Origin of the sequence: Hungatella sp. SL.1.14 (genome assembly GCF_024460495.1) — a bacterium.
Classification (GTDB): domain Bacteria; phylum Bacillota; class Clostridia; order Lachnospirales; family Lachnospiraceae; genus Hungatella; species Hungatella hathewayi.
This window is the reverse complement of the sequence record NZ_JANFYJ010000016.1, coordinates 115,344-167,274: the sequence shown is the minus strand read 5'-3', so window position 1 is coordinate 167,274 and position 51,931 is coordinate 115,344. Positions and strand designations below refer to the sequence as shown.

49 protein-coding genes (1 of these 49 running past the window's edge) are annotated in these 51,931 nt (G+C 49.7%); 13 read left to right on the top strand and 36 right to left on the bottom strand.

The genetic code is table 11. The features are described 5' to 3' along the window. Window positions 1-887: 887 nt before the first annotated feature. From NE473_RS17850 to phoU, 5 genes are all read left to right on the top strand, one after another. Window positions 888-1,820 (top strand): phosphate ABC transporter substrate-binding protein, encoded by a 933-nt coding sequence (locus tag NE473_RS17850; protein ID WP_022030594.1) that lies wholly within the window; start codon window positions 888-890, stop codon window positions 1,818-1,820. A gap of 95 nt (window positions 1,821-1,915) precedes the next feature. Next, the gene (pstC, locus tag NE473_RS17845) at window positions 1,916-2,851 is read left to right on the top strand and encodes a phosphate ABC transporter permease subunit PstC (protein ID WP_055652460.1); all 936 of its coding nucleotides are present in this window, start codon (window positions 1,916-1,918) and stop codon (window positions 2,849-2,851) included. Next, window positions 2,844-3,746 carry a phosphate ABC transporter permease PstA gene (gene pstA, locus NE473_RS17840; RefSeq protein ID WP_022030596.1) on the top strand — a complete coding sequence of 301 codons (903 nt, stop codon included), beginning with the start codon at window positions 2,844-2,846 and terminating at the stop codon, window positions 3,744-3,746. Before pstC ends, pstA begins: the two co-directional genes overlap by 8 nt. Before the next feature lie 18 nt (window positions 3,747-3,764). Continuing rightward, entirely contained in the window at window positions 3,765-4,529 is a 765-nt protein-coding gene (gene pstB / locus NE473_RS17835) for a phosphate ABC transporter ATP-binding protein PstB (protein WP_006775498.1), read from the top strand. Window positions 4,530-4,577: 48 nt separating this feature from the next. Beyond that, window positions 4,578-5,240 carry a phosphate signaling complex protein PhoU gene (gene phoU / locus NE473_RS17830; protein ID WP_022030597.1) on the top strand — a complete coding sequence of 221 codons (663 nt, stop codon included), beginning with the start codon at window positions 4,578-4,580 and terminating at the stop codon, window positions 5,238-5,240. Between the two features lie 163 nt (window positions 5,241-5,403). On the opposite strand, the gene NE473_RS17825 is transcribed toward phoU, so the two are convergent. The 7 genes from NE473_RS17825 to NE473_RS17795 all read right to left on the bottom strand — a co-directional run bounded on the left by NE473_RS17825 (window position 5,404) and on the right by NE473_RS17795 (window position 14,396). Next, window positions 5,404-7,635, bottom strand: a complete 2,232-nt coding sequence (locus NE473_RS17825) for a YARHG domain-containing protein (protein WP_055652277.1) — start codon at window positions 7,633-7,635, stop codon at window positions 5,404-5,406. A gap of 224 nt (window positions 7,636-7,859) precedes the next feature. Next, the gene (gene nagA / locus NE473_RS17820) at window positions 7,860-8,999 is read right to left on the bottom strand and encodes an N-acetylglucosamine-6-phosphate deacetylase (RefSeq protein ID WP_055652292.1); all 1,140 of its coding nucleotides are present in this window, start codon (window positions 8,997-8,999) and stop codon (window positions 7,860-7,862) included. A 187-nt stretch (window positions 9,000-9,186) separates the two neighbouring features. Next, on the bottom strand, window positions 9,187-11,673 hold the full coding sequence (locus NE473_RS17815; RefSeq protein ID WP_055652278.1) for a histidine kinase dimerization/phospho-acceptor domain-containing protein: 2,487 nt from the start codon (window positions 11,671-11,673) through the stop codon (window positions 9,187-9,189). Continuing rightward, window positions 11,645-12,358, bottom strand: a complete 714-nt coding sequence (locus tag NE473_RS17810) for a response regulator transcription factor (RefSeq protein WP_006771096.1) — start codon at window positions 12,356-12,358, stop codon at window positions 11,645-11,647. Before NE473_RS17810 ends, NE473_RS17815 begins: the two co-directional genes overlap by 29 nt. Before the next feature lie 222 nt (window positions 12,359-12,580). Continuing rightward, window positions 12,581-13,009: a hypothetical protein gene (locus NE473_RS17805; protein ID WP_055652279.1), complete on the bottom strand. Its 429-nt coding sequence runs from the start codon at window positions 13,007-13,009 to the stop codon at window positions 12,581-12,583. Between the two features lie 66 nt (window positions 13,010-13,075). Continuing rightward, window positions 13,076-13,849 carry a sugar phosphate isomerase/epimerase family protein gene (locus NE473_RS17800; RefSeq protein WP_055652280.1) on the bottom strand — a complete coding sequence of 258 codons (774 nt, stop codon included), beginning with the start codon at window positions 13,847-13,849 and terminating at the stop codon, window positions 13,076-13,078. A 43-nt stretch (window positions 13,850-13,892) separates the two neighbouring features. Then, window positions 13,893-14,396 carry a PIM8 family immunity protein gene (locus tag NE473_RS17795; protein WP_055652281.1) on the bottom strand — a complete coding sequence of 168 codons (504 nt, stop codon included), beginning with the start codon at window positions 14,394-14,396 and terminating at the stop codon, window positions 13,893-13,895. Window positions 14,397-14,686: 290 nt separating this feature from the next. On the opposite strand from NE473_RS17795, the gene NE473_RS17790 reads away from it, so the two are divergent. Further along, window positions 14,687-15,649 (top strand): Rpn family recombination-promoting nuclease/putative transposase, encoded by a 963-nt coding sequence (locus NE473_RS17790; RefSeq protein WP_055652282.1) that lies wholly within the window; start codon window positions 14,687-14,689, stop codon window positions 15,647-15,649. Window positions 15,650-15,732: 83 nt separating this feature from the next. Here NE473_RS17790 and NE473_RS17785 read toward each other — a convergent pair whose 3' ends face one another. Both NE473_RS17785 and NE473_RS17780 read right to left on the bottom strand, forming a co-directional pair. Continuing rightward, window positions 15,733-16,680, bottom strand: a complete 948-nt coding sequence (locus tag NE473_RS17785) for a 3'-5' exoribonuclease YhaM family protein (protein WP_022030605.1) — start codon at window positions 16,678-16,680, stop codon at window positions 15,733-15,735. Window positions 16,681-16,725: 45 nt separating this feature from the next. Next, complete coding sequence (locus tag NE473_RS17780; protein ID WP_022030606.1) at window positions 16,726-18,042, bottom strand: S1C family serine protease; 1,317 nt, start codon at window positions 18,040-18,042, stop codon at window positions 16,726-16,728. A 377-nt stretch (window positions 18,043-18,419) separates the two neighbouring features. Here NE473_RS17780 and rbr point away from each other — a divergent pair, with 377 nt between their 5' ends. The 5 genes from rbr to NE473_RS17755 all read left to right on the top strand — a co-directional run bounded on the left by rbr (window position 18,420) and on the right by NE473_RS17755 (window position 24,780). Next, a complete protein-coding gene (rbr, locus tag NE473_RS17775) occupies window positions 18,420-19,013 on the top strand; it encodes a rubrerythrin (RefSeq protein ID WP_039890473.1) in 594 nt (197 codons plus the stop codon). A gap of 183 nt (window positions 19,014-19,196) precedes the next feature. Continuing rightward, window positions 19,197-21,596 (top strand): endonuclease MutS2, encoded by a 2,400-nt coding sequence (locus tag NE473_RS17770; protein WP_055652283.1) that lies wholly within the window; start codon window positions 19,197-19,199, stop codon window positions 21,594-21,596. A gap of 12 nt (window positions 21,597-21,608) precedes the next feature. After that, window positions 21,609-22,319 (top strand): response regulator, encoded by a 711-nt coding sequence (locus NE473_RS17765; RefSeq protein ID WP_006771107.1) that lies wholly within the window; start codon window positions 21,609-21,611, stop codon window positions 22,317-22,319. A 375-nt stretch (window positions 22,320-22,694) separates the two neighbouring features. After that, window positions 22,695-23,114: a hypothetical protein gene (locus NE473_RS17760; protein ID WP_055652284.1), complete on the top strand. Its 420-nt coding sequence runs from the start codon at window positions 22,695-22,697 to the stop codon at window positions 23,112-23,114. A gap of 259 nt (window positions 23,115-23,373) precedes the next feature. After that, window positions 23,374-24,780, top strand: a complete 1,407-nt coding sequence (locus NE473_RS17755; protein WP_006771110.1) for a HAMP domain-containing sensor histidine kinase — start codon at window positions 23,374-23,376, stop codon at window positions 24,778-24,780. A gap of 93 nt (window positions 24,781-24,873) precedes the next feature. On the opposite strand, the gene trmL is transcribed toward NE473_RS17755, so the two are convergent. The 11 genes from trmL to NE473_RS17700 are packed head-to-tail and all read right to left on the bottom strand — an operon-like array spanning window position 24,874 to window position 34,114. Beyond that, window positions 24,874-25,368, bottom strand: a complete 495-nt coding sequence (trmL, locus tag NE473_RS17750) for a tRNA (uridine(34)/cytosine(34)/5-carboxymethylaminomethyluridine(34)-2'-O)-methyltransferase TrmL (protein WP_006771111.1) — start codon at window positions 25,366-25,368, stop codon at window positions 24,874-24,876. A gap of 8 nt (window positions 25,369-25,376) precedes the next feature. Further along, complete coding sequence (locus tag NE473_RS17745; protein ID WP_039890478.1) at window positions 25,377-26,546, bottom strand: aminotransferase class I/II-fold pyridoxal phosphate-dependent enzyme; 1,170 nt, start codon at window positions 26,544-26,546, stop codon at window positions 25,377-25,379. Next, window positions 26,543-27,025 (bottom strand): Lrp/AsnC family transcriptional regulator, encoded by a 483-nt coding sequence (locus NE473_RS17740; protein ID WP_006771113.1) that lies wholly within the window; start codon window positions 27,023-27,025, stop codon window positions 26,543-26,545. The genes NE473_RS17745 and NE473_RS17740 overlap by 4 nt, the downstream gene beginning before the upstream one ends. Before the next feature lie 41 nt (window positions 27,026-27,066). Continuing rightward, the gene (locus NE473_RS17735; RefSeq protein ID WP_055652286.1) at window positions 27,067-27,630 is read right to left on the bottom strand and encodes an AIR synthase-related protein; all 564 of its coding nucleotides are present in this window, start codon (window positions 27,628-27,630) and stop codon (window positions 27,067-27,069) included. Window positions 27,631-27,642: 12 nt separating this feature from the next. Continuing rightward, a complete protein-coding gene (locus NE473_RS17730) occupies window positions 27,643-29,193 on the bottom strand; it encodes a VanW family protein (protein WP_055652293.1) in 1,551 nt (516 codons plus the stop codon). Between the two features lie 44 nt (window positions 29,194-29,237). Continuing rightward, window positions 29,238-29,348 (bottom strand): hypothetical protein, encoded by a 111-nt coding sequence (locus tag NE473_RS17725; RefSeq protein WP_039890511.1) that lies wholly within the window; start codon window positions 29,346-29,348, stop codon window positions 29,238-29,240. Window positions 29,349-29,362: 14 nt separating this feature from the next. Continuing rightward, window positions 29,363-30,070, bottom strand: coding sequence for a 3'-5' exonuclease (locus NE473_RS17720; protein WP_055652287.1), 708 nt, complete (start codon window positions 30,068-30,070; stop codon window positions 29,363-29,365). A 9-nt stretch (window positions 30,071-30,079) separates the two neighbouring features. Beyond that, entirely contained in the window at window positions 30,080-30,733 is a 654-nt protein-coding gene (nth, locus tag NE473_RS17715) for an endonuclease III (protein WP_055652288.1), read from the bottom strand. 18 nt (window positions 30,734-30,751) lie between these two features. After that, on the bottom strand, window positions 30,752-32,491 hold the full coding sequence (locus NE473_RS17710) for a B12-binding domain-containing radical SAM protein (RefSeq protein WP_055652289.1): 1,740 nt from the start codon (window positions 32,489-32,491) through the stop codon (window positions 30,752-30,754). A gap of 7 nt (window positions 32,492-32,498) precedes the next feature. Next, a complete protein-coding gene (locus tag NE473_RS17705; protein WP_039890513.1) occupies window positions 32,499-32,993 on the bottom strand; it encodes a deoxycytidylate deaminase in 495 nt (164 codons plus the stop codon). 17 nt (window positions 32,994-33,010) lie between these two features. Further along, window positions 33,011-34,114, bottom strand: coding sequence for an L-threonylcarbamoyladenylate synthase (locus tag NE473_RS17700; protein ID WP_055652290.1), 1,104 nt, complete (start codon window positions 34,112-34,114; stop codon window positions 33,011-33,013). Between the two features lie 167 nt (window positions 34,115-34,281). On the opposite strand from NE473_RS17700, the gene asnA reads away from it, so the two are divergent. Continuing rightward, window positions 34,282-35,289 (top strand): aspartate--ammonia ligase, encoded by a 1,008-nt coding sequence (asnA, locus tag NE473_RS17695; protein ID WP_006771124.1) that lies wholly within the window; start codon window positions 34,282-34,284, stop codon window positions 35,287-35,289. 112 nt (window positions 35,290-35,401) lie between these two features. On the opposite strand, the gene NE473_RS17690 is transcribed toward asnA, so the two are convergent. The 6 genes from NE473_RS17690 to NE473_RS17665 form a co-directional block, all read right to left on the bottom strand. Continuing rightward, on the bottom strand, window positions 35,402-36,097 hold the full coding sequence (locus NE473_RS17690; RefSeq protein WP_022030419.1) for an N-acetylmuramoyl-L-alanine amidase: 696 nt from the start codon (window positions 36,095-36,097) through the stop codon (window positions 35,402-35,404). Between the two features lie 64 nt (window positions 36,098-36,161). After that, window positions 36,162-37,607, bottom strand: coding sequence for a metallophosphoesterase (locus NE473_RS17685; RefSeq protein ID WP_055651558.1), 1,446 nt, complete (start codon window positions 37,605-37,607; stop codon window positions 36,162-36,164). 32 nt (window positions 37,608-37,639) lie between these two features. After that, on the bottom strand, window positions 37,640-39,301 hold the full coding sequence (locus NE473_RS17680; RefSeq protein ID WP_155521611.1) for a glycosyl hydrolase family 18 protein: 1,662 nt from the start codon (window positions 39,299-39,301) through the stop codon (window positions 37,640-37,642). A 228-nt stretch (window positions 39,302-39,529) separates the two neighbouring features. Beyond that, window positions 39,530-39,808, bottom strand: coding sequence for a hypothetical protein (locus tag NE473_RS17675; RefSeq protein ID WP_022030416.1), 279 nt, complete (start codon window positions 39,806-39,808; stop codon window positions 39,530-39,532). Between the two features lie 15 nt (window positions 39,809-39,823). Next, window positions 39,824-40,456, bottom strand: a complete 633-nt coding sequence (locus NE473_RS17670) for a hypothetical protein (protein WP_055651560.1) — start codon at window positions 40,454-40,456, stop codon at window positions 39,824-39,826. After that, on the bottom strand, window positions 40,453-41,931 hold the full coding sequence (locus tag NE473_RS17665) for a serine/threonine protein kinase (protein WP_055651561.1): 1,479 nt from the start codon (window positions 41,929-41,931) through the stop codon (window positions 40,453-40,455). The genes NE473_RS17670 and NE473_RS17665 overlap by 4 nt, the downstream gene beginning before the upstream one ends. Before the next feature lie 204 nt (window positions 41,932-42,135). Between NE473_RS17665 and NE473_RS17660 the strand changes: the two genes are divergently transcribed. Continuing rightward, complete coding sequence (locus NE473_RS17660) at window positions 42,136-42,855, top strand: adaptor protein MecA (protein ID WP_006771132.1); 720 nt, start codon at window positions 42,136-42,138, stop codon at window positions 42,853-42,855. 120 nt (window positions 42,856-42,975) lie between these two features. Here the strand turns inward: NE473_RS17660 and NE473_RS17655 are convergent, their stop codons facing one another. The 10 genes from NE473_RS17655 to NE473_RS17610 all read right to left on the bottom strand — a co-directional run. Further along, the gene (locus NE473_RS17655; RefSeq protein WP_055651562.1) at window positions 42,976-43,866 is read right to left on the bottom strand and encodes an alpha/beta hydrolase fold domain-containing protein; all 891 of its coding nucleotides are present in this window, start codon (window positions 43,864-43,866) and stop codon (window positions 42,976-42,978) included. Between the two features lie 31 nt (window positions 43,867-43,897). After that, complete coding sequence (locus NE473_RS17650) at window positions 43,898-45,292, bottom strand: MATE family efflux transporter (protein WP_055651563.1); 1,395 nt, start codon at window positions 45,290-45,292, stop codon at window positions 43,898-43,900. A 9-nt stretch (window positions 45,293-45,301) separates the two neighbouring features. After that, window positions 45,302-45,751, bottom strand: a complete 450-nt coding sequence (locus NE473_RS17645; protein WP_242866222.1) for a MarR family winged helix-turn-helix transcriptional regulator — start codon at window positions 45,749-45,751, stop codon at window positions 45,302-45,304. A 209-nt stretch (window positions 45,752-45,960) separates the two neighbouring features. Then, the gene (locus tag NE473_RS17640) at window positions 45,961-47,187 is read right to left on the bottom strand and encodes an MFS transporter (RefSeq protein WP_055651565.1); all 1,227 of its coding nucleotides are present in this window, start codon (window positions 47,185-47,187) and stop codon (window positions 45,961-45,963) included. A gap of 391 nt (window positions 47,188-47,578) precedes the next feature. Further along, window positions 47,579-48,970: a dihydropyrimidinase gene (hydA, locus tag NE473_RS17635; protein ID WP_055651566.1), complete on the bottom strand. Its 1,392-nt coding sequence runs from the start codon at window positions 48,968-48,970 to the stop codon at window positions 47,579-47,581. Then, on the bottom strand, window positions 48,967-49,368 hold the full coding sequence (gene agaF / locus NE473_RS17630) for a PTS galactosamine/N-acetylgalactosamine transporter subunit IIA (RefSeq protein WP_006771142.1): 402 nt from the start codon (window positions 49,366-49,368) through the stop codon (window positions 48,967-48,969). The genes hydA and agaF overlap by 4 nt, the downstream gene beginning before the upstream one ends. Then, a complete protein-coding gene (locus NE473_RS17625; RefSeq protein WP_022030408.1) occupies window positions 49,365-50,189 on the bottom strand; it encodes a BtpA/SgcQ family protein in 825 nt (274 codons plus the stop codon). Before NE473_RS17625 ends, agaF begins: the two co-directional genes overlap by 4 nt. Window positions 50,190-50,194: 5 nt before the next feature. After that, complete coding sequence (locus NE473_RS17620; RefSeq protein ID WP_022030407.1) at window positions 50,195-51,154, bottom strand: eIF2B alpha/beta/delta subunit family protein; 960 nt, start codon at window positions 51,152-51,154, stop codon at window positions 50,195-50,197. 13 nt (window positions 51,155-51,167) lie between these two features. Beyond that, a complete protein-coding gene (locus tag NE473_RS17615; protein ID WP_055651567.1) occupies window positions 51,168-51,890 on the bottom strand; it encodes an amidohydrolase family protein in 723 nt (240 codons plus the stop codon). A gap of 14 nt (window positions 51,891-51,904) precedes the next feature. Continuing rightward, a protein-coding gene (locus NE473_RS17610) for a PTS system mannose/fructose/sorbose family transporter subunit IID (protein ID WP_256265350.1) crosses the window boundary here: on the bottom strand, window positions 51,905-51,931 show its final stretch. The gene runs 807 nt beyond the window's last position; only the last 27 of its 834 coding nucleotides appear in the window; its start codon lies beyond the right edge, outside the window; its stop codon occupies window positions 51,905-51,907.

Sequence of the window (51,931 nt, the reverse complement as noted above, 5' to 3'; positions counted from 1 at the left end):
AAAAACAAGCGAATCGAAAAATATAAAGAAAAATGGTGTGCATAGAAAAACGGCCACAAAATGTGGCCGTTCATCAGCCCCTCGTTTTAAATATTTCACCTGTCTACTTGACAGGGGGCATATCAAACTTGACCAGTAGCAGGGTGGATTTTCTATTCAACTATTAGGCCAACCCATCTTGTGGGCGGTTGTTCCTCTTTAAATATACTATAACATTTCTCCGCATTACTTGCAAGATTTTTTTACTATGAATCTCATCATGCAGCTTAAAACACTTTCATTTATACTCTTTACCAAAACATATAAGCCGTATTGTATTTACAAATCTGATTTATATATGTAGTCTATATTGGGGTTTAGCCCAGTTTACAAAAGACTACACATAAACAAGAATGGGCTGCTGATAACCAATCATAACATCATACCCAAAAGGCATCCCGTAATTCATGCTCTCCGGGCGGACACTGCGCGGCAAAGTATATAAAAGAATCATAAACACGATAAATGCCGCAGACAGAACCGAACGGGTTTCTGCATGCGGCATTTTCATCTATGTAAACTGTTCGTAATAATTTGGCGAAGCCGGTCACATCAAGCGCGCTTATCTTTATGACCATGGCTTCTTCTATGTTCAATCCCTGTCGGGCTTTCTGATACCTATCATACACGGCAAATGTGTCCAAAATTTGTTGTTTGCCTAAAGCCTTTCTAAAAAGTATGAAAAACTCTTTAACATTTTCATAAGCTCCTCTAATCCGACAACTTTACACATCTTTTACAAAACCTATACTCAATCCTGATATCTTCTGATTCAATTCCTTAGTATACTCCAAATGTCAGATAAAAAGAAATGTAAGAAATCATATCAGAAAAAGAGGAGAACAATTATGAAAAAGAACATGGTAAAAACACTTGCACTTGCCGGAATGGCAGTTTTAACAATGGGAACCCTGGCCGGATGCGGCAGCAATACAACCGAATCAACCGCGGCGCCAACCACCGCACAGTCAGAGGCTGAGACCACCACAGCAGGTACTGCCTCCGCTGAGACAACCACAGCGGCTCCTGCAGCTTCCGCTGATTTAAAGGGATCCATCAGCATGGTAGGTTCCACCTCCATGGAAAAATTTGCAACCGCGCTCAGTGAGATCTTCATGGAAAAATATCCGAACATCACGGTTCAGGCTGAATTCGTCGGTTCCGGTGCCGGTGTGGAAGCCGTAAATAACGGCTCCGCAGATATCGGCAACTCTTCCCGTGAATTAAAGGATGAAGAGAAAGCCAACGGCATCGCCGAAAACATTGTAGCCATCGACGGTATCGCAGTCGTTGTCGATCCGGCTAACACCGTGGAAGACTTAACGAAAGATCAGCTGACCTCCATTTATAACGGCACAATTACCAACTGGAAAGAGGCAGGCGGCACTGATCAGCCGATCGTAGTCATCGGCCGCGAGTCCGGATCCGGCACAAGAAGCGCATTTGAGGAAATCCTCGATGTGGCCGACGCCTGCAAATACAGCAATGAATTAGACAGCACCGGCGCAGTTATGGCAAAGGTTGCTTCCACTCCCGGTTCTATCGGCTACGTTTCCTTAGACGTTCTGGACGATACGGTTAAGACCTTAAAGCTGGATGGAACAGAAGCAACTCCTGAAAATATCAAAGCCGGATCTTATTTCTTAAGCCGTCCGTTCGTTATGGCAACCAAAGGAGAAATTTCCGAGCAGAACGACCTGGTAAAAGCATTATTCGACTACATCTACTCCGATGAAGGCACCGAATTAGTAAAATCCGTTGGTTTAATCCCGGCAAACTAAAAGCCCGACGGCTGAAACAGACATCATAAAAAGGGACGTAGCAGGGTAACAGACACTACGTTCCTTTTATCCGCATAAATGAAAGGAGCCATCTTATGCATCCGAAATCTTACTCCATCTTTGCCGGACGCGGCAGCAAATCTGCGGTGGAACATGCGGCGCAGATCATCTTTACCGTCTGTGGTTTTTTCGCCGTTCTGGCGGTTGCCTCCATCACAGCTTACATGATCATCAGCGGTACCCCCTCGCTTTTTAAGGTAGGAATCATCGACATCCTGTTTGGCACCGTCTGGAAACCGGAAGCCGCAGTTCCCGCTTTTGGTATTCTCTATGTGATCCTGACTTCCATTGCAGGAACCGCTCTCGCCATTTTAATCGGCGTTCCCATCGGCGTCATGACGGCCGTTTTCCTCGCTGAAGTGGCACCGCCCAGGCTGGCAGGGATCGTACGTCCGGCAGTGGAACTGCTGGCGGGGATTCCTTCCGTTATCTATGGTCTTTTGGGAATCCTGATCTTAAATCCTCTCATGTATAAGCTGGAACTTAAGATTTTCGAGGGCTCCACAACCCATCAGTTCACAGGCGGTGCCAATTTAATCTCCGCAGTCCTGGTTCTGGCCCTGATGATTCTCCCCACAGTCATCAATATCAGCGAATCCGCGCTCCGTTCCGTTCCAAAGGAACTGCGAAGCGCCTCTCTGGCTCTGGGAGCCACAAAGATTCAGACGATTTTCCAGGTTGTACTTCCGGCAGCAAAATCAGGTATTATAACAGCCATCGTTCTGGGCACCGGCCGCGCCATCGGCGAAGCCATGGCGATCAGCCTTGTATCGGGAAGCTCCGTCAATTTCCCGCTTCCCTTCAACTCCGTCCGCTTCCTTACGACGGCGATCGTATCGGAAATGTCCTACTCGGCAGGTCTTCACAAACAGGTGCTCTTTACCATTGGTCTTGTCCTGTTCGCATTTATTATGATCATTAATATTTCTCTGACCAGGCTCTTAAAGAAAGGAGATGTACAGCATGACTAACGAGATCGCAGTTCCCTTCCATAAAGACTCTGTTATAAATAACAGCATCTGCCGCAGACAGACGCGGGTATCCGATTCCGTTCTTACCTTTTTCATCTATCTCTGCGCCTCCATATCCATCCTGATTCTGATCGGAATTATGGGGTACGTTTTTTTCCGCGGAATCTCGCAGATCAACTGGGAATTCTTAAGCACTGTTCCCAGCACAATCAGGGGTACCTTCGGAATCCTGGGAAACATCGTCAACACCTTATATATCGTCGTGATTACGCTGCTCATCGCCACTCCACTGGGTGTGGGAGCCGCCATCTACTTAAATGAATACGCAAAAGGCGGCAGGGCCGTCCGCCTCATTGAGTTTACCACAGAGACACTCTCCGGTATCCCCTCCATCATCTTCGGCCTGTTTGGCTACGTATTCTTTGGCACAACGCTGGGACTTGGCTATTCCATACTAACCGGCGCACTGACACTCTCCATCATGGTTCTGCCGCTTATCACCAGAACCACCCAGGAAGCGCTTAAAACAGTCCCCGACAGCTACCGCTCCGGCGCACTGGGAATCGGAGCTACCAAATGGTATATGATCCGCACCATTCTGCTCCCCAGCGCCATGCCCGGTATCGTAACCGGCGTTATTCTGGCCATCGGCCGCATCGTAGGCGAATCCGCGGCTCTCTTATTTACCGCGGGAAGCGGTTACTTACTGGCAAAGGACTTTTTCGGAAAAATCTTTGAATCCGGCGGGACGCTGACCATCCAGCTCTACCTCTCCATGCAGAAAGCCAAGTACGATCAGGCCTTCGGCATCGCGGTGGTCCTGCTCCTCATCGTCCTCGCCATCAACGGCCTTGCCAAATATTTATCCCACAAATTCAACAAGTCACTCTACTAACAAGGAGGTTAGAGAATCGTGAATACCAGCACAGTAAAAATAGCAACCAACGGCCTGGACTTATATTACGGCACCAATCACGCCTTAAAAAACATCTCCATGGAGCTGTATACCAATAAAATTACCGCCTTTATCGGACCTTCCGGCTGCGGCAAGTCCACCTTCTTAAAGACTTTAAACCGTATGAACGACCTTGTCCCCAATGTAAAAATCGAAGGCGAGGTCCTGCTGGACAATGAAAACATCTACGACCAGAGAGTCGATACCACCCTTCTGCGTAAAAAAGTAGGTATGGTATTCCAGCAGCCCAACCCATTTCCCATGAGCATCTACGACAACGTGGCCTACGGCCCCAGAATCCATGGTATCCACAGCAAATCAGAACTTGACGCCATCGTGGAAAAGAGTTTAAAGGGCGCGGCCCTCTGGGATGAGGTATCGGACCGGCTGAAAAAATCCGCTCTCGGCTTATCCGGAGGCCAGCAGCAGCGTCTCTGCATTGCAAGAGCCCTGGCGGTGGAGCCGGAAGTCCTTCTGATGGATGAACCTACCTCCGCCCTCGATCCCATATCCACGTTGAAAATCGAGGATCTGATGGATGAACTGAAGAGTAAGTACACGGTAGCAATCGTGACCCATAACATGCAGCAGGCCACCCGCATTGCCGACTATACCGCATTTTTCCTGGTTGGCGAGGTCGTTGAATACGCGGCTACCACGGAACTGTTCTCCTCTCCAAAGGATTCCAGGACAGAGGATTATATCACCGGACGGTTTGGATGATCTGTTTTTAATTTATGTAAACTTAATTTCAGAAAGGATTTACTTAAAATGACGACAAGAATCAATTATGACCACGAGCTGACGCTGTTAAACGACGACATCAAGCAGATGGGCTTTATGGTGGAATCTTCCATCGAACAGTGCTTTATCGCATTTGAGGACCAGGATTTTGAAAAGGCGGAGGGAATCATACGCGGCGATCGAACCATCAATGACTTAGAGCGCTCCATTGAGGCCCGCTGCCTCTCCCTGATCCTCCGCCAGCAGCCGGTGGCCGGTGATCTGCGGGTCGTGTCCAGTGCCTTAAAGGTAGTCACGGACTTAGAGCGTATCGGCGACCATGCCTCCGATATCGCGGAACTCGTGCTTCGAATCCGGGGAGAACACGTCTACCATGTCGTGCGTCACATACCGGGAATGGCCATGGCCGCCCGCGAAATGGTGAGAAACGCCATAGACGCCTTTATCACTCAGGATATCGACGCCGCAAAGACCATCGAAAAACAGGATGACATCGTAGATGAACTGTTTACCAAGGTAAAAAATGATGTGATCGATCTCTTAAAACAGTCCGCCGACCACGCCGACCAGTGCATCGATCTTCTGATGATCGCAAAATACTTGGAGCGCATCGGAGACCACGCCGTGAATGTCTGCGAATGGACGGAATTTGCAAAGACCGGTGCTTTAAAAAATGTCCGTATCCTATAGAATCAGAGACAGGAAAGGTGCCGCAGGGAGTCTAAATGATATGCCCCTGCGGCACCTTTCCTGTCTCTGATTCTATAAATAAATCGTGCAGTTCCACAGTTATTTCATCGTTTCCTCATGTCTCGCAATTGGAAAACCACACTCCGGATGACTGGCCTCGCCGTCAGTCGCTGGTATAGTATCCCATAAGAAACTTCGCACATGGTTCATCCTGATAATTGTATACATAAAGATAATTACCGGCCGTCCGGGTATAAAAATCTTCTTCAATATCCGAGACATTCCCGGATGTACTGCCGGATTCCAGTGTCTTCACAAAAGTGCCATCCCGGTATATGTAGTCGCGGGAAACATCTGTCCCATCGGGATCATAGACAGATAAAAAGGCCACATGATCGTTTACAATAATCGGGAACATCATCTGCTCTTTCCCGGCAGGAAGTCCGCTCTTATCGAACTCGAAGAGACATTTTCCCCTCATATTATAGTAATAGTTCCGGTTTCCCTTCTCTATCACGGCAATGTTCTCCTGAAATTCCGTACCATAAATGGAGACGGCTTCCGATGTCACTTCCAGTCCCATCGCGATCTCCGGGTAGTGCTCCATAAACTCTTTCACATCGTAGTAGAGCTCTTCACTTCCCTCTTCTCCCCATATTTTCCTGTCGGACTGCACGCCCTTTTCTGTGATTGCTCCATTTTTATCCGCATAATCGTAGGTGTAATGCCATTCCCCCGATCTCCCCGACTCCACCCATACCGCATGTTCCAGCCCATAGCCGTCCTTTGTCTGATAGATATCGCTGTACACCGGTTCACAGACCCATCGCTCCTCTGCGACGGAATAAAGCCCGTAATTGCCTGTCAGAGTGTCCTGCATGGAAAGCAGGCCGCTGCCGTCCCAGACCAGAAACGGGGAAATCGCCTGACTCTCCACATGCCTGATGAATTTCATCAGATTCATGGAACGGTCGAACACCGCGATCCCATTTTCACCGTAAAGATAGTCTCCATCCGCAAGTATGACTTCACCCTTTGAAAGCGGAATCTCCGCCTGAAACACCTCATCTTCCCCTTCAAAGCCCTGGGGAAGAAGCTTCTTTTCGTCCCTTACACCCACGTACCCCAGCGCATTAATCAGCGCCTGGCCGTCATCTGAGGTGAGCCATTCAAAGAGGCGGTACGCGTTTGAATCCTTTGGTTCATCCTTCCTGACCGCCGCATAAAAATCGCTGACATAAGGATAGCTTCCGTCCCGTATGGTATCGCTGGAGGGCATAACGCCGTCGACCGCCATAAATTTAAGTTCCGGTTTCTGATACATGTTTTTTGCATAATAATAGACCGAATAACCGAGAGCCTCCCCCGTATTATCATAGGCGGAAACCTTTTCAATCAGTTCACCCATCTCCGAAACCACGAAGTCCTGCGGTGCCTCCGCCATGGCAGTTCCCTTCATCACCAGCTTCTCCATCAGATTCTGGCTGCCGGAGTCCACAGGCCTCTGAAACGCCCGTATGGCCTGGCTGCTGCCTCCCACCGTCTTCCAGTTCGTGATGTTACCGGAATAGATATCGATCACCTGTCTTCCGGTTAAGGAATTTACAGGGTTCCCCTGATTGGCCATAAATACCAGCGCGTCCCGGCCAATCGGTTTGATAATCAGATTATCTCCCTCTTCCTTCAGACGTTTTTTAACGCTCTCTCCGGGTTCATAGGCGATAACCAGATCCGTTCCCTGATCCCGGATCAGTTTTAAATACGCCTGAGTCGTCTTATCATGCCGGATTAACCGTTCCGCCTCCCGCTCCGTCGCATCCGCGGCAAGACGGTAAATGGCCTGTGACAGGGGAATCGTCGCCGTGGAACCGTCAATCCTTGGAAAATCCTCTTTGCCGATCTTAGGGCATGTCACCAGTTCTGAAGGGACATTCTCTTCCGCCGCTTTCACGGCTGCTAAATTGCCGGTTTCCGATTCATTCAGCACACTGTCATCGAAGGCATCTCCATCGACAGAAGGCTGATACCAGGATTTCCCTGAAAAATATGAATTCAGATCATCACTCTTAAACTTACGGCCGTGCCTTGCGTAGATCTCATTCCTGGCAATGCGAAGCTCTTCCCTGGTTAAGTCCGACAGCTCCTCCTGCGTATAGATATGGTTCTGCGCCTCCGGAAGAATATAGTCATCCTCCCTGCTTCCAGCCGGATAGGACCGGGTCTCTTCGGCAGTCTGGCTCTCCGTCTCCCGCTCCCCGCTTTCCTCTTCATGGGTATCAGCAGTGACTTCCTCTGAAGCCGTTTCCTCCGGCTTCTGCTTATTGCTGCAGCCCGCAGCGGCCATTCCGATGAGAAAAGCCAGAGCCACGGGCAGCCAATACAGGTTCCTCTTCATATCACACCTCGCTCGCTGTAAAACCGCGCTTCTCTTCTTTTCTCCATTATACTATAAAGTCTTTTTGGCGTCATGATTTTGCAGAATATTCTGGAATTCGTAAGAAATCCTGTTTTGATGCTGCTTTTTTACATTAAAAGTAAAAAGAGAGACCGGGGCGTCTCGACCGGTTCTTTCTCGGCCTGCCACAGTCTCTCTTTCCTGTTATCAACGGCACAGCTCCATTACAGCATCGCAGTTCCCCTGCAGTACGTCTGTGCCACATCGTAATTATCTTCCAGCACCACGAGGTCGGCGTCATAACCGGCCACCAGTTTTCCCTTCCTGTCATCTACGCCCAGACATCTGGCCGGATTAATCGTACAGGAATTAAGAGCCTGATCAAATGGAAGAAGCGCATCCTCAACCAGAATACGAAGTCCGCGGTTCATATACAGCGTGCTTCCTGCGATCGTCTCGGTACCCTTTAGATAGGCGAGTCCATTCTCCCTGATCTCAATATCGTGGCCGCCCAGCTGATAGCTTCCGCCCGGAGGGCAGTGCTTTGCGCGCAGGGAATCCGTCACCATGATGACGAAATCACGGCCCTTTGCCGTAAAGTAATTGTTCAGCGCAGCCAGATGGGAATGGCAGCCGTCGCAGATGATCTCTCCATAGATATCTCTTACCCGGAATGCGGTGCCCACCAGGCCCGGCTTCCTGTGATGGTAAGGCGTCATGCCGTTATATACATGCGTCATGGAGGTCGCACCGTTGGCTATGCCCATCAGCGCCTGCTCATAGGTTGCAGACGAATGGCCCATGCTGACTACCACTCCGGTCTCCTTACAGTATTTTGTCAGCGCAAAGTCTGCATCGTGCTCCGGAGCCAGCGTAATATATTTAATCAGTCCCTTAGCGGCGTTCTGGTACCGTTTGAACTGCTCAACAAGGGCCTGTGCGATAGCTTCCGGCGGCTGGGCTCCCTTGTAATCCATATCGAGATACGGTCCCTCAAAATGAATTCCGAGGATCTCGGCTCCCTCATAACCATCATCCACCACCGATGCCACATTGGCCACAGCCTTCTCCAGTACATCCGGCATCTGAGTCACCGTAGTCGGAAGAATGGAGGTGACTCCTTCCTCCGGTATGTGTTTCATCCAGTTGCGTAAGCCCTCCGGCTCCCCGTCATTGGTATCATATCCATAAGCTCCATGGGTATGCACATCGATAAACCCAGGAACAATCCTTTTGGTTCCATAATCCTGATCTACGGATCTTTCGCCATATTCGCGGACCGCAGTGATCTTTCCATCTGCGACCTCGAGCTGAGCTGGTATAAACTGGCCTGCGATCCAGACCTTTTTACTTTGTATTATCATGACCATACACCCTCTCTTTCTTATCGCCGGCAGTCTTCTGTCCGGCCATCCTTAGTATAACCAGTTCCCATCTCTATTTCAAGATCATTTTGAAAATAATTTTCAAAATGACCCAGAAAATAAAAAACGCGGTCCACCAGGCGGAAATGTTCTTCCCGGCTGCCGGACCGCATCTCATAAATTCTTCTTACAGTTCTTCTTTGACTTCTTCCGCAGCCGTACTCTGCTCTACCGGCCACCGGATAATAACACGGAATAAATCCGCCTCAACTTCAACATTCATCTTCCCGTTCTGCAGTTCCACAAAGCTCTTGGCAATCGCCATCCCCAGGCCGGAGCCTTCCGTATTGCGCGACTGGTCGCCGCGGACAAAACGTTCCGTTATCTCTTCCGGATTAAAATTCAGCTCGCTGGCCGACACATTCTTCATGGTAATGACCACTCCGCCATCGTCCCGTTTCATATCGATATATGCCCTGGTATTCGGCATGCCGTATTTCATGATATTGGTCAGCAGATTGTCGAAAATCCGGTATGTCTTCTGGCTGTCCAGCGGCAGGACGATCTTCTCGTCCGGCAGATTCCACCGGAAATCGATGGTAGACTCTTCGATCTTATCGCTCAGTTCCAGGCTTACCTCCTTTAAGAGACTCACAATATCCACATTGACCAGATTGAGCGTCACATTGTTGCTGTTGGCTTTGCTGATTTCAAACAGATCCTCAATCAATGATTTCAGTCTCATGGACTTCTGTTCCAGCACGTCAATATAAGCTTTTCTCTGCTCCGGCACCGCGTTGTCATCTTTCAGCAGATTTACATAAGTAATAATCGCTGTCAGCGGTGTCTTTAAGTCATGGGACATGTTGGTAATTAAGTCCGTCTTCATCTTCTGGCTCTTCACTTCTTCATCCACCGCCACCTTGAATCCGCTCTGAATCTTCTGTACCTCAGTTTTAAACGGTTCAAACACACCGAGATCTTCGGAAATCGTCACATCCAAATTACCCTCGGCAATCTGATTGGTGGCATGCAGCAGGATTCTGTATTTCCGGGTCAGGTCACGGTAGTATTTACGCAGTACCAGGAACAGCACAAACGAATAGATAATCAGTGCGCCGATTCCAAAAAACCACAGGCTGCATAATACAGCCAGAATAATAAAGTTCACACCGACAATCTTAAATATCGTCCTGTCCGAATGATCCTGCAGATTGATGCTTCCAAGGAACGCATACAGCCTTCGGAAGAGTCCTGCACACCAGCCGTAAAACAGTCCGCATAACGTCCGTTCTCTGATATAACGCTTCAATCCGATGTGGAACACATCCCGCATACAAAGGACGGCCCAGTAGATCACTGCAAACGGAATACACCACCAGAATACGTTCCACAGCTTCACCATCATATCCGCTGCCTTCGGCAGGAAATTGGCACGGATCAGCCCGGAATACAGGCTCCCATGATTGGTCACAGCCACCAGGCTGGTCAGACTGTAGCCAAAGCCGATCGCTCCGGCCCCAACACCCAGGACAACTCCAAGAGGAGCCCGGAACACCCTGCTGTCATCCGCCCGTGTCACGTCGCAGCAGGATAACAGAAACGCAGCTAATGCCACAAAAACTCCCAGGCCGGCAAATACGTTTGCTACGATTCCCGAATTATAATAGGACTTCCAGGATGAGCTTCTCGCCAGAGAATACTCGGCCAGCTGCTGCTCCGTCATAGCGTAGGCAAATGTGATGTTCTTCGGATTCTCCAGTTTTAGCTGTGGTTCATGGCTGTACTGCTCCCAGTAATACTCTTCCATAGGATCGACTTCTCCGAACTTCTGAATCACGTTCAGAAGATATGTTGTGTCCTCTCCCCCCAGCTGCATCACATCCATCCGTCCCTGGTCGTCGTAATGCATCACAACGCGGAACACATAATCGTCGTCGGATAAGATGTTTCTGTTCTTTGCATAATTCATCAGAATGCTTCCGTTATCATCCAGCACCTGATAATCTATGGAATTCCTGATACTTCCAAAATACCGGTTCCAGCTCTCGTATTCCATCATGCAGTTCTGACGGAGATTGCGCAGGTATTCCTGCCGCTCCTCGGCCATATAACGTTTCTCCTCGTCCGTGAGAGCGTCATAATTGATATCTTCCGGGAAAGATATGGTATCTTCCCCTGCAAAAACTGCGGCTTCGTCCGCCGCATGGACATCGGCATCTGCACCGGGGATGCTTTCCCCTGATACCGCAGGGTTCTGCCCCGCTGCCGACGCGGTCACCTGCGATGTCCGGCTGTCCGTCTCCGCTGCCGCCTCACCTTCCGGCCGATCCGTATCTTCCGGCTGATCCGTCCCTTCCGATGCCGCAGATGCCTGCGCCCCGAATCCGTCCATAGATCCGTTTTTCAGTTCATAGGCGCCTTCCGGAAAAAATTGCTCGAAAGGTGAAATCACCACACCGTTTTCATACTGGGACTGTTCCAAATCCAGCACGTAATTGCCAAAGACGAGATGGCGCAAAAACGCCTGATCCTCATATACGGGTTCCTCATGGCGTCCCGCCTCTTTTTCAAAAAACGGGTACAATCCCGTCATGATAACAGCCGCCGCCACTACGATAAGAACGGACAGCAGCGCGCTGATTCTATGCCTGTTTTTCAATTTTGTATCCAACTCCCCACACCACCTTTAAATATTTGGGTTCCTTCGGGTTAATTTCTATCTTTTCCCTGATTTTTCTCACGTGTACCATGATGGTGTCCGTGTTGATCGCCCGCTCATTCCACACACGTTCGTATATCTCTTCCGCAGAGAATACCCTACCCGGATTTTTCATCAGGAGAGCAAGTATTTTAAATTCAATCGGCGTAAGCTTCGCCGGCTTTCCGTCCACGGTCACCTCTACCGTATCCTCATTAAGCTCCAGCCCGCCAATGACATAAATATTGCTCTTTTCCTTCAGTTCCTTTGCCTCCAGCATATCCAGGTACTTTCTGTACCGTCTCAGCTGGGAATTGACTCTTGCAAGCAGCTCCATCGGAGTAAAGGGTTTCGATATATAATCATCGGCGCCGATGTTCAGTCCCATGATCTTATCGACCTCCTCCGTCTTTGCGGAAAGGATAATAACCGGAAAGTCGTATTTTTCTCTCAGCTTGACAGTCATGGTAATGCCATCCATTCTCGGCATCATCACATCCACGATAGCCAGATGTATCTCTTCCTGATCCAGAATCTTAAGGCCCTCGATTCCATCGGCCGCCTGGAATACTTCATAGCCCTGGCTCTTTAAATATATCTCGACTCCTTCTCTAATCTCCTTATCATCTTCTACCAGCAGAATGTGATTTGTTTCCATGGTATCTCTCCTCGCTTTTTGATATTTTATGGTTGATACAGATTCAAACTACAGTATATCATGAACGCCGGGTTCCTAAAAGCCCTGCCTCTCTGTATTATGCCACAAACACGCATAATTCTTCCCTTCCTGCCTGCAATACTAGGATATATGGGCAATCTTAAAATGAACGACGTGTAAAACGAAAGAAATTCTAAATCTTTTATTTAAAAACGTTTGCAGTCACCGGACAGCAGGTTTGGAGCCACACAAAACCGCCTGCCACACACTCACTGTGTCAGACGGTTTTTCAACTGCGTAAAACCATATTTGATTTTTTGTTATTTGACCAGACCGGCCATCGTCGGAAGCGCCATGCTGACAGCCGGAATATACGTGACCAGCACAAGCCCCACCAGGATAGAAACATAAGTGGTACGTCTCCGAACTTGCAAATAAATATGGCAGATTAAAGATTTCATAATTCTTGCTGAATGTTTCCAGAATCGCTTTGCTGTCCATACAGAAATCAATTGCACCTGTACTCAACAGCAGGTTCCGCAATAAACATTCCAACGGCAATGCAAACAATTCCTCCACCTCCAGGTTGTGATAGTTGGCAAACAGCGTCGTTTCAAGATACCACTCTCCGTCCATGGCTCTCGGCTTCAATTGATGATACTCCAGGCTCTAACATTTCCTGAGAATGTCCTTCATAATCTCCCCTTCTGCCGCCGCTCACTTCCGAAGCCATGATACGGTCTTCATCAGCGCCTCTATCGTCTTTGTTTCCAGAACCACTCTGGCCCCTGCCTTTTCTGCCATCAAAAGCCGTTCCTCCAGATCGATCTCTCCATCACCGAACGCCAGATGGCAGCTCTTACCCTTTGCATCGTGGCCATGCATGTGAATCAGCCGGTCTTCATACGCCAGATAAAAGGGAATATCCACATTCCCCGCGGCATGGCTGTGTCCAATATCCAGTGTCAGCCCGAAACAGGGCTGCTGTAATAAAAGTTCCAGTGCCTTCCTCTCATGTACCATAAATCCTTCCGTATTTTCAACCGCCATATGTATCGCCGCGTCACCGACTGCGTCCCGGCACATCTCTCCAAATTCCGCAATATGTCTCCGGTACTCCTCTTCATACCGCTTAAACAGATATTCCTTTCTCCCCGGCAGCGTGAGATAGATTCCCTTTGCAAGGTGCATATTGATCACAGGAGCTCCAATGGCCTTTGCCAGTTCGATTGTCTCTACGGCGGTCTCCAGATACGCCTGCCGGACTTTTGGATTAAAATCACAGACATTCAGATTCTCGTCGAGATGGATCGTAAAATACAGATGTTCCTGATCCATAATCCGCCGCAGCCGGTCTGCCGAAAGTTCCGGCAGCTGACACTGAGGAAAATTCATATTCAGTTCTATAAAATCCAGTCCCAATTGGCTGCACAGCCGGGCACACCCCTCCAGAGTATCCGTTTCCATCAAAAATGGCATGCCAAACTCCATATCCGATCCTCCTTCCAGCCTCCCGGCTGCCTGTTCCAATGGCTCAATCACCGTGATAAGCCAATGCGCCCTCTTCCTTTTTCTTTATCATTTCCCTGTTCACGACTTCTTCTATCTCTATCTCTCTGCAGTAAAACCGGATATCCCCTTCCTCAAAATCATACACATGAAAATTCCTCCGGTCTCCAAAGGCATGATCATCGCTGCATTCGATCTCAAATCCACTGATCCCTGCAGACTGCGCCAGATAGAAGGAAGTGACATCCCGAAAAAAGAGAGTCACGCGGTATTCCTTGTCCTCCGACTCCATCACCATCCGAAGATTCTGAATTTCTAACCACTCCTCATAATCGTAATCACTGTAAAGATACATAGAATGAATCTTTCCAAAATAGCACCAGCCGTAAAACCGCGGATTAAGCTGGAGCAGTTTTTCGATACCCTTTATTTTATGAAATGTTTCTTCAAAACTCACAGCGAATGCATTCCCCCTCTCCAAACCACAGTACCGCACAATATGATGCAGCCGAAAGTCTATCGTCTGCATCGTCACCTGTTTCCTGCCTGATCAACGATCTGTTTAAATCCCTTTTCGTTCAGTTTACCATGGTTTGCAGAAGGTTTCAACTCATCGCCCAGAAAGTTGCAATTAATATGGCAGTATTTTTCACTCTTATAAAGAGTTTTTTCTTGTCTTTAGAGCCCGATTATGATATACTGAAATACACAGTCTAATTATGGGATTTTATCCATCTTATCACTCATGTATCTCTGGCACTTCTGCCGGCATTTCCATGACGAACCTACAACAAATTAAAATGAGAAAGGAATGGTAGTGTGCCCAGACAGGATTTTTATATTAAAAAGCTGCTGCAGGACCCGGCCCGTTTTGCGGACCTGTATAATGCCGAGATTTTCCATGGAAAACAGATTTTAAAAGCGGAATTATTGTCACCGGTATCTACAGAATCCGGAATCGCGATAACGAACCGCAGCGGCAGGAAACAAACAATTCAGAGGCGGCGCGATATCGCGATGAAAGCATCCATAGGCGCCTGCTTTATCGTTGCAGGCTGCGAGGCTCAGGGAGAGATCCATTACGGCATGCCCATTCGAAGCCTGACTTATGATGCGTTGGATTATACGGAACAGCTTACAGAGATTCAAAAGGAACACAGGAAAAAGAAAGATCTTGCCAAAAGCCCGGAATTTCTGTCCGGCATCACCCGCCGTGACAAACTCCAGCCTGTCCTTACACTGGTCCTGTACTGTGGAAAGGATCCATGGGATGGTCCAAAAAGTCTCTACGATATGCTGGATTTAAGAGGTCCCACGGAATATATTCCGGATCTTCTGGCCGCTCTTCCCGACTACCGCATCAATCTTGTCGATATCAGAAAAATTGAAAATCTGAGCCTCTACAAAACGGGTTTACAACAGGTCTTCGGTATGCTAAAATATAGTACAGACAAGAGTAAATTTTACAACTATATCACGTCAAACCATGACCAGATATCCATGCTGGATGATAATGCCCTGACGGCAGTCATGGGCCTTTTGGGTGAAAACCGGCGGCTGATGAAGTATTTAGCCGCTCCTGGACGAGAGGAGGGGTATACCATGTGTCAGGCGATCGATGATTTGATTGCAGATGGAAAGAGGGAGGGGGAAAAAGAAGGGGAAGTCCGTATGGCCAGCCTAATCTCCAGCCTTTTGAAAGAAAACCGGCTGGATCTCATCGCGGAGATCTCAGGGAATGAACAGCTGCGCAGGCAGCTGTTCCAGCATTACCATCTGTAAAAGCAAGGAGCAGCGGCCGTACGTTTCCGGCTGCTGCTCCTTTCAGCTGTGCTTTATAACAGGACTTCCTGCACTTCTATATATCAGGACTCTGATGTCTTTCTCACATTCGTCTCCAGCAGCCGGTTAAATCCAAGCCAGCCGTTATTATCTCCCGCACCCTTCAGCACTTCGATCATAGTCTCCATCTTGGCATCGGTATTATCCGCGAAGTTTAATGCCAGCGCCTCTAAAAGAGCCGGTTTCTTCGGTGAACCGTATTCCAGTTCTCCATGATGAGCAAGAATACAATGCTTCAGCTCCGTAGCAGCCTTCGCCGGGAAATCCGGAATTGTACGAATCCGCTCTGACACCATCTCTGTACCGATGATGATATGCCCCAGAAGTTGACCGTCATCCGTATAATCATTTTCGGGAAATACAGAGAGCTCCTTCGTCTTGCCGATATCATGAAACATAGCGGCAGTGAGCAGCAAATCACGGTTAATCAGCGGATAATACCCTGCGTAATAGTCACATAATTTCACAACGCTCAGTGTATGCTCCAGAAGGCCTCCTACAAACCCATGATGAACACTCTTTGCCGCAGAATGAAACTGAAATGCCTTTGCAAAAGCCTTGTCTTCCACAAAAAAGCTTTCTGCCAGTTTTCTGTAATGGGGAGTCCGGATCGACTTAATCAGTCCGGTCAGTTCCTCATACATCTCACCGATGTTTTTAGCGGACACCGGAAGATAATCCCCTGGTATGTATTCGCTTTCCTCCGCTTTTCTGACCCGCTTCACATTCAGCTGATTCGAGTTCTGGAACATGGTGACATCCGCGTCGATATAGATGTAGTCCATCGTCTCGAAATTCCCCACTCCCGGAGAGCTCAAGTCCCAGATCTTTGCATCGATGGTACCCGTCTTATCCTGTAAGATTAAATTCCCGTATTCTTTACCTGCCTTGGTCAGGGCTATCTGCTTATTCTTACATAAGTATACATCCGATACATGCATCCCTTCCCGAAATGTCTCTATATATCTCATTGTTCTCCTCCATATCCTTTTTAAGCGTCACAGAAGCCAGGAAGATTACCTGGCTCCTATGGTTATCTGATATTCAATCTCTTTATATTCATCTCTGCCGCTTCTGAGTACCGTTACCGGTAATACCTCTCCCGGTGTCGACGCCTCCAGCTTCACCTGGAAATCCTTCATGGTAACGATATTCTCACCGCCCATAACCGTAATAATGTCTCCGCACTGGATCCCTGCATTATAGGCAGGACTGTCTGCATTCACATCCACCACATAAACGCCGAGCGGCATCCCGCTCTCATTCATGACCGCGCTGACCTCCTGGCCCTTGATGCCAAAGTACGGGAACGCGTTGCCGTTGCTCATTTTCTCCAGAATGCTCTTGTAGTCAGAGATAGCCATGGCAACAGTCATATCTTCGCTGCCTTCGCTCTTATACTCGTCAGTCACCCAGCCGATAATCTGACCGGTCGTGTTCATGAGGAATGTTCCTGTCGCCGCATTGCTCTTTAAATCAGAGTAAATGATACGGGTCATCCCATCCGTCATCTGAACATTCTTCGCTATATAGGATACAAAACCATAACAGGTGGAATGCACCATGCCGGCTGGTCCTCCGATTGCAATTACCAGATCTCCCTGTTTTACGGAATAGGAATTCCCCAGTTCAATCGCCTTAACTTCCTCTAAAAGCGCTCTTCCCAGTTCTGCAGTCGGAACGCTCACAATTGCCATGCCTGACAGCTTGTCCGTCTGTCTGATCGTTCCCTGAACCTCCGTACCGTCTGAAAATGCCACCCGAATCGAATCCGCCGCCTCAACTGCACCTTCCGGTGTCAGTACCAGCAGTTCCTCATTAGCCGAGGAGATTACCGCTCCCGCGTAAAGACCTGAATTCTCGACCGGATTATTAAACCAGTCTGTCTGCGTCTTAACGGAATGAACCGTCACGATTCCTTTTCCCGCTTTTAACGATACCGCTCTTAAATTCCCGTACAGGGTATTCAGATCATCGATGCTGAACGGATACTTTTTCATTGCTGACTCCAAAAGATCTTCGATGGGCTCAGACTCCTTTGTGGTGGCCTGAGTCGGCTCGGTCTCCTCCGTCGTCGATGGTTCCGGGTCATCCTTCGGTATTGTTACCGGAGTAGTCTCCCTTGTAGTTTCTTTTCCAAGGTATTTTTCCGCCACCGGTCTGGAAACAACAAAAGTAACTGCCGCGACGATTCCAAAAAGGGCCGCAGTTAATAAAAGGGCGACTGCCCTTCTCATGATCTCTCTCTTTGTTCTGGGCTGTTTCACAATTTTCTCGCTGATAAAACGGCGCGGTTCCGTCTTTTTATCATCTGGCCCGCTTTTATCCGGCATACACACCCTCCTTTGCAGAAGACCTAAACCTATTATACGTTTCTTCTCTGTTTTATGCAAGGAAAAGATAAGAAACACAGCGAACTGCAGTCAACCAAATGTGACTATTCACATCCAGCCCGGCCTCCCACAGCCCGCTTCGGCTCCGGTGCATTCCCCGGCCCCTCCAGTTCCGGTTTCGGGCATAAGCACTTCTAAACGTGCAGAATTGCTAATGCCCTGCAAAGTCACAGTATGCGCCGGGGAATGCATCGGAGCCGAAGCGGGCTGTGGGAGGCCGGGCTGGACGTGAATAGTCTCTGCCAAGTAGTATAAAATATGGATTTAGAGGGACACTGTTGGTATCACATGAAAATTTATCCAAGGAGGACTTTACAATGAGTGATTTAAAAAACAGTGAGACAGTCAAAAATCTGATGCGTGCTTTTGCAGGAGAAAGCCAGGCCAGAAACCGCTATACGTTTGCGGCCAGCCAGGCGAAAAAGGAAGGACTTCCGGTTATACAGGCCGTATTTTCCTATACTGCAGGGCAGGAAAAAGAGCATGCAGAGATTTTCTATCAATATCTCAAAGAATTACAAGGCGAGACCATTTTCATCGACGGCGGCTACCCGGTGGACTTATACGATCAGACTGTGGATTTATTAAAGTCCGCACGCCACAATGAATATGAGGAATATCAGGATGTCTATAAAAATTTTGCAGAAGTGGCGAAGCAGGAAGGCTTTCTGCAGATCAGCTCCTCCTTCTCCCTCATTTCTGAAATAGAGAAAGTACACGGAGACCGCTTTCAGCTGTTTGCCGACTATATGGAGCAGAATAAGCTCTTTGTATCCGATGCAGAGACCGGATGGATCTGCTTAAACTGCGGCCATATCCACCATGGCCTTCAGGCCCCGAAAGCCTGCCCTGTCTGTCATCATGAACAGGGATATTTCGTTCGTGTGGAACTCTCACCATTTCTCAGATAAGATCCCCTGCAGCACGCTTTTCTGATTTATGGTTTCGTTCCAATCCAACGGCTTAAACGCGGCGAGATTGAAGATTTATATGATTGCAGGCCATACTGTATTTATGATATACTGTAATCACTACCGCCCATCAGGGCTGTCCGCCATCGTCTGATATTATATTGGAAACAGAGAAAGGAAATCATGAATCAGAAAGCATTAAAAACGTTAGAATACGATAAAATAATAGTTCAGCTTGCAGAGTACGCTTCCTGTGAATCAGGAAAAGAACTCTGCCGCAGGCTGGTACCCTCCATCGATTACGATGAGATCGTAACTGCTCAGCGGGAGACCACCGACGCAGTTACCAGGGTGCGCCAGAAAGGCGGCATATCTTTCGGAGGCGTCAAAGATATCCGCGCCTCCTTAAAACGGCTGGAGGTGGGGAGTTCCCTCGGTATCGTGGAACTTCTCTCCGTCAGCTCCTTACTTACTACCGCGGCCCGCGCCAAATCATACGGGCGGCACGAGGATTCAGAGCTTCCGGAGGATTCTCTGGAGCAGTTTTTTTCCGTGCTGGAACCACTGACCCCGGTAAATACGGAGATCAGGCGCTGTATCCTTTCCGAAGAGGAAGTAAGCGATGATGCCAGTCCGGGTCTTCACCACGTCCGGCGCTCCATGAAGAATATTCATGACAAGATTCACACTCAGCTGAATTCTATCCTGAATTCCAACCGAACCTATTTACAGGATGCGGTCATCACCATGCGCGACGGAAGATACTGTCTTCCCGTCAAATCCGAGCACAAGTCCAATGTCCCGGGCATGGTTCACGACCAGTCCTCCACCGGTTCCACACTCTTTATCGAACCTATGGCAATCCTTAAGCTGAACAATGACTTACGTGCCCTGGAAATCCAGGAACAGAAAGAGATCGAGATGGTACTGGCCGATCTAAGCAATCAGCTGGTCCCGTATCAGGACGAACTTCTGACCGATTTCGAGGTTCTCACCAGACTGGACTTTATATTTGCCAAGGCGGCGCTCTCCCGGCATTATCAGGCCAGTGAGCCCCGTTTTAACAAACAGGGAATCATTCACATCAAGGACGGACGCCATCCGCTTTTAGACCCGTCGAAGGTCGTTCCCATCACGGTGCATTTAGGCAGGGATTTCGATCTGCTGGTAGTTACCGGCCCCAACACGGGCGGTAAGACCGTTTCATTAAAGACCGTGGGGTTATTTACGCTCATCGGTCAGGCGGGACTCCATATACCGGCGTTCGACGGTTCCGAACTCTCCGTCTTTGACGAGGTATTTGCAGATATCGGAGATGAACAGAGTATTGAGCAGAGCCTCAGTACCTTCTCTGCCCACATGACCAACATCGTACAGATCCTGGGGCAGGCCGACAGCCGCTCGCTTTGCCTCTTCGATGAGCTGGGAGCCGGAACTGATCCTACCGAAGGCGCGGCGCTTGCCATCGCCATCCTGTCATTTTTACACAATATGCAATGCCGTACCATGGCAACGACTCACTACAGCGAGCTGAAGGTATTTGCGCTGACCACCCCCGGTGTGGAAAATGCCTGCTGTGAATTTAATGTGGAGACGCTGCAGCCCACCTACCGTCTCCTGATCGGAGTTCCCGGCAAAAGCAATGCGTTTGCCATTTCATCGAAGCTGGGACTTCCCGACTATATTATTGAGGACGCGAAAACGCATCTGGAAGCCAAGGATGAAACCTTCGAGGATCTGCTTACCCATCTGGAACAGAACCGCGTCACGATTGAAAAGGAACGCATTCAGATCGAGTCTTACAAGATGGAAGTAGAAAAACTGAAGGCCAGGCTGACTCAGAAGGAAGAACGTCTCGATGAGCGGCGCGACAAGATGATCCGTGACGCCAAAGAGGAGGCGCAGCGGATTCTGCGGGATGCAAAAGATACTGCAGACCAGACGATCCGCCAGATTAACAAGCTGGCTTCCGAATCAGGTGTCGGTAAAGAACTGGAGGCAGAGCGTGCCCGTATCCGCGGCAAGCTAAAGGAAGTAGATTCCTCGCTGTCCTTAAAAAATCAGACGAAAGAGCCGAAACAGTCCATCGATCCGAAAAAGTTAAAGCTGGGCGACGGCGTACGTGTTCTCAGCATGAATTTAAATGGAACAGTAAGTTCTCTCCCCAATTCCAAAGGGGATTTATATGTACAGATGGGAATTCTCCGCTCTCTCGTCAACCTGAGCGATCTGGAGCTGTTAAATGAGCAGTCTGTCTCAGGCCCCACTCTTGGAAGCGGCAATGGTAAGAAAAAGACAGGAAGCGGAAGCAGCTCTGCCCGCATGTCCAAGTCCTTTACCATCTCTCCGGAGGTAAATCTGATCGGAATGACCACCGACGAGGCCATTCCGGAGCTGGATAAGTACTTAGACGACGCCTATCTGGCTCACCTGCCTTCCGTTCGTGTCGTACATGGGCGAGGCACCGGAGCACTTAAGAATGCGGTTCACAAGCACCTAAAAAAACTGAAGTACGTCAAAGATTTCCGGCTGGGTGTATTCGGCGAGGGGGATACCGGCGTAACGATCGTCACTTTTAAATAGGAGGATTGGACTATGGCAGAAAAACAGAGAATATTGATCGTTGACGATGATAATAACATCGCCGAATTGATTTCTCTTTATCTAACAAAAGAGTGTTTTGAAACGATTATTGTAAACGACGGTGAAGAGGCGCTTCGGGTATTTCCGGAATTTAAACCGAATCTGGTTCTTCTCGATCTGATGCTTCCTGGCATGGATGGCTATTCTGTCTGCCGGGAAATGCGGGCTCAGTCCCCGGTTCCCATCATCATGCTGTCCGCAAAAGGCGAGGTCTTCGACAAGGTGCTGGGCTTAGAGCTGGGCGCCGATGATTATATGATCAAGCCCTTTGACTCTAAGGAACTGGTGGCAAGAGTCAAGGCGGTGCTCCGCCGTTATCAGCAGCCTGCCGTGCCGGCAGCTGCCCAGACTGACCAGCAGGGCGATTACGTGGAATATCCCGATCTGATCGTAAACCTGACCAACTATTCCGTCATCTATATGGGCCATTCCATCGAGATGCCGCCGAAGGAACTGGAGCTGCTTTACTTCCTCGCCTCTTCGCCCAACCAGGTCTTTACCAGAGAACAGCTTCTGGACCACATCTGGGGATATGAATATATTGGAGATACCAGAACCGTGGATGTACATATCAAACGTCTGCGGGAAAAGATTAAAGATCATGCCAGCTGGGCGCTGACGACTGTATGGGGGATTGGTTATAAATTTGAAGTGAAACGGTAAGACCATATATTAGAGGATCGGAACACGCTTTTTAAGTATCTGTTAATACAGCTGTACATGGGCATCAGATTTCCTGATGCCCATGTTTTTATTTTACCATATTTTTTCTCATATCGCTCTATCTTTCCGTATTTTTATGTTTATCCACACATCTTTCCGTTATCCACACTCTCAATCCCCATTTTTGTATCTTCCACATCCATAAGCTTACAATTTTCAGATATTAACAATTAATCCACAGACATTTCCACATTATTGTGGATAACTCCGCCTGCTATGGTAATCACTGAATAAAACACATATTTCATTTTCTGCAACTTTTTACGTCTCTGCCGCGTCTAATCCTCGTAAATAAAAAACATATGGAGGATTATTATGAAACAGAAATTATTCATCATCGCTGCAATCCTGGTATTCACAGTATCCGCGGCTGCATGCTCAGCAAAAAACGGGGGCTCTGCTTCAACTGCTGCTGCAAAGACGGAAACTACCGCCGCCGCAGACAGAACGAATGATGCCAGCACCGCTGAAGCTGATGCTGCTGATCTTTCCACCGGAGATTCCCAGGAGGGCGAAGGCACTGTTACCGGAGTTGTGGAGGAAAACAAAGGCTTTATGATTACCGTCGTAGCAGACGATGACGAAGAAGCATATGTCTTTACTCTGGATGAGACACAGAGCGAAAAATATAAAGACATAAAATCCGGAGAAAAAATAACAGTAAGCTATACCAACGGATTACCCACACCGGACAATCTTGATACCATTGTCACCGATATCCAGCCTGCAAAGTAAACCGATTTTCAGAACACACGACATGCTCCGCCAGCCGGAATCTTTTCCGGAAGGACGGAGCATTCCTTTTATGCGATCCCTGTGATTTGCGGTCCTTCTCCTTCCCTCATTGCCATTAAGCGTTTCAGATCATCCGGTTCCTTCAAAAATCCGTAGTGACTTAATCGCCAAAAAGTATTATACTTAATTTAACACCGGACGCCACCCTCATTCGTTCCGGCGGATTGAACATACAGATCAATGAAAATGGAGAATCACAATGACTCATTCCCTTTATTACAAGTTTATTCTCGGCTACCTGGTCTTCGGCCTTTTAGGGTTCGCTTCCATCGCAACCCTGTCTTCCCGAATGACAGAGCGATACTTAATCCGTGAGCAGGCGGATTTGCTGTACGACGAAGCCAATCAGGTTGCCTCCACCTACAGCGGCATGTACCATGGAAAAGATATGGATCTGATCTCCTCCTATCCCCAGCTGGTAGGAACCGCCCACTACCTTCACTCCCAGATCTGGATCATCGACCGTCAGGGAAAGATCGTGGTAGACAGCGACCAGTCAGAGAGGACCGGACGGGTCATTGACCGCTTCGATCCAACAGCGGCGGGCAATAAATCATATACCATCGGTACCTTCTATGACCAGTTCACTTATGATGTATTGAGCGTCCATGCCCCCATCACCGGGAATTACACGACTTACGGCTATGTCGTCATCCACATGCCCCTGTCCGTCCTGCAGAACACAAGAGACGGTATTTTAAATATTGTATACCTTACGCTGGCCGTCGTATTCGGTTTTTCCCTGATTATCCTTCTCGTCTTTACAAAAACCGTTTACTTTCCGCTGAAAAAAATCACAGCAGGAGCAAACGAATACGCGCAGGGGAACCTGACCCATCATATCGATGTTAATACCAGAGATGAGATGGGATATCTGGCGGCTACCTTAAATTACATGTCAGACGAACTGAACAAGATGGAAGAGTACCAGAAGACGTTTATCGCTAACGTGTCCCACGATTTCCGCTCTCCCCTGACCTCTATCAAGGGGTACCTTGAGGCCATTCTGGATGGAACGATCCCTCCGGAAATGTATGAAAAGTACTTGACGCGGGTAATCACAGAAACCGAACGGCTGAACAAGCTGACACAGGGGATGCTGACGCTGAACACACTGGACAGCAAGGGATATTTAAACCGCACGAATTTTGATATCAACCGGGTGATTAAGGACACGGCGGCTTCCTTCGAGGGAACGTGCGAGGAGAAAAACATCAATTTTGATCTGACCTTCTCCAACAATATTCAGATGGTCTACGCCGATCTGGGAAAGATTCAGCAGGTAATGTACAATCTGATCGACAACGCCATCAAATTCAGCCATCACGATTCGACCATTTACATTCAGGCTTCCGGAAAATATGAAAAAATATTCATCTCCGTGAAAGACACCGGAATCGGAATCCCGAAGGACAGTATCAAGAAGATATGGGAACGGTTTTACAAATCAGATTTGTCTCGTGGAAAGGATAAGAAAGGAACCGGCCTGGGCCTTGCCATTGTGAAGGAGATCATTCAATCCCATGGGGAGAATATCGATGTGGTCAGTACCGAGGGCGTGGGGACAGAATTTATTTTCAGCCTTCCCAAATCCACCAATCTTTAATGCATTACTATTTTTAAATTTCAGAAAGAATCTTTATTTAAAAAGAAGGCGGAACGATAATATCATCAATCGTTCCGCCTTCCTTATTCCTGCCTATTCTTTCCAGTGCAGATGGTGCAGCTGTCCCTGCATGGTCATCTTCTCAAACCCGTTCTGTCTGAGTGCCTCATACAGTACAATCGACACGGAGTTGGACAGATTCAGAGAGCGGATATCTCCCCACATGGGGATTCTCACACACTGCTCCTGATTCTCCAGGAGAATCTCCTCCGGAATACCGGCGCTCTCCTTTCCGAACATCAGGAAGCAGTCCGGTTCATACTCCACGTCAGAATATACCTTCAGCCCCTTGGTCGTAGCCATATAAATCTTTGCTCCGGGATTCCGCTCCAGGAAATCCTGGTAATCGCAGTAAACCGTCACATCCAGCTTATCCCAGTAATCCAGTCCGGCCCTCTTGATCAGCTTGTCATTCAGTCTGAAACCCAACGGCTCGATGAGATGAAGCTTCGTCCCCGTCGCCACACAGGTTCTTCCGATATTGCCGGTATTGGCCGGCATCTCCGGTTCCAGTAATACAACATTCATATCGTGTTCTATGCCTTTCCATCCAATCTCTTAACAAAGCGTTCCATACGTCCCAGCGCCTCTTTTAAGCTCTTTAGGGAATATGCGTAGGAGACACGCAGATATCCCTCTCCGCAGTCGCCGAAAGCCGTTCCCGGAACGACAGCCACCTTCTCCTCCTGAAGAAGCCTTGTGGCGAACTCATCGGAGGTCATACCGAAGCGTTTGATGCTGGGGAATGCGTAAAATGCACCGTTGGGTTCAAAACACTCCAGTCCCATCTCCTGAAATGCATTCATAAGGAAACGGCGTCTCTGGTCGTATGACTCTCTCATCATCTGCACGTCCTTATCTCCGTCCCGAAGTGCCGCAACCGCAGCGTACTGACTGGTGGTGGGCGCACACATGATGGCAAACTGGTGAATCTTCAGCATCTGCTCCAGAATCACTGCCGGAGCGGCCAGATAGCCGAGACGCCAGCCGGTCATGGCATACGCCTTGGAGAAACCGTTAATCAGCACAGTACGCTCCTTCAGGCCAGGGAAGGAAGCGATGGTGGTATGCTCCATCCCGTACGTCAGTTCCCCGTAGATCTCATCTGTCAGGACAAACAGATCCTTTTCGACCACGATTTCCGCGATAACCGCCAGCTCTTCCGCGGTCATGACCGCCCCCGTCGGATTGTTCGGGAACGGCAGAACAAGGATTTTCGACTTCGGTGTGATATACTGAAGCAGTTTTTCCTTTGTCAGCTTAAAGTTGTCTTTTTCCTCCAGCGGAATCGGAACAGGGACACCATTGGCCAGAATGGTGCACGGTACATAGGAGACGAAACACGGCTGGGGAATCAGCACTTCGTCGCCAGGATCCAGCATGGCTCGCAGGGCCACGTCAATGGCCTCACTTCCGCCTACCGTCACCATCACTTCATGATCCGGATCGTATGTAACATGAAAACGCCGTTTTAAATAGTTGGAAATCTCAACCTTTAATTCTCTCAGCCCGGCGTTGGACGTGTAGAACGTCCGTCCCTTTTCCAGTGAATATATTCCTTCTTCCCGGATATGCCATGGGGTCTCAAAATCCGGCTCACCAACGCCCAGGGAGATCGCGTCCTTCATTTCGCTTACAATGTCAAAAAATTTACGGATTCCTGATGGCGGAATCTCTACGATTCTTTCTGATAATGGATTTCTCACGGGGTAATCAACATCCTTTCATCCTGCGTCTCTTCAGCGAGTACGGTGCCATGGTCCTTGTACTTTTTAAGTACAAAGTGAGTTGCTGTGCTTAATACCGATTCCATCGGGGAGAGCTTCTCCGAGACGAACTGTGCCACCTGTCTCATGGTTCTTCCCTCAATAAATACGGTAAAGTCATACGCGCCTGACATCAGATAGACCGCCTCCACCTCACTGTACTGGTAGATGCGCTCCGCGATCTTATCGAATCCCATGCCTCTCTGAGGCGTTACCTTCACTTCGATTAAGGCAACCACTTTTTCATCACTGGTATTATCCCAGTTAATCAGGGTATGGTATCCGCAGATGATATGCTCTTTTTCCATCTCGGCGATCTCATTGGCGACCGCAGCCTCACTTTCCCCCAGAAGAACCGCCAGATCTTTTAAGTCGATTCTGCTGTTTTTTTCAATAACCGCCAATATCTTTTCTCTCATAACCTTACCTCCTGATTAAAATGATTGATTATCATGACTGCTTATAATACTTTATGAATCTCATCCTCCGCGGGCCGGTCTAAATAGCCGGTGCTTTCCCCGTGTCTGATGATTCTTCCAATTCCTTCCGTCACCCGTCCAATCACCGCGGCATGGATTCCCTCCCGTTCCAGGGACAGTACCATCTCACCGCCATTGTCTGTGACAAAGAGCAGACAGCCGTCTGAATAAAGCCGGTATGGGTTCAAATTATACCGCTCACACACTTCGATTGTCTCCTGTTTGACAGGAATCTGGCGCAGCGAAAATTCGATGCCCGTCATGTATGCCCCGGATAAATTCCAGAGGGCGGAAAGTATTCCGCCCTCCCCTGCCGGTTCACACTCCGTGGCTCCAAATGCCTTCCACCGTTCCAGATTCCCACTCAGTGTTCCATCTTCATTTTCCATAATCCGGTCTAAATAGCTTTCCGTAAACCATGTAAGCAGTTCTCCGCGCTTCTGCCTCACAATCTCCACCGTGCCGGCGTATCCCGCATATCCTGCCACAACCAGATTCTGTCCCGGCTCCATACGGCCGGTATTCTCTCTTTCAATCTTCCTCATGCCTGACTCCCATTACACGGCAGGTGCCGCATCGGCTGCTTCAGGCGCCGGTACAGGAGACACGGCAGGTGCTTCGGGCTCCGGAGCCGGAGCAGGTTCCGGTGCCGCTGCCTCCGGCAAAGTCACACCCGGTCCTCCGTTCTCCCCTTCCACCGGCGACGGCTCGGCCGGCTGAGTCTCCACAGAAGCAGTCGTCTCCTCCGGAAGCGGTACGGTTACTGCAGGAGCGGCCGGTCCGACCTTCACAATCGCCTTGGAGGCGTTGTATGTGTCTGTATGCAGAATCTCTTTGCTCTGCTCCACTCCGTCGATATAGACGTACTTCCACAGTCTGGACTTATATCCCCTGTGAGCTGACTGAACCTGCTTTCTGGTACCCGGCTCCATGGATGGGTCCACCTCTTCCTTCGGCGGTCCCGGATCCATCGTCGCCAGCGTTTCCGACACAAACTTAAATGTCCGGTTGGCAGGTCTCGTCTCTTTCCCGTAAATGGTAAAGGTCAGTGTTTTGCCTGACGTATAGCCTTCCACATAGATGGGAGTGCTGTAATTGTTCGTAATCTTTAAATCCTTATAAGTACCGGCGATCGCCGCGTCTTCCGAGGGTTTCACGTACGTAACGATCATCGAGTGGTTCTGTCTCTGCGTAATCTCCAGTTCTGCGCGGAGAGACGCGTTGTAAAGCGTCGTGGATATCTGGCATACGCCGCCTCCCACACTGTCCACCACCTGGCCATTCTCATAGGCGGCGGCAGTGGCGTAACCGTTGGCTGTTGTAAACGGATGCATGCATTCGTAACCGGAGAGCGTCTCTCCCGGCATCAGCACATGGCCGTTGATCTTACCCGCGCCCACCCGTAAATTGGTGGCCCGGGAGTTACCGCTGCTGGAGAAATCCGTGGAAAAGGTTCCCAGCACATCCTGAATGGTTGACAGCGCCTCCGTTGTAATGGCAGGCTGAGCATCAGCCACTGCAGCAGTCACGGTCACCGGTTCCTTAAGTCCGCCTGAAATCGCCTCATCAAGAGCCGCTTTCGTGGCTCCCACATCAACACTCTTTCCAACCACGGCGGGAGTGATGACAAACGCACCATTCTCTCTCGTGATCGACGCATCCTTTGGCTCTGCTACGACAGAAGCACATTTCTCCTCTACGAATGCCGCCACCTTACCATCATCGAAAGCTGTCTCCAATGGTATGACGACATGGTTATGTTCGATGTCTTTCAAGTTTAAATATCGATGGATTAAATTCCCTCCCGTTACGGAAGCTGCCGCCTGGTTTACCGCGTCGGTATTGGACCAGTGAAAGCCCAGTTCCTTCGCCGTAGTTTCCACGGACTCTCCATCCACGACCAGCGTAATCTTTTGATTCTCCATCTCGCCTACCAGACTTTGAATCTTTTCGCCGGCTTCTTCTTCTGTCATTCCTCCCAGACTGTATTCTCCTACATAGAGTCCGTCCGGAAGGGTATCGGCCCGCGCCGGTGCCGGAACGGCCAGTGTCAGCCCCACCGCCAGCACCACAGCAGCAAGGCCTGCTGCCAAGTTTTCGTTTTTCATAATCATTCCTCAATTTTCAAGTTGCTGCCTGCCGCCTTCCTCTTCTAGCGGATCATCATCATCGGCAGTACCATAGCTACGATCAGCAGAATTACCACTGCGATAAGAACTATGGAAACGACCTTCCTGTTTTTTTTATCGTTAAAGTTAATCATGATATTCACCTCTCTCATATTCTTCCATACTGTGCTATGATTTTATCCGTAATTCTGGAGATTTCATTGCGGGTTAAGTGGTCAATTTGCACAGTTAAGCTTATTTTATGATATTTTATTAAATCCTGCAAGTGTTCTTTTTGCCTTTTTGAGGCCGGCTGCTCCTTTTTTACCTTATAAATAAGATTTTTTTCGGAAAATGCATCCGGGTGTTCCTTTCCATATCTCTTTTTCATCGCCTGATAAAGCTGGTGCGCCGCAACCGCGTCGGCCATGGCGCGGTGTGTTTCTCTCTGATCGATCCCAAACCAGCCGCAGGCCGCCTTTAAATTCTTCCTCTCTTCCGCCGGCATAAACAGCCGGGCAAGTGTCAGCGTATCGATTCCCGCTCTTGAAAACGATTCCCCCAGATTGACCGCCGCCCGCTTTAAAAAGCTGTAGTCAAAGATAATCCTGTGCCCCAGAAGCGGCAGTTCCCCCGCAAAGTTTAAAAAAACGGGAAGCACTTCCTCAATCCCCGGCGCATGAACGACATCCCGGTCACGGATTCCGGTGAGTGTTCTCGTCTTCGCCTCCAGCATGCGGTACGGATTTACAAACGACTCAAATTCAGCCGTGATTTCGCCATCTTCAATCCGCACAGCTCCTATTTCAATAATTTTGTCCCGTTTGGGATCCAGCCCTGTCGTCTCCAAGTCCACCGCAACATAGGAATTTACCATCTGATCCCCCTACTGCTCCGCACTCGGGCAGTACTCCCGAAGGAAGCATTCGTTACACTTCGGGCTTCGCGCAAAGCAGATGCTCCGCCCCAGCGTGATAATCTGGATATTCCAGAGGATCCAGTGTTCTTTGGGAAGCACCTTCATAAGCTCCATCTCAATCTTCTCCGGATCCTCCGCCTTCGCAAATCCCAGCTTTCTGGAGATCCGCTTTACATGGGTATCCACCACGATACTTGGCTCATGGTAGATATTTCCCCGGATGACATTGGCCGTCTTTCTCCCGACGCCGGCCAGACTGGTCAGTTCCTCGATGGTCCGCGGAACCTGGCCGCCAAACCGTTCCAGCAGCCCCTGACAGCAGGAGATAATATTCTTCGCCTTCATGTGGTAAAACCCGATGGAGTGGATATCCTTTTCCAGCTCCTTTAAATCGGCATTTGCAAACTTTTCGATGGAGTCATACTTTTTGAATAGGTCTGCCGTCACGATATTCACCCTGGCATCCGTACACTGCGCACTCATGATCACTGCAATCAGCAGCTGCCATGGGGTCTCGTGGTTTAAGTAGCAGACGTACTCCGTTCCATATTCCTGATCAAGAGCTGCCAGCACATGATCCACACGCGCTTTAAACTCCGCTTTCGTCTCTCTCTTTGCCATATCCTGTTTATTTTCCTCTCAATGAAAGAACTCATCAATCACAAAAGCCGCCGCGTTATAACTCAGCGGATCCCGCTGTCTGTAGTCAAACAGCACTGCCGTCTTTCCTCCAAACACTTCAAGATGAGCCATTTTAATCAGCTGCCTCGCCTCAAAGTCCTCGTATCCTTCACGTAAATATCGATGATTCACCGCCTCTTTTGCAAAGAATTCCCGTATCCTCTCTTTAAATGGGGTCTGGTCTTCGGCAAAATCCGGCCGGCTCTTTAGATTTTCTCTGAGATACAGGTCATATACCATGAGCCTTCTGTACAGTTCCATCTTATCTGGTATGTGTTCCGCCACAAACCCGTCTAATATCTCATACCTTGCCATGCGGCTGTGACTGACTCCAGTCAGCGTGTGTGCCTCGTAATATTCCGCCAGTTCAGAGAATAAGTCAAACGGCGTGTCAAATTCCTTCACCAGTTCTTTCATGGTAACGGTAAACTGACCGCTGTTTTCATAGACTTCCACCATCTCTTCCACGCCCTTTAATTTCAGCAGACTTTCGTAGTCGAGCCATTTCGTGCCCAGAACCTCGTAGGGCGGTTTTGCACTGTAGACGAGACCGTAAGCTTCCGCATTTTCAGCCATATAAGAGCCCTTCAGCACCTTTAAAAATCCAAGCTGCAGCTGATCAGGCTTCATGCCATATACCTCATTAAAAGAGTTTCGGAAGCTTTCATATCCCTCGTAAGGCAGGCCTGCAATCAGATCGAGATGACAGTGGATATTGCCAAACCCGTGGATTCGCTCCACCACCGATTTTAAGCGGTTCAAATCCGTCTTCCGCCGGATCTCCCGGATGGTATCCGGATTCGTGCTCTGTACGCCGATTTCCAGCTGAATTAATCCGGGACGCATCTGTGCCATCAGTTCCAGTTCCTCCTCATCGAGCAAATCGGCAGATATCTCGAAATGGAAGTTGGTCACCCCATTGTCATGCTCCGTGATATGACGCCAGACCTCCATGGTATGCTTCTTGCTGCAGTTAAAGGTTCTGTCCACAAACTTCACCTGGGGCACCCTGTGTTCCAGAAAGAAATCCAGTTCCCGTTTCACCAGCTCCAGATTCCGGAACCTGACCGACTTATCCAGAGAGGATAAACAGTAGCTGCAGGAAAACGGGCAGCCCCTGCTGCTCTCATAATAGACAATCTTATGCTCAAAATCATGCAAATCTTCATACGGAAACGGAATGGCGCTCATATCCGCAGCCTTCTTAAGAGGCCGGCTGACTACCTCCCGCTTCTCATTCCGGCAGGCCACACCATCGATCGTAAAGAAGTCCCTCCTGCCCTCCGCGTAATGCTTCAGCACTTCCAGAAAGGTTTCCTCCCCTTCTCCCATCATAATGCCCGTGACATTCGGCTCCCGCTCCAGGATATCGGCCGCGTCATAAGAAACCTCGGGACCTCCCAGCCAGATCTCCGCTTCCGGGAGAACGGACGGCAGGTCCCGCACAAGTTCCATAACCCAGGTTATATTCCAGATGTAACAGGAGAAGCCGATGATATCCGGCTTTCTTAAATAGATGTCCTTTAAGATATCTCCCATCTGGTTATTGATCGTATACTCTCCCAGTTCCACCGAGATTTCCCGCTTAAGGCAGGCAGAATCCTGTTCCAGCCGTCCCATGGCGTAGGCCTTCAGACTGTATATCCCGGGGTTGGAATGTATATATTTGGCATTCAGCGCCGCAAGCAAACACTTCATATTGAACTTAAACCTCGATTTCTATCTTCCGGCCTGTGGGCTGATACTGGTAATACCGCACTCCCGCCGCATTCAGCATACGCTTGGAGGCATTGACAGCCGGCGTTCCGTCGTACTTGTCACTGCCGTAGACAATGGTCTTGATTCCTGACTGGATGATAGCCTTGGCGCATTCGTTGCACGGAAACAGCGTAACATACAGCTTCGAGCCCTCCAGACTGCCGCCCCTGTAATTTAAAATGGCGTTTAACTCACTGTGGGTGGAGTAAAAGTATTTGGCATTATAGGGATCATCCTTTTCATGCTCCTTGCCCCAGGGAAATTCATCATCGGAACATCCCTTTGGAAATCCATTATATCCCATGGACAGAATCTTATTGTCCTGGCTTACGATGCACGCTCCCACCTGCGTACTGGGGTCTTTGGAACGTTTTCCCGATAACATGGCAACTCCCATAAAATATTCATCCCATGTAATATAATCTTCTCTCTTCTCAGTCATCAGCATTGTCTCCTCCTTTACTGTAAACGACCGGCTTCTGCGCCTTCCTCTGCGCATCCCCCGTGAATCATATGGTATCCTGCCGCCTTCTTCAGACGGTTCATAATCGCCTGCCCAAGGTGGTCGGCCGAAAAACTTTCGGAATAGATGTAATCTGCCTCCAGATCATCAAATTCCCTTAAAACGGCATACAAATTATGTGCAATGGTCTCCTCTCTGGCGCGCAGCCCCAGACTTCTCACCATGCCTTCCGGATACAGCTCCTGTGTCTCGTCCGTACAGATAATCCCCACACGGTACCCCGCCTGCAGCTTCTCCTTTGCCAGATGATTGATGGTCCGGGCCACCTCGGCCGGCTCCCCTTCAACCAGTGTCAGATCCGCCTTTGGCGCGTAATGCTTATACTTCATCCCCGGCGCCTTCGGCTTCACATCGGCCTTCATCGGGCCATCGCCTGTAATCGCCGGATCCAGCCCGATCCCCATCCCGAGCACCGCACCGGCCATCTCCTGTGTGACGGCACCCGGGCGCAGAATAACCGGCACCTGGCCGGACACATCGATAATGGTGGATTCCACACCGATCCCAACCGGACCTCCGTCCACAATCATATCGATCTTCCCATTCATATCCTGCCATACGTGATCCGCCGTCGTAGGACTGGGCCGCCCCGATGTATTGGCACTGGGTGCCGCTACCGGCACGCCGGACAGCCGGATGAGCGTCATGGCCACAGGGTCGCTGGGCATGCGGACCGCCACCGTATCCAGTCCTCCTGTCGTGCCGTATGGGACAGCGTCACTCTTTGGAAATATCATGGTCAGCGGTCCCGGCCAGAACGCTTCCATCAGTTTCTTTGCCGTCTCCGGTATCTCCGCTACCAGAGGCTTCAAATCAGAAAAATCCGCGATGTGTGCAATCAGCGGATTGTCTGAAGGCCTTCCTTTGGCCGCATAAATCTTTTTTGCCGCTTCCTCATCGAGGGCATTGGCACCGAGACCATATACAGTCTCCGTCGGAAATGCCACCAGACCGCCCTCCCGCAGAATTGCTGCCGCCTTTTCAAGTTTTTTCAAATCAATCTGACTTGTATCTTCTATTATAATTCGTTCTGTTACCATCTTTCTCTGCTCTCTTCTCTTATGACTTTTCCTCTTCATACTTACTGCTTATCATAGCACAACGCCCGGAACCATGCAACTTTTTAAGCTTCCCTCCCCTGTAATACTTGCGGAATTTCTGTAATAATGATACCATAAAAGGGATATTATACCGGGAGGACAATGAAATGGCACTCATGATACCAGAAAACTATGACCCCCACCTTACCGTCCGTGAGACGCAGGAGGCCATCAAATACATACGCGACACCTTTCAGAAGGAATTTGGAAAGGAAATGAACTTAGAGAGAATCTCCGCCCCCCTCTTCGTGGAGAAGAGCAGCGGTTTGAACGACAATTTAAACGGCGTAGAACGCCCCGTCCAGTTTGATATAGCAGGAATTCCCGGCGAAACGGTGGAGGTCGTCCACTCTCTCGCTAAATGGAAACGAATGGCCCTGCACGAATACGGCTTTCAGCCTGGCGAGGGGCTCTATACAAACATGAACGCGATCCGGCGCGATGAGGAGCTGGATAATCTCCACTCCTGCTATGTAGACCAGTGGGATTGGGAAAAGGTCATTACAAAAGAGGATCGTACCATCGAAACATTGAAAGAGACAGTCCGAACCATCTTTAAGATTATCAAGCACATGCAGCACGAGGTCTGGTATAAGTACCCGAACGCAGTCAACCACCTTCCAAAGGAGATCACCTTTATTACCTCCCAGGAGCTGGAAGACCGTTACCCGGGCAAGACGCCAAAGGAAAGGGAAAACCTGATTACAAAAGAATACGGCTGCGTTTTCTTAATGCAGATCGGCGATAAGCTGGCCAGCGGCGAGCCTCACGACGGCAGAGCTCCCGACTACGATGACTGGCAGTTAAACGGTGATATTCTCTTCTGGTTTGAGAACTTAAACTGTGCCCTGGAGATCTCCAGCATGGGAATCCGTGTGGATGAGAAGTCCCTGGAGGAACAGCTTAAGAAAGCAGGCTGTGAAGACCGCCGCTCTCTGCCCTACCACCGCATGCTGTTAGAAGGCCAGCTGCCTTACACCATCGGCGGCGGTATCGGTCAGTCCCGCCTATGTATGCTCCTCTTAAACCGCGCCCATGTAGGCGAGGTACAGGCGAGCATCTGGCCGAACGACATGATCGAAGAATGCCGGAGGCATAACATATTCCTGCTGTAGCAGGAACCCCGTTATCCGCCATTACGACCGGATAATACCTCCGGAATCTGTCGGAATTACAGACACAGGGCGCTGTTTTCACAAAACAGCGCCCCATTTCTTTGTCAATATGTTATCTCCCGTTCAAATATTCCATAATCCCCATATGTATCGTCCAGGCCAGCCGGTCCTGGTACTCCTCGGAATTCAGCATGGCCGATTCATTCCAGTTCGATAAGAAACCGCATTCCACAATGACAATCGGCGTCTTCACATGGAGCAGGAGGAAATAGTTGTCGTTGGCCTTGGCTACTCTCGTATTCTTGTCGCCCAGGACGAAGTCAAACCGCTTCTGCAGCGTCTCCGCCAGCTTTTTTCCTTTTTCCGATCCCTTGTAGTAAAACACCTGGCCGCCTGAGATTCCCTCCTCGTGGTAGCTGTTCTGATGGATGCTCACCGTCAGCGCCGGACTCGTCTCATTGATAATCTGACAGCGCCGGTTCATGTCCGCCATCTTTTTCTTGCTGTCCTTTTCCGTATAGAGACCCTGGTCGTCTTCACGTGTTAAGACCACCTGGACATCGGAGGCTTCCAGATACGCCTTCACCTTCTTCGCGATCTTTAGATTAATGTCCTTCTCAAGACTTCCATCCACTCCGATCTTCCCGGGGTCATTGCCTCCATGGCCCGCATCGATCACCACGACCGGCCGATCTTTCCCGGAGACTACGTTGACTCCCGCCGCCATCCGGCCTGCCTGGCGGGATACGATATAGACCATAACCAGCAGCAGTACCGCCAGATACGGTTCCAATTTTGATAGTTTCACTTTGCCTGCCTGATTCGTATTCTTATTGAATTATATCTGCCGGCAAAATAAAAAAGAACTAACTTTACTCCACTTTCAGCGAATTATAGTCTTTCGTGGCGTCCCTGACAATCGATTCCAGGTACTGGCTTAAGATACTGGGGTATCCATTCTCCCCCCACAGCTTGTATCCATCCTTTTCCGTCGCCTTATCCTTTATCTCCACGGCCTTTCCCGCATAGCAGGCTGCATTAATCTCTGCGTACACCTTTGCCATCTGGTCTTTCTGACGCTTCGTGAGACTGTCGAATTGATTCATACGTTCAAATTCATCCTGCGCCTGATTATAAAATACCCGGTTCAAAAAATCTGTGGAGTACGATTTGAAATTCAGCAGATTCTTATCCGTGCTCCCCTGCTCCTTCGCCCAGGCTTCCATATCAAGAGGCACTGTGTGATACTGAAAGCTTCCGTCGTCCCCGTAATCCAGCATTCCATACTGGCAGGGCGGAGTCGCCAGAGAGCTGGTGACGATCTCATAGATCCCGTAGTCCTCATCTTCCCGCATAAAATGCTGTACATGGAGATGTCCGCTTAAGAATAACGGTACATCCCAGCTGTCCAGCTGATCGATCAGCTGCTCGCTGTGTTCGATGGTACAGTCCTCTACATAGACCTCGCTCTCATCCAGCAGATTGTGGTGCCCCACCGGTATCACATTCATCCCTAAGTCCCAGGCGTCCTCCATCTGGTTTTCAATCCAGTCGTACGTCTCTTCCTGGATCATGCCTCCTACCTGATTATAAGGTTCGTACTGACACGTATCCAGCATCAGCGCCCGGTTATAGTCATCAATCTGGTATACGTAGCTGAGCGATGCGGTATCCCGGCTCACCGCTTCATCGTAACCGAAATCCCGGTAAATCTCCGCGAAGTCGTCCGGGCCGATATGTGCCGTTCCCAGGGCCTGTGCGCCTGTAAACTGGGCCGCCGCCGTATTATTAATATCGTGATTTCCCGGAATGACGATGACAGGGATTCCGGCGTCCTCGATCTCCTTCAGCTTTTTTGCGAAATCGAGGTGGCTGTCCCTCTCTCCATTAAGAGTCAGATCCCCTGACAGAATCACGAGATCCGGGTCCTCCTTCTTCACAGCTTCAATAAATGCATCCGTGATCTCCCAGATGTAATTGACCACTTTCCCGTCACCGTGTTCCACCTTATACTTGAACCCGTCTCCAAAATCCGTCAGCCCGCGGGAGAGGTAATGGATATCCGAAGCCAGAAGAATCCTGCAGCCCTCCTCAAATTTCTGTTCCGGCGGTTTTACCGTGGGTTCCTCCGCCTCGTGGGGAAATTCCTCAATGGTCGAAGGCACCGTTGTCTCGGCCGGTGTCTGGGGAATCTCCGCACGTTCCGTCTCCGTAGTGCTCTCCGGTTCCGTCACTGTCTCCGAAACCGGGCTTTTTAAGGAACACCCGGTCATCATTGTGCAGATCAGCGCCGCATACAATGCTGTTCTCTTTTTCATAACTCTGAACCTTCCTGTCTCTTTGCGATGTTCTACTCCTGATCCATGCGTATCTCATCCCACAGTTCGGCGGGCTCGAAGCCAAGCTTCCAGCAGGCCACTCCAGCCAGATCATACTTCCTGATCAGATCCATCTTAAGCCCTATGGAACGTTCTTCCTCCATCCAGACTTTTTTCGTCCCCTCCTCAGTCTTCAGTTCCCCATAATACTGTCCCAGTTCCTCCTGCCAGAACAGCTCCACGTTATTCTCCACCGCCCATTCCTTTGCCCTGGCAATGCCGAGAGCTACCGATGACGTCTTGCCAGCCGCCTCCTCGGTCCAGACTCTCGTATACAGAGGAATGGCATTGATCAGTTTTTCCTTCGGCACCTGTTTTAACGTATTGGAAATTCCATCATTTACATAGCCGATCGAAGCGACCGATCCCGGCTCGCCGCCGGCGTAATGCTCATCGTACCCCATAACGATGACGTAATCGGCCACAATTCCCTGCTCCTTCCGGTTATAGAACTCATTCCCTGCATACGGGACGTAATTGTCCACAGACAGCACAATGCCCTCTTTCCGGCAGGAAACTGACAGTTCTCTGATAAACTGAATGTAATGGACGCCGGCTTCTTTCTTAATTCCCTCGAAATCCAGGTTCAGTCCGTCTAAACCGTACTGTTCCACTTCGGCCATCAGCTTCCCGATCAGCTTCTGGCGGGTGGAGGTCTTCGACAGCAGTACCTCGGTCTGCACATCATTGCTGAAATTATTAATCAGAGCCCACACCTGGAGTCCCATGTCATGGGCTTTCTGCACATACGCCGCATCCGCGTAGGAATTGAATCCGCCCTCATTATCAGTCAGCTCATACCAGGTCGGAGATATAACATTCAGTCCCTTTGTATTGGCGATCAGATTATCAAAGGAGGCGTTACCTTCCGGCTTCGTAACCTGATGCCAGGCCAGGCATACCGGCTCATCCAGAGAGATGTTTTTATAGACAGGAGCCACAAAGCTGCTCACCGGAGTCTCACTCCGGCTCCCGCCCAACCGCTTATGCTCCACGTATCCGATATAACCATCCACGGTCCGCACCTTATCCCACTTCTCCATGGTCTCCAGCACAGTCACCTCCGACCCCTTTTCAACCCTGGTGATGATCGGACTCTTGATTCCGCCCTTTTCCCTGACATTTCCCTTGCTGTCCGCCACAGCCTTCGTCTCTTCTGACCAGTCATTGTTCACGAAGACACGCTTATGCTCCGCCAGGTCAAAGACCTCAAGCCGGATATCCGTGTAGTTGGCAATGAGCCCCAGTGACAGATACACCCCTTCGTCATTGACCCAGATCAAGGGCTTCCCTGAACTTCCCTTCGTGGAATGATCCGCATAGACAATCGACTCCGGAAGCGCGTAGACCAGCAGTTTCTCATTATTATCCCAGTAAAATCTTTCATTCAGATTTTCATTGACCCATTCGATCGGGAGATAAGTCTGTTCCTCAATATAAATCCCTTTCGTTTCCTGCAGCTCATTATTTAAATACACCGCCACATTGTCACCGCTTACCCCCAGCAGTCTGCCGATGTCCGCCTGCTCCTTGGAAGGCGTATATCGTTCCACCAGCCTGATACCAAAAAAACCCGCAATTACGAGTACAATCAGTCCCAGTGCCACCAGAAATGGCACCACTCTCCTTTTCATTTGCATTCCTCCTGTAATGGATGTAAGTCATAAAAACCCCTTTGGATTATACTATACCACACTTCAACGGGAATTTGCTTACATTTTCATTACATTGCAAAAATTCCCGCAACAGTTCAGCCTTCGCTTCCAGCTGCTGCCGTACCGTCACAGTTTCCCCTGTCCCGCCCTGACGCGCCGTTTCCCTGGCTGATGGCTGAAGATGGTATCTGCGCGCCCCGTATGATTTCATCTGTGGTAGACCCGGTCAAACCGGATCTCCGTCAGCTTCCCGGTCTTCTCATCAGAGACAAAATCGGCCATATAAAACGAATTGTCCTCCCTCGCCTCAAAGATACGATTCCAGTCCGGCTCCGTGCACTTCTCGCCGTCGATCACGATGGGAATTCCCCTTTCGCGGTATCGTTTCATTCCCGCTATGTAACTGTCTTTTCCATTCTCATCCATACTGTCCTCCATGCGCAGAAGCGGCAGGCCAGGTTTCCACAAGGCTTCTGTTCGTGACACATAGCCCTCCTGCCGCTATAATATCTGCTGATAAAATTCCATGACAGCTTCCGTGACAGCAAAGGCGTCTACTGAAACCGGAATCCGCCGGATTGAAAGTCCGAGCTCCTTTTCCATATTCTTTCTGGTCTCCTCGCTTCCAAACACGGCGAGAGTCTCCCAGCCTGTACCGGCTCTCTTCCATGATCCGGCGGTATCCAGAAACGCCCCTGTCTGCCACTCACTTAAGCCCGCGAGAAGAAATTGCCTGTCACATCTGAAAAATTCCTCCTGATTCCCCTCTAAAACTGTCCCGTAATCCACAATTACATCCTGATAACGGAGCTTTTTGCACAACACCAGAGTCTCTGTCCCCGCATTTCTGTAGTAATCCACGTCCAGGACAGGAAAGCTTCTGCTCCGGCCTCCGTTCCTTTTTCCAAGACAGCTCTCCTCCAGCCGGTCAAACGTTCCGCTGCCGTTCCACTCCAGCACCGCACAGCGCCTGCGGCAGATTCCGGTTAAGTATCCGGCCATCATGACCGCTGTATGGGTCACCCCCACAGCCGGTCCTGCCCCGATTAATCCAATCAGACGCTGTTCTGCAAATACCGCGCCCCTTTTGGGCGCCATTGTCCGGCTGACACGGTTTTTGAGCTTCATTTTCATGACACGCCCCTCCGTTTTTTTCGTCTGGCTCTTCCGGCTGCCTCCCGCAGTACCCTGGCCGGGTGCTTCCATCGGGAAATCCGCATGCAGCTCCATCTTCCGGACGCATCCATACCCGCCTCTGAGGCAGATTTCAGCGAATCCAGCACCTGGCAGAAAAATTCCCTGGTGCCCTCACTTTCTTTCAGTGGATCTGCAAAATATGGCGCCCGAAAGCACCGGCTCTGCTCAATCCCCTCCGGAGGCTTTACTCTTGCAGATTCCGCCAGATGGTTATAAACTGCTGCGTAAGGGGTATGGCGCTCCGCCACGCATTTCAGCGCGGATTCCGCCGCTCCCCGGCTCCACTCCCGGCCGTCGCAGACCAGGATCAGTGCATCCGGTTCCGCGGCCAGAGCCGCCTCCACCTCATGCCCATAGTCGGCAATCACAAGGCCACAGGAGGGCATGGGAAGCTTAACACCCGGTCCGTAAGCCGGCTTCCATACAAAGCCATGGTACTGCATCAGACCGCAGCGGTCCCTCAAAGCACCGGTAAAGGCACCGAGCCCCGCTCCCATACCGGATCCGTTTTTTTCTTCATACAGATTGGGATAACCAAGATTTCTAAGACAGACTGACAGGCCGACGGCTATATGAGTCGTTCCGGCCCCCGATTTGCTTCCCGCAAGCGCGATAGTAAGAGGTGATTGCAGACAGGCAGTTGCAGCGGCTCCCCTTTGCTCCAGCTGCTTTAACCGTTCGTTCAGTTCAGATGCCGAGGAAAAGCGCCTTTCCTTTTTTTGCTCCAGGCAGGTCCGGATGATGGCGGCAAGCTCCGGCGTCATCGATGGCACCGGTTCATAGGGCACCGCCGGAAATACACCGGTATACAGATAGTGGAGGATCACACCAATGGCATATAAGTCTGTCCGTTCATCCAGTTTTCCGTTTTTTTCGTACTGCTCCGGTGCGGCGCAGCCGACGGTTCCATACCGGTCTGCGGCCGCGTTTGCCTCATCCGAAAAGGCGGCATGGTCAAAGTCGATCAGCTTCACAGTTCCATGACACACCAGTAGATTCCTCGGCTGTAAATCCAGATATAACAGGGGGGTTGTTCCTGCGAGATGCAGGTAGTTCATGATGTCAGTAAGCTGGATACCATAACGGATGACCAGCCTCTGCGGCAGATATCCCTGGCTTTTAACCAGGTCATAGAGAGATTCTCCTTCCAGATACTCTTCGATTAAATAACTGTAATTCTCGTCTTCTTCTACATCGTATACAATGGGAATTCCCGGATGGCGCAGCTCCTTCAGAATTAATGCTTCGCGCCTGAACTGATCATATTCCAGAAAACTCTTCGGCACGCGCTTGATCGCGCGGTACTCGGAAAGTCCAAGATGAACCGCCAGAAAAACGGTTCCGAGACGGCCGGTCCCAAGGATACGGCATAGCTGATATTTTCCAAACAAAACGGTGTTTAATTTACCCACCTCCTTTTTGCCTGTCCAATATCGCCTCTTAGAGCCTATTCTAATCTATCATGCCCATTTTTTCAACCTTTTTTCATAAATCCCTTAAATTTATATAAATTTTTTCACATAGTAATTGCCTTTTGGTTATATTATATAGTATAGTTATGTTGAGGAAGTATGTAAACAATCATTCAACATTTTAAAAGAACAGGAAGTGATCCTATGAAGATAGAACGTATTAATGAAAATCAGATTCGCTGTACACTGACCAGTTTCGATTTAAGTGTCCGAAACTTGAATTTGGGCGAACTGGCTTATGGCAGTGAAAAAGCCCGCAGTCTGTTCCGCGAGATGATTCAGAAAGCATCTAACGAAGTGGGATTTGAAGCCGAAGACATTCCTCTCATGGTGGAAGCGATTCCTCTGTCCAACGAAAGCGTCATGCTCGTCATCACCAAGATCGAAGACCCGGAAGAGCTGGACACCCGTTTTGCCAAGTTTTCCCCTATGTCTGACGATGATCAGGACACCATGTTAAACGATCTGGCAAGCGAACTCTTAGAAGGCGCCGATGGTCTCCTGGGACTTTTAGGCGCAGATAAGAAAGATAAGGAAGAAGCTCCCGCTCCAAAGGAGGAGGCAGCTGCCAGCACCATGAGAATTTACTGTTTCCAGAGTCTCGACCAGATATCGGAGGCAGCCCGCGCCGCTTTACAGGTCTACGATGGAGAGAATACATTATATAAAAAGCCGGAAGCGAGACAGTATTACCTGGTCATAAAGAATACATTGGAGAGTTCACTCGACTTCAGCCGTGTCTGTAACATCCTTGCGGAATACGGCACCAAGATCCGGCAGGATTACGCTTCAGAAGCGTACTACAGGGAACATTACGAGGTGCTGATTGAAGGCCATGCCCTTCAGTCTCTGGCAAAGCTCTGACCCGTCCCCTTTGATTCATAGTACTTCATCACACAAAGAATAACCCGGAGGCGCATCGCGTCTCCGGGTTGTTTTTTATAAATCGGCAGATTCTTTCTGCAGCAGCGGGATTTCATTCCGTTATCCCGCCTCCAGCGCTTCCTGGAAGAACCCGGCTATTAAATCCAGCGTCACATCAGTCTCCCTGCACGGAATCTGAATCCAGTCGTGACACATGCCTGCCGCTTTCCGGAAGACCAGCTCCGTGCCGGTCACCTTCTCCATCTTCTCAGCAAGAAGTTCACAGTCCGGCGTCAAAATCTCCTCTTCACCGGAAAACATCAGCACCGGTCCCAGCCCGTCCATGGTTCCGCAGATCGGAGAAACGAACGGATCCTCTTTGTCTAGACCGCCGCAGTAACGTTTTCCAGTCTCAATCAGCGCTTCTGCCGGAAGAATATGTTCCGTCTTTCTGGCAATCTTGATCTTCGGATTTGTCAGGCTGATATCCAGCCAGGGAGACACCATCGCCGTCCTGGCCGGCATGGGACAGCCTCCCCTGTCGCGCAGTTCCTGCAAAAATGCAAGGGCCAGCCCACCTCCGGAGGAGTCCCCAAACAGGAAAAACATATCTTCCGGATACTCTCTCACCAGCCTCTCATAGGCCTCCATTAGAATGATGCGGACATCCACCGCCGTATATTCCGGACTGAGCGGATACTGAAATACCGACACCTTCATGTGGTCGAGAATCGCAAAGCGCTCTGCGATTCTCCGGTGGTGCTTCCCCGGTTCCAGGGAATACGCGCCGCCCGGAAGCATCAGGATATGCCCCCTTCCGGGGTAGCTCCCGTTCACGGTGACTCCCTTAAATCCCCTGATATCCCAGTTTTTCACCCGCACCTTCTTCGTAAAGCGTTCCATGTCCAGAGCCCCCGTGTTTCTGGGTGGGTTCTGAAGATTTTCCGCCATCTTCCTGTCCGCCTTACAAAGCCGGGCCAGAAATCCCGCCATCGATGCCTTAAAACTCATGTTCTTCGTCTCCTTCGTAAACGCGCGTCCGTCACGCCTCTGACGCGCTGCACACCTTATTCAGCTTTCTAAGCTCATAGACAACAAACAGGCTTACAATAACCGCCGATGCCACGTCCGCAATCGGCCCCGCGTAAAGGATTCCGTCCAGGCTGAAGGTCAGCGGCAGTATCAGAATCAGCGGAATTAACAGAAGCAGCTGACGAAGCATGGACAGCACCGACGCTTTGAGCGGCTGTCCGGTGGACTGGAAGTAACTGGTTGATACCACCTGGAATCCTGCCGTAAAAATGCCGAGCATGTAAATCTTTAAACATTTGACTGCAAACTGTGTAAATTCTGCATCCTGTGTTCCAAACAAACTTAAAATCGGTCCCGGGAAAATCTGACAGGCCAGCCATCCGAGTATCGATACCCCGGTAGCTGCCGAAATTGCCAGCAAGTACGTTTTTCTTACACGTTTCGGCTGATTGGCCCCCTTATTGAAGCCAAGAATCGGCTGGGAGCCGATACCGATGCCGATACAGATGGAGATCAGGATCATGCTGATCTTATTCACAATCCCCATGGCACTTAAAGCCGCGTCACCGCCTACCGTTGTCTGATTTCCATAATACACCAGGGAATTATTCATCACAACCTGTAAAATCGTGGATGCCACCTGCGTAATACCGCTGGAAATTCCCAACGGCAGCGCTCTGGCACAGATCTCACTGTCGAGACGGAAGGTTTTCCTGCGCAGACGCATATTTTTACCCTTTTTCAGGAAATAGACCACCAGAACCACAGCGGAAATGATCTGTGATGTGATTGTCGCGATTGCCGCGCCGCTGACGCCCCAGTGAAAAACAAAGATGTAGATCGGATCCAGAATCGTGTTTAAAATGGCGCCTACCAGAAGAGCATACATGGAAAGAGCGGGGCTTCCATCGGTTCTGGACATATTGCTTAAGACGACGGAAAGCATGTTAAACGGGGTACCGATCAGGATAATCGAGGTATACTGTCTTGCATAATCTATCGTATTGACTGTGGCGCCAAAGATCTTCAGCATTGGCGTCATGAACAGGAATCCGAGCACCATCACAACCGCACTGGAGATCAGGGTCAGGATAAATACGGTTCCCAGTGTCTTCTCGGCGTCCTCTTCCTTCTTCTCTCCCAGCTTGATCGCCGCGTAAGCGCTGCCTCCGGCGCCCAGCAGGGTGGACATGGCCAGAATGATCGTTACGATCGGGAATGCGATGGTGGTCGCCGCGTTGCCGAGATAGCCGATTCCCTGTCCGATAAAGATCTGGTCAACAATATTATAAATGGCATTTACCAGCATCGATATGATGGCCGGCAGCGCAAACTGTCCAAGAAGCGCTCCAATCGGACGGTATCCCAGCGGATTGCCCTTTTTTTCTACTTTAATCTGTTCCATAAAATTACATCATTCCTTTCCTTTGTTCGCGATGATATGTCTGTATGAATTATCCGCCATGCGGATCAAAAAAGCTTCAGCAGAGTCGCGTTCCTCCTCCGTAAATCCTTCCAGCAGAACCTCTGTCAGGGTATCCACACTGTTTCTGGTTATATCCACCACCCTAATCGCCTTTTCCGTCGCGTAGATATGGCGGACACGCTTGTCCTCTCCGTCGGTTTCCGTCCGAACGTACGCCTCTTCCTCCAGCTTCTTCACAGCCCTGGTCGCAGTCGCCTTGTCGTAGCTTCCATTGGAAGCCAGCTCCTGCAGGCTGATCCCCGGATTTTTAAAAATCTGCAATAAAAAAAACTGTTGTCCACAGCCTATTTGATAAGAGGATAATTCATTTGCAAAATAAATGTTGCTCAACCTCTGGATCATCGAGATATACTTCCCGATTTCCCGGTGTTCCTTCACGTCCCCCACCTCCATATTCCGCCAGCTTTTCTTCCCGCCGGACGGAGTCATTTCGCTTTCAGCGCTGCTGTATATGGTAACATAAATTAGTTGCGTATGCAACTATTATTTTTCATACGGTCCGATTTTCCAACCGGCATTACAGTTCAGCCCCCGCCCGGAGCGGACTGCGGGGCACCGGACAGAGGCATGAACTGCTGCATCGGTTGTCATAAAGGTTGTTCTATATTTTCTGTGGCTGATTCGACGGAAAAGCCGTTTGCTTTCCATACGATGCAGCATATAATCAGGATCATCAGTCCTGCGCTGTTTAAAAGATACTGGACCGGCACAAGATCTGCCAGCGGCCCAAACACAAGCATTCCCAACGGCAGTGCGCAGGACGTGGCGATCTGCATGAAACTAAAGATTCTTCCCTGCATGCCGGGAGATACTTTTTCCTGAATTGTTACGGTAACAGGGGCATTGTAACACGGCGAGGTAATGCCGATGGCTGTATTAAACAGAAGATAGAGAAGGAAAACGCCGGCATTTCCCAGGCCAATCATGATCAGCCCGTAGACAGCCCCCGCCGCCAGCGTCGTATTCATTCTCTTTTTAAATCCGCCCCAGGAGGCGATCAGGATCCCGCCCAGAACCATCCCGAGGCTGTAGGTCATCTCACTGGCCGTCAAACGCCATACCTCACTGCCAAACGTCCTGCTCACCATGAGCGGCGTCAGGAAAGCCGATGGACTGACGAGAAAAAGTATGGTGATCTGGAAAAGGAGAAGTCTCTTTATCAATTGATTGTCTTTCAGATAACGGAACCCGTCTCTTATTTCTTCCAGACCGGCAGTACCGGGAAGGCAGCGTTTTTCGTATGGCTCAGCATGGATGGTGGCAGTAATGCCTACACCGATCACGGCTGTCAGCACATCGATAAACAACGCCGCCTCTAAAGGAGCCACAGACAAAACCGCGCCGCTGGCCGCCGGTGATAAAAACATCATCATCGAAGACAGCGTGCTGTTTAAGCCGTTTACCTTCATTAAATATGGTTTCGGAACGATCTGGGGAATCATTGCATTCACTGCCGGAGTCTGGATGCCGGTTCCCGCTGAACGCACCACCAGCGCAGCGAACAAAAACCAGACGCTCTTATGTCCGCTGAGAAATGCGGCAGCCAGAAGAAGCGTGGACAGGGCAATGGCTGAATCCGAAAACATGATCATCTTTTTTCTGTCATACCGGTCGATCCAGACACCAGCAAACAGAGAGATTACTATCTGCGGCAGGAAGCCGCACATAGTGGAAATTGTAAGCATCTTTCCGGATGAGGTTGTGAGTGTAATATACCAGACGATCGCATACTGTACAAGCGAGGAGCCAAACAGGGAGATCGTCTGTGCGGTTAAAAAACGGGCAATGGAATGTTTCCAGTTTAATTGATTCATTTTATTTAATCCTTTCCATGAGTAATCAAGAACGAATCCGCAGGGCTTTTCGATATCACAAAAAGCACGTTTCTCGCATGATATCAAAAAAAGGCTGCGGACAAAACACTGTCCACAGCCCCGGATATGCAGCGATCCCTTCTCTTACGGAAAACAGGTACAAAAACCAGGCATACTGCTGTATGCCGCTGTACTCTCTGTTTTCCGGCGAAAGAAAAAAGCGTTCACGCTTCCAGTTTAAGCTCCGTACAATGTTTCACCGGTACCATCTGTACAGAGTTCATTCGCCTCTTTAATTCATCTATGATAATTCGTTCCAAAATAATCACTCCTGTCAGAGTTTAATCTATCACATTTCCTCTTTGATGTCAATGCAGCCGGAAGCAATTGATTATAACGCTTCTGACCGGTAATGGTCATACGCCGCAGCGTACGGCTTTGCAAAAATCCGGCGTCCGCAGCCTTTTCTTCCTGTAAAACGGCCATTCTCTGCAATCAGCATCCCCCTTAAAAAAACCTGTTCCGGACGTCCGATCATTTCAAAGCCTTCAAATGCCCCGTATCCAATCCCTTCCAGATTATCCTTCTGTGTCATAATCCCCCGGTAACCGGGATCGAAAATCACGAAATCCGCATCAAAACCAGGTGCAATCTGCCCTTTCTTTGCAAGTCCCGAGTTTTTGGCCGGGGCAGTGGCAATCAGATCTACAAAGCGCTGTTTTGAGATGCGCCCTTTCGCCACCCCCTGACTCCAAAGTACGGAAATACGGTTTTGAACGCCGGGAATTCCATTTGGTATTTTTGTGAAATCCCCCAATCCCTCTTTTTTCGTTTCAAAACCGCCTGCCAGGGCACAGTGATCCGAACTGACCGCGTTGAGCCAGCCCTTGTCGATCCCTTCCCACAATGCCTGCTGATGCTCCCTGGTTCTGAGAGGCGGGGCACAGACGTATTTTGCGCCTTCAAAATCCGGCAAAGCCAGAAACGAGGTGTCCAGCACAAGATAATGGGTGCATGTTTCCCCATATACAGACTGGCCTCCGGCATATGCATCCCGGATGGCCTCCATCGCTCCTCTCGTCGATACGTGAACGATAAAAAGAGGTGCCTCCGCCACACGAGCCATTACAATTGCATGACGCACAGCTTCTTCTTCCGTAACCGGTGGTCTGGAAAAGGCGTGGCTGATTGGTTCCAAACGCCCCTCCGCCTTTAATCGCTCTGTGTAAAACGATATCATATCCGGATTTTCTGCGTGAACCATCATGGTAATGCCATGACGCCTGCTCTCATTCATTACTTTCAGGATGGAAGCGTCCTCCATATAGAAAGGCGTTCCTTTATAAGCCATAAACATTTTTACACAGGAGACTCCGTGTTCCGGAAGTTCCTTCAGCTGATCTGCCGTATCCGCCTGCATATCCATGACCATGGAATGAAAGCCAAAGTCCACGCAGGAAACTCCGGCAGCCCTTGCCGCATGCTTCTCTATTGCAGTTCCTAAAGAATCGCCTTTGTCCTGAGGCGCAAAATCGACAACTGTCGTTGTACCTCCCACTGCCGCAGCCTCTGTGGTTTCAAACAGCCGTCCTCCGAAGGAGCCGAAATGGGTATGCTCATCCACCCCTCCCGGGAATATGTATTTGCCGGACGCATCGATGACGTCATCCGCCAAACCATCGAGGCCCCTGCCAACTGCCCGTATCACTTCTCCATCAACCAGGATATCTCCTTCAAATTCAGTTTCTGCAGTCAGAATTATACCATTTTTTATCAGTTTCATAGCATATCCTTATGAAATCGTATGATTTGTGCTTTTCCGGCTTCCATGGCCGACTGAATCAGGGCCTCACTGTCATCGGAATTCATTCGTCCGAATATCAGTTCCACCAGCATTGGAACGTTTGTCCCTGAAATCACATTCAGCCTGTCATCGGAAACCGCATAAGTAACAGCGGACTTAAATGGGGAACCTCCGGTAATATCCGTCATAATTACAATTTTTTCGCAGTCTTTCAGCTTATCCAGTTTATCCCTGTAATCCTCCTCCAGAGCTTCCTGAGATTCTCCCTGCAAAAAATCAATAAACTCATAATGTTCCGGCTTCCCGACTACAAGTTCCAGCATGGTGGTAATCCCCGATGCAAAATTTCCATGTCCCGCAACAATGATTCCTATCATAGCATCCCCTCATCTCCGCTGTCCCCGCGCAGCTTCCTTGCCGACTTTACACCCTCCATAAACTGTCTGGCGCGTACCGGATCAATGGGATTTCTCATGTTCCCGTTTTTCACCCAGGTTCCCACACTGACTCCGTCGTAATACTGCAGGATTTTGCTGATGTTATCTCCGGTTGCACCGGAGCTTAGGAAAATCGGAATTCTTTCGCCCAGGCGTTTTCTCACACATTTTATGATCTCAATACTCTCCTCACAGCTTTTTCCACCTAAAAAAAGTCCGTCCGCAAATGCATTCATTACCGTATCCCATGCATTGTCAACGATGCTCTTTCCTGCCAGCTGTTCGTAATGAACCTCCTGAACATCCGCATATACCGGAATATCAGACCCAATTCTCTTCTTAAACTGGCAGATATCCACGCACTGTGCCTCCATCATCCCCGCATAACCGACTTCCACACCGGTATAGGTGTGTTCCACCCGTATAAAATCGGAGCCGGCCGCGTCTGCCACGGCAAGAGAGGCCACGCCATCCCAGTCAACCAGGATTCCCTGTATCATATCCGGGAAGCGCCTCCGGCACTCTCTTGCCAGGGCGGTCATATAGGCCGTAGTCTCCGGAAGCGCATGCTGTCTGACAGGGGCATCGTTCCTGTTCTGAATGATATAGCCGTCAAAACCGTTGGCCTCAATCATCTCAATCTCGTTCAGCGAAATATCTATAATCTCTTCAAATGACTTTCCTTCGTGGCGAAAGCTGCCCGGAAACGGTTCCGGCTGTATCATGGCCAGTGCTACCGGAAATTGTTTTCCCCGCATCATACCTCTCATCTCCCCTCTAATGAACGGGCGTATTCCATCGCCTCATGGAAAAAGGCAGAAGACGGAATAATTCCCCTCTCCGTTATCAATGCACGGATGTACTCCGGAGCGATCTCCAAAAGCTTGATTCCCTTAAAATCCACCTGCTCCCGAAGCTCCGGCTCCCAGGCTCCCGCCAGGCGGGGACCGTAGTCAAATGGCATGGGAGACAGCCTGATATAGCCTGATACAGGTCTTGTATCCACTTTTATCATCGGCGTCAGCACATACAGCGGTATCCGGATCTCCCGGCACAGGATCGCCAGGATATCTGATCCTACTGTATTAAAAACCGTTCCATCCGGATAGACAGTCTCGGCTCCCATAAATGCCGCCTGGCACTGCTTCAGAGCCACAAGCATCGTCGTATCAGGAATAAAATGGACCTCATGGCCCGCCTCCAGCGCCGTTTTAACAAAGGGCCTCCCACCGTCAAGCGCCCTGCTCTCCGGAATATAGATGGTGCGTTTTCTTCCCAGCTCCGCCACAAAACGGTCAACCGTGCTGGAATAGTCAAAGATCATGATGGTATCCATGTTCTCCGATATATGAACGCCATAGGAGACCAGCGTGTCCATATCCTTTGCGGCATCCACTCCATAAGCGCCTATCCGCTCCGTGATGCGAGCCCGGATCTCCTCTTCCCCACAGTTTTCAAGCTCATCCAGCCCCTTGATATAATACTGGATCGCATGATAGACTGCCCGGCTCTGCTGGCCCCTTGTCTCCATGAAGAAACGGGCCGTTTCTCTCACCTTATAAAGAACACTTTTCCCATTTTCCGACTCGTCCTCAGCAGTCAGAAGCATGATTTCCCCAATCATGCGTATATGATTGTTGGCACCCAGGACACGGCTGTTTACGATATCGTCAAACAGCCTGGACGCCTGGTCATTCAACAGTTGTCGAACTTCTTCTCTCTTCATTCTATTTCCTCATTCACGCGAGCAGACGCCCGGCATTTTTATAAAACATACACTCCTTAAGCTCCTCCGGAAGTTTAAGTAAGTCGAAGGTGTGGACCGAACACACCGTAAGCTTATCCGGATAGTGGGTTCCAAAGAGAAAACGCTCCTTCGGAATCTGGCTGAATGCCTTTCTCAAAATGGGAAATTCATACATACAGGAGGTTTCCACCATCAGATTCTCATACTGAGGGACAAGCTCCACGCAGCCATACCCAAAATCGGTGGTCCCCATATGCAGAAGAACCATCGTCATATCCGGATGGCGTCTGGCGTAATACGCCCACTGCGCCGGCATGGTACGGCAGCCCCAGCCTGTGAATACATTCACAGGCATGTGGTTTGCCACTGCAATTTCAATAATCGTGTCAAGGACCGGCATCGTCTCCGGATAGTAGCAGTGCTCCATGGAATCCAGCTCGATGGTTTTAAAACAGCCGGAGGCCGCAATCCTTTCCATCTCTGCCACACAGTCCCTCTCCTTCGGATTGATCACCGCAGAACCCACGATTCTGTCCGGATGCGCCTTTACCATCTCTGCCACCGCATCGTTCTGTTCTCTTATGGAAAATCCGGCCAGTGCCGATACGACGCGTTTGTCTATCTGGTTCTCCTGCATATCCAGGAGCAGTGCTTCCGTATCATATTGATTGGTATCCCGGTCCCATTTTATATGGGAATGATAATCAATAATCATCTTCTACCTCCCGGCTATCCTAAGATGCCAACCGCATAACC

What these genes read in the sequence shown, in the direction of transcription:
- NE473_RS17850 (WP_022030594.1), top strand. Translation starts at nt 888, where the DNA reads ATGAAAAAGAACATGGTAAAAACACTTGCACTTGCCGGAATGGCAGTT.
- pstC (WP_055652460.1), top strand. Translation starts at nt 1,916, where the DNA reads ATGCATCCGAAATCTTACTCCATCTTTGCCGGACGCGGCAGCAAATCT.
- pstA (WP_022030596.1), top strand. Translation starts at nt 2,844, where the DNA reads ATGACTAACGAGATCGCAGTTCCCTTCCATAAAGACTCTGTTATAAAT.
- phoU (WP_022030597.1), top strand. Translation starts at nt 4,578, where the DNA reads ATGACGACAAGAATCAATTATGACCACGAGCTGACGCTGTTAAACGAC.
- NE473_RS17825 (WP_055652277.1), bottom strand. Translation starts at nt 7,635, where the DNA reads ATGAAGAGGAACCTGTATTGGCTGCCCGTGGCTCTGGCTTTTCTCATC.
- nagA (WP_055652292.1), bottom strand. Translation starts at nt 8,999, where the DNA reads ATGATAATACAAAGTAAAAAGGTCTGGATCGCAGGCCAGTTTATACCA.
- NE473_RS17810 (WP_006771096.1), bottom strand. Translation starts at nt 12,358, where the DNA reads ATGGAAACAAATCACATTCTGCTGGTAGAAGATGATAAGGAGATTAGA.
- NE473_RS17800 (WP_055652280.1), bottom strand. Translation starts at nt 13,849, where the DNA reads ATGGAGTTTGGCATGCCATTTTTGATGGAAACGGATACTCTGGAGGGG.
- NE473_RS17795 (WP_055652281.1), bottom strand. Translation starts at nt 14,396, where the DNA reads ATGCAGACGATAGACTTTCGGCTGCATCATATTGTGCGGTACTGTGGT.
- NE473_RS17785 (WP_022030605.1), bottom strand. Translation starts at nt 16,680, where the DNA reads ATGAGATATATAGAGACATTTCGGGAAGGGATGCATGTATCGGATGTA.
- NE473_RS17780 (WP_022030606.1), bottom strand. Translation starts at nt 18,042, where the DNA reads ATGCCGGATAAAAGCGGGCCAGATGATAAAAAGACGGAACCGCGCCGT.
- rbr (WP_039890473.1), top strand. Translation starts at nt 18,420, where the DNA reads ATGAGTGATTTAAAAAACAGTGAGACAGTCAAAAATCTGATGCGTGCT.
- NE473_RS17770 (WP_055652283.1), top strand. Translation starts at nt 19,197, where the DNA reads ATGAATCAGAAAGCATTAAAAACGTTAGAATACGATAAAATAATAGTT.
- NE473_RS17765 (WP_006771107.1), top strand. Translation starts at nt 21,609, where the DNA reads ATGGCAGAAAAACAGAGAATATTGATCGTTGACGATGATAATAACATC.
- NE473_RS17760 (WP_055652284.1), top strand. Translation starts at nt 22,695, where the DNA reads ATGAAACAGAAATTATTCATCATCGCTGCAATCCTGGTATTCACAGTA.
- NE473_RS17755 (WP_006771110.1), top strand. Translation starts at nt 23,374, where the DNA reads ATGACTCATTCCCTTTATTACAAGTTTATTCTCGGCTACCTGGTCTTC.
- trmL (WP_006771111.1), bottom strand. Translation starts at nt 25,368, where the DNA reads ATGAATGTTGTATTACTGGAACCGGAGATGCCGGCCAATACCGGCAAT.
- NE473_RS17740 (WP_006771113.1), bottom strand. Translation starts at nt 27,025, where the DNA reads ATGAGAGAAAAGATATTGGCGGTTATTGAAAAAAACAGCAGAATCGAC.
- NE473_RS17735 (WP_055652286.1), bottom strand. Translation starts at nt 27,630, where the DNA reads ATGAGGAAGATTGAAAGAGAGAATACCGGCCGTATGGAGCCGGGACAG.
- NE473_RS17730 (WP_055652293.1), bottom strand. Translation starts at nt 29,193, where the DNA reads ATGAAAAACGAAAACTTGGCAGCAGGCCTTGCTGCTGTGGTGCTGGCG.
- NE473_RS17725 (WP_039890511.1), bottom strand. Translation starts at nt 29,348, where the DNA reads ATGATTAACTTTAACGATAAAAAAAACAGGAAGGTCGTTTCCATAGTT.
- NE473_RS17720 (WP_055652287.1), bottom strand. Translation starts at nt 30,070, where the DNA reads ATGGTAAATTCCTATGTTGCGGTGGACTTGGAGACGACAGGGCTGGAT.
- nth (WP_055652288.1), bottom strand. Translation starts at nt 30,733, where the DNA reads ATGGCAAAGAGAGAGACGAAAGCGGAGTTTAAAGCGCGTGTGGATCAT.
- NE473_RS17710 (WP_055652289.1), bottom strand. Translation starts at nt 32,491, where the DNA reads ATGAAGTGTTTGCTTGCGGCGCTGAATGCCAAATATATACATTCCAAC.
- NE473_RS17705 (WP_039890513.1), bottom strand. Translation starts at nt 32,993, where the DNA reads ATGACTGAGAAGAGAGAAGATTATATTACATGGGATGAATATTTTATG.
- NE473_RS17700 (WP_055652290.1), bottom strand. Translation starts at nt 34,114, where the DNA reads ATGGTAACAGAACGAATTATAATAGAAGATACAAGTCAGATTGATTTG.
- asnA (WP_006771124.1), top strand. Translation starts at nt 34,282, where the DNA reads ATGGCACTCATGATACCAGAAAACTATGACCCCCACCTTACCGTCCGT.
- NE473_RS17685 (WP_055651558.1), bottom strand. Translation starts at nt 37,607, where the DNA reads ATGAAAAAGAGAACAGCATTGTATGCGGCGCTGATCTGCACAATGATG.
- NE473_RS17680 (WP_155521611.1), bottom strand. Translation starts at nt 39,301, where the DNA reads ATGAAAAGGAGAGTGGTGCCATTTCTGGTGGCACTGGGACTGATTGTA.
- NE473_RS17670 (WP_055651560.1), bottom strand. Translation starts at nt 40,456, where the DNA reads ATGAAAATGAAGCTCAAAAACCGTGTCAGCCGGACAATGGCGCCCAAA.
- NE473_RS17660 (WP_006771132.1), top strand. Translation starts at nt 42,136, where the DNA reads ATGAAGATAGAACGTATTAATGAAAATCAGATTCGCTGTACACTGACC.
- NE473_RS17655 (WP_055651562.1), bottom strand. Translation starts at nt 43,866, where the DNA reads ATGAGTTTTAAGGCATCGATGGCGGGATTTCTGGCCCGGCTTTGTAAG.
- NE473_RS17650 (WP_055651563.1), bottom strand. Translation starts at nt 45,292, where the DNA reads ATGGAACAGATTAAAGTAGAAAAAAAGGGCAATCCGCTGGGATACCGT.
- NE473_RS17640 (WP_055651565.1), bottom strand. Translation starts at nt 47,187, where the DNA reads ATGAATCAATTAAACTGGAAACATTCCATTGCCCGTTTTTTAACCGCA.
- hydA (WP_055651566.1), bottom strand. Translation starts at nt 48,970, where the DNA reads ATGAAACTGATAAAAAATGGTATAATTCTGACTGCAGAAACTGAATTT.
- agaF (WP_006771142.1), bottom strand. Translation starts at nt 49,368, where the DNA reads ATGATAGGAATCATTGTTGCGGGACATGGAAATTTTGCATCGGGGATT.
- NE473_RS17625 (WP_022030408.1), bottom strand. Translation starts at nt 50,189, where the DNA reads ATGATGCGGGGAAAACAATTTCCGGTAGCACTGGCCATGATACAGCCG.
- NE473_RS17620 (WP_022030407.1), bottom strand. Translation starts at nt 51,154, where the DNA reads ATGAAGAGAGAAGAAGTTCGACAACTGTTGAATGACCAGGCGTCCAGG.
- NE473_RS17615 (WP_055651567.1), bottom strand. Translation starts at nt 51,890, where the DNA reads ATGATTATTGATTATCATTCCCATATAAAATGGGACCGGGATACCAAT.